46 protein-coding genes and 1 tRNA gene (2 of these 47 cut by a window edge) are annotated in these 57,671 nt (G+C 69.1%); 20 read left to right on the top strand and 27 right to left on the bottom strand.

Annotation, left to right across the window (positions count from 1 at the left end; all coding sequences use genetic code 11):
- The 3 genes in view from MC45_RS12620 to MC45_RS12630 are tightly spaced (each overlapping or abutting the next) and all read right to left on the bottom strand, a layout consistent with a single transcriptional unit that may run on beyond the window.
- Positions 1-1,385, bottom strand: the 5' portion of a protein-coding gene (locus MC45_RS12620; RefSeq protein WP_038663735.1) for a DUF885 domain-containing protein. Its footprint begins 367 nt before the window's first position; only the first 1,385 of its 1,752 coding nucleotides appear in the window; its start codon is at positions 1,383-1,385; its stop codon lies beyond the left edge, outside the window.
- Positions 1,382-2,407 carry an Ldh family oxidoreductase gene (locus tag MC45_RS12625; RefSeq protein WP_038663738.1) on the bottom strand — a complete coding sequence of 342 codons (1,026 nt, stop codon included), beginning with the start codon at positions 2,405-2,407 and terminating at the stop codon, positions 1,382-1,384. The genes MC45_RS12620 and MC45_RS12625 overlap by 4 nt, the downstream gene beginning before the upstream one ends.
- The gene (locus MC45_RS12630) at positions 2,404-4,761 is read right to left on the bottom strand and encodes a glycoside hydrolase family 127 protein (RefSeq protein WP_052075654.1); all 2,358 of its coding nucleotides are present in this window, start codon (positions 4,759-4,761) and stop codon (positions 2,404-2,406) included. The genes MC45_RS12625 and MC45_RS12630 overlap by 4 nt, the downstream gene beginning before the upstream one ends.
- A gap of 148 nt (positions 4,762-4,909) precedes the next feature.
- Between MC45_RS12630 and MC45_RS12635 the strand changes: the two genes are divergently transcribed.
- On the top strand, positions 4,910-7,603 hold the full coding sequence (locus MC45_RS12635; RefSeq protein ID WP_038663741.1) for a DUF5695 domain-containing protein: 2,694 nt from the start codon (positions 4,910-4,912) through the stop codon (positions 7,601-7,603).
- Between the two features lie 9 nt (positions 7,604-7,612).
- Here the strand turns inward: MC45_RS12635 and MC45_RS12640 are convergent, their stop codons facing one another.
- Both MC45_RS12640 and MC45_RS12645 read right to left on the bottom strand, forming a co-directional pair.
- The gene (locus MC45_RS12640; RefSeq protein ID WP_052075655.1) at positions 7,613-8,608 is read right to left on the bottom strand and encodes a cupin-like domain-containing protein; all 996 of its coding nucleotides are present in this window, start codon (positions 8,606-8,608) and stop codon (positions 7,613-7,615) included.
- Positions 8,605-9,291, bottom strand: coding sequence for a SapC family protein (locus MC45_RS12645; protein ID WP_038663744.1), 687 nt, complete (start codon positions 9,289-9,291; stop codon positions 8,605-8,607). The genes MC45_RS12640 and MC45_RS12645 overlap by 4 nt, the downstream gene beginning before the upstream one ends.
- A gap of 235 nt (positions 9,292-9,526) precedes the next feature.
- On the opposite strand from MC45_RS12645, the gene MC45_RS12650 reads away from it, so the two are divergent.
- From MC45_RS12650 to MC45_RS12675, 6 genes are all read left to right on the top strand, one after another.
- On the top strand, positions 9,527-12,571 hold the full coding sequence (locus tag MC45_RS12650) for a TonB-dependent receptor (RefSeq protein ID WP_052075656.1): 3,045 nt from the start codon (positions 9,527-9,529) through the stop codon (positions 12,569-12,571).
- A gap of 64 nt (positions 12,572-12,635) precedes the next feature.
- Positions 12,636-14,177 (top strand): tryptophan halogenase family protein, encoded by a 1,542-nt coding sequence (locus MC45_RS12655; protein ID WP_038663749.1) that lies wholly within the window; start codon positions 12,636-12,638, stop codon positions 14,175-14,177.
- A gap of 17 nt (positions 14,178-14,194) precedes the next feature.
- Positions 14,195-16,138: a sialate O-acetylesterase gene (locus MC45_RS12660; protein WP_038663752.1), complete on the top strand. Its 1,944-nt coding sequence runs from the start codon at positions 14,195-14,197 to the stop codon at positions 16,136-16,138.
- A 31-nt stretch (positions 16,139-16,169) separates the two neighbouring features.
- Entirely contained in the window at positions 16,170-18,836 is a 2,667-nt protein-coding gene (locus MC45_RS12665) for a glycoside hydrolase family 3 C-terminal domain-containing protein (RefSeq protein ID WP_038663756.1), read from the top strand.
- Positions 18,833-20,725: an NPCBM/NEW2 domain-containing protein gene (locus MC45_RS12670; RefSeq protein WP_038663759.1), complete on the top strand. Its 1,893-nt coding sequence runs from the start codon at positions 18,833-18,835 to the stop codon at positions 20,723-20,725. The genes MC45_RS12665 and MC45_RS12670 overlap by 4 nt, the downstream gene beginning before the upstream one ends.
- A gap of 81 nt (positions 20,726-20,806) precedes the next feature.
- Positions 20,807-21,574 (top strand): FadR/GntR family transcriptional regulator, encoded by a 768-nt coding sequence (locus MC45_RS12675; RefSeq protein WP_052075657.1) that lies wholly within the window; start codon positions 20,807-20,809, stop codon positions 21,572-21,574.
- A 138-nt stretch (positions 21,575-21,712) separates the two neighbouring features.
- Here the strand turns inward: MC45_RS12675 and MC45_RS12680 are convergent, their stop codons facing one another.
- Genes MC45_RS12680 through MC45_RS12705 form a run of 6 tightly spaced genes read right to left on the bottom strand, consistent with a single transcriptional unit; the run spans position 21,713 to position 29,806 of the window.
- Positions 21,713-23,278 carry a glycoside hydrolase family 43 protein gene (locus MC45_RS12680; protein WP_038663763.1) on the bottom strand — a complete coding sequence of 522 codons (1,566 nt, stop codon included), beginning with the start codon at positions 23,276-23,278 and terminating at the stop codon, positions 21,713-21,715.
- The gene (locus MC45_RS12685) at positions 23,275-24,336 is read right to left on the bottom strand and encodes an alpha/beta hydrolase (RefSeq protein WP_038667324.1); all 1,062 of its coding nucleotides are present in this window, start codon (positions 24,334-24,336) and stop codon (positions 23,275-23,277) included. Before MC45_RS12685 ends, MC45_RS12680 begins: the two co-directional genes overlap by 4 nt.
- A gap of 29 nt (positions 24,337-24,365) precedes the next feature.
- Positions 24,366-26,021, bottom strand: coding sequence for a GH39 family glycosyl hydrolase (locus tag MC45_RS12690; RefSeq protein ID WP_245640721.1), 1,656 nt, complete (start codon positions 26,019-26,021; stop codon positions 24,366-24,368).
- A 4-nt stretch (positions 26,022-26,025) separates the two neighbouring features.
- Positions 26,026-27,609, bottom strand: coding sequence for an alpha-N-arabinofuranosidase (locus MC45_RS12695; protein WP_052075660.1), 1,584 nt, complete (start codon positions 27,607-27,609; stop codon positions 26,026-26,028).
- Positions 27,610-27,647: 38 nt separating this feature from the next.
- Complete coding sequence (locus MC45_RS12700; RefSeq protein ID WP_052075661.1) at positions 27,648-29,093, bottom strand: family 43 glycosylhydrolase; 1,446 nt, start codon at positions 29,091-29,093, stop codon at positions 27,648-27,650.
- A 14-nt stretch (positions 29,094-29,107) separates the two neighbouring features.
- Positions 29,108-29,806 carry a hypothetical protein gene (locus tag MC45_RS12705; RefSeq protein WP_038667336.1) on the bottom strand — a complete coding sequence of 233 codons (699 nt, stop codon included), beginning with the start codon at positions 29,804-29,806 and terminating at the stop codon, positions 29,108-29,110.
- Between the two features lie 256 nt (positions 29,807-30,062).
- On the opposite strand from MC45_RS12705, the gene MC45_RS12710 reads away from it, so the two are divergent.
- Positions 30,063-31,712, top strand: coding sequence for a glycoside hydrolase family 43 protein (locus tag MC45_RS12710; RefSeq protein WP_038663765.1), 1,650 nt, complete (start codon positions 30,063-30,065; stop codon positions 31,710-31,712).
- 64 nt (positions 31,713-31,776) lie between these two features.
- Here the strand turns inward: MC45_RS12710 and MC45_RS12715 are convergent, their stop codons facing one another.
- Complete coding sequence (locus MC45_RS12715) at positions 31,777-33,201, bottom strand: sugar porter family MFS transporter (RefSeq protein ID WP_038663768.1); 1,425 nt, start codon at positions 33,199-33,201, stop codon at positions 31,777-31,779.
- Positions 33,202-33,243: 42 nt separating this feature from the next.
- Positions 33,244-35,061, bottom strand: a complete 1,818-nt coding sequence (locus MC45_RS12720; protein ID WP_425423971.1) for an IlvD/Edd family dehydratase — start codon at positions 35,059-35,061, stop codon at positions 33,244-33,246.
- 269 nt (positions 35,062-35,330) lie between these two features.
- Between MC45_RS12720 and MC45_RS12725 the strand changes: the two genes are divergently transcribed.
- The 6 genes from MC45_RS12725 to MC45_RS12750 all read left to right on the top strand — a co-directional run bounded on the left by MC45_RS12725 (position 35,331) and on the right by MC45_RS12750 (position 41,583).
- Entirely contained in the window at positions 35,331-36,428 is a 1,098-nt protein-coding gene (locus MC45_RS12725; protein ID WP_038663774.1) for a glycoside hydrolase family 43 protein, read from the top strand.
- Positions 36,429-36,436: 8 nt separating this feature from the next.
- On the top strand, positions 36,437-37,879 hold the full coding sequence (gene xylB, locus MC45_RS12730; protein WP_038663777.1) for a xylulokinase: 1,443 nt from the start codon (positions 36,437-36,439) through the stop codon (positions 37,877-37,879).
- Complete coding sequence (xylA, locus tag MC45_RS12735) at positions 37,876-39,186, top strand: xylose isomerase (protein WP_156143915.1); 1,311 nt, start codon at positions 37,876-37,878, stop codon at positions 39,184-39,186. The genes xylB and xylA overlap by 4 nt, the downstream gene beginning before the upstream one ends.
- Before the next feature lie 97 nt (positions 39,187-39,283).
- The gene (locus MC45_RS12740) at positions 39,284-40,174 is read left to right on the top strand and encodes an alpha/beta hydrolase (RefSeq protein WP_038663780.1); all 891 of its coding nucleotides are present in this window, start codon (positions 39,284-39,286) and stop codon (positions 40,172-40,174) included.
- Positions 40,175-40,208: 34 nt separating this feature from the next.
- Positions 40,209-41,162, top strand: coding sequence for an alpha/beta hydrolase (locus MC45_RS12745; protein ID WP_038663783.1), 954 nt, complete (start codon positions 40,209-40,211; stop codon positions 41,160-41,162).
- Between the two features lie 52 nt (positions 41,163-41,214).
- Positions 41,215-41,583, top strand: a complete 369-nt coding sequence (locus MC45_RS12750; protein WP_052075662.1) for a VanZ family protein — start codon at positions 41,215-41,217, stop codon at positions 41,581-41,583.
- A 26-nt stretch (positions 41,584-41,609) separates the two neighbouring features.
- On the opposite strand, the gene MC45_RS12755 is transcribed toward MC45_RS12750, so the two are convergent.
- A tRNA-Lys gene (locus MC45_RS12755) sits at positions 41,610-41,685 on the bottom strand.
- Positions 41,686-41,705: 20 nt separating this feature from the next.
- Positions 41,706-42,182, bottom strand: a complete 477-nt coding sequence (gene folK, locus MC45_RS12760) for a 2-amino-4-hydroxy-6-hydroxymethyldihydropteridine diphosphokinase (protein WP_038663785.1) — start codon at positions 42,180-42,182, stop codon at positions 41,706-41,708.
- 22 nt (positions 42,183-42,204) lie between these two features.
- Between folK and MC45_RS12765 the strand changes: the two genes are divergently transcribed.
- Positions 42,205-42,903 (top strand): uracil-DNA glycosylase, encoded by a 699-nt coding sequence (locus MC45_RS12765; RefSeq protein ID WP_052075663.1) that lies wholly within the window; start codon positions 42,205-42,207, stop codon positions 42,901-42,903.
- Here MC45_RS12765 and aguB read toward each other — a convergent pair.
- The 5 genes from aguB to MC45_RS12790 form a co-directional block, all read right to left on the bottom strand.
- Entirely contained in the window at positions 42,891-43,751 is an 861-nt protein-coding gene (gene aguB / locus MC45_RS12770) for an N-carbamoylputrescine amidase (RefSeq protein ID WP_038663788.1), read from the bottom strand. The two genes, MC45_RS12765 and aguB, sit on opposite strands and share 13 nt — an antisense overlap.
- A 216-nt stretch (positions 43,752-43,967) precedes the next feature.
- Positions 43,968-44,942, bottom strand: coding sequence for an agmatine deiminase family protein (locus tag MC45_RS12775; protein WP_038663791.1), 975 nt, complete (start codon positions 44,940-44,942; stop codon positions 43,968-43,970).
- Positions 44,939-46,579, bottom strand: coding sequence for a M28 family metallopeptidase (locus tag MC45_RS12780; RefSeq protein WP_038663794.1), 1,641 nt, complete (start codon positions 46,577-46,579; stop codon positions 44,939-44,941). The genes MC45_RS12775 and MC45_RS12780 overlap by 4 nt, the downstream gene beginning before the upstream one ends.
- Before the next feature lie 742 nt (positions 46,580-47,321).
- Positions 47,322-47,936, bottom strand: coding sequence for a 30S ribosomal protein S4 (gene rpsD / locus MC45_RS12785; protein ID WP_038663797.1), 615 nt, complete (start codon positions 47,934-47,936; stop codon positions 47,322-47,324).
- A gap of 168 nt (positions 47,937-48,104) precedes the next feature.
- A complete protein-coding gene (locus MC45_RS12790) occupies positions 48,105-48,371 on the bottom strand; it encodes a hypothetical protein (RefSeq protein ID WP_038663800.1) in 267 nt (88 codons plus the stop codon).
- Positions 48,372-48,477: 106 nt separating this feature from the next.
- Here MC45_RS12790 and MC45_RS12795 point away from each other — a divergent pair, with 106 nt between their 5' ends.
- Positions 48,478-48,792, top strand: a complete 315-nt coding sequence (locus MC45_RS12795) for a chorismate mutase (RefSeq protein WP_038663803.1) — start codon at positions 48,478-48,480, stop codon at positions 48,790-48,792.
- On the opposite strand, the gene MC45_RS12800 is transcribed toward MC45_RS12795, so the two are convergent.
- The 5 genes from MC45_RS12800 to rpiB are packed head-to-tail and all read right to left on the bottom strand — an operon-like array spanning position 48,762 to position 51,920.
- Positions 48,762-49,511 carry an RNA methyltransferase gene (locus MC45_RS12800; RefSeq protein WP_038663806.1) on the bottom strand — a complete coding sequence of 250 codons (750 nt, stop codon included), beginning with the start codon at positions 49,509-49,511 and terminating at the stop codon, positions 48,762-48,764. The genes MC45_RS12795 and MC45_RS12800 overlap by 31 nt on opposite strands.
- Positions 49,508-49,984, bottom strand: a complete 477-nt coding sequence (gene nrdR, locus MC45_RS12805; RefSeq protein WP_038663810.1) for a transcriptional regulator NrdR — start codon at positions 49,982-49,984, stop codon at positions 49,508-49,510. The genes MC45_RS12800 and nrdR overlap by 4 nt, the downstream gene beginning before the upstream one ends.
- A gap of 8 nt (positions 49,985-49,992) precedes the next feature.
- Positions 49,993-50,166: a small multi-drug export protein gene (locus MC45_RS19590; RefSeq protein WP_166753199.1), complete on the bottom strand. Its 174-nt coding sequence runs from the start codon at positions 50,164-50,166 to the stop codon at positions 49,993-49,995.
- 4 nt (positions 50,167-50,170) lie between these two features.
- The gene (gene glyA, locus MC45_RS12810; protein WP_038663813.1) at positions 50,171-51,481 is read right to left on the bottom strand and encodes a serine hydroxymethyltransferase; all 1,311 of its coding nucleotides are present in this window, start codon (positions 51,479-51,481) and stop codon (positions 50,171-50,173) included.
- A gap of 4 nt (positions 51,482-51,485) precedes the next feature.
- The gene (gene rpiB, locus MC45_RS12815; RefSeq protein WP_038663816.1) at positions 51,486-51,920 is read right to left on the bottom strand and encodes a ribose 5-phosphate isomerase B; all 435 of its coding nucleotides are present in this window, start codon (positions 51,918-51,920) and stop codon (positions 51,486-51,488) included.
- Between the two features lie 164 nt (positions 51,921-52,084).
- Between rpiB and MC45_RS12820 the strand changes: the two genes are divergently transcribed.
- A complete protein-coding gene (locus MC45_RS12820; protein ID WP_052075664.1) occupies positions 52,085-52,561 on the top strand; it encodes a DUF3429 domain-containing protein in 477 nt (158 codons plus the stop codon).
- 435 nt (positions 52,562-52,996) lie between these two features.
- Here the strand turns inward: MC45_RS12820 and hemA are convergent, their stop codons facing one another.
- Positions 52,997-54,238, bottom strand: coding sequence for a 5-aminolevulinate synthase (gene hemA, locus MC45_RS12825; RefSeq protein ID WP_038667350.1), 1,242 nt, complete (start codon positions 54,236-54,238; stop codon positions 52,997-52,999).
- A 290-nt stretch (positions 54,239-54,528) separates the two neighbouring features.
- The gene (gene murI, locus MC45_RS12830) at positions 54,529-55,323 is read right to left on the bottom strand and encodes a glutamate racemase (RefSeq protein ID WP_156143835.1); all 795 of its coding nucleotides are present in this window, start codon (positions 55,321-55,323) and stop codon (positions 54,529-54,531) included.
- Positions 55,324-55,439: 116 nt separating this feature from the next.
- Here murI and plsY point away from each other — a divergent pair, with 116 nt between their 5' ends.
- The 3 genes from plsY to topA form a co-directional block, all read left to right on the top strand.
- Positions 55,440-56,075, top strand: coding sequence for a glycerol-3-phosphate 1-O-acyltransferase PlsY (gene plsY / locus MC45_RS12835; RefSeq protein ID WP_052075665.1), 636 nt, complete (start codon positions 55,440-55,442; stop codon positions 56,073-56,075).
- A complete protein-coding gene (gene dprA, locus MC45_RS12840) occupies positions 56,068-57,147 on the top strand; it encodes a DNA-processing protein DprA (protein ID WP_038667355.1) in 1,080 nt (359 codons plus the stop codon). The genes plsY and dprA overlap by 8 nt, the downstream gene beginning before the upstream one ends.
- A gap of 116 nt (positions 57,148-57,263) precedes the next feature.
- Positions 57,264-57,671: the 5' portion of a type I DNA topoisomerase gene (gene topA / locus MC45_RS12845; protein ID WP_038663823.1), read on the top strand. Its footprint extends 2,193 nt past the window's final position; only the first 408 of its 2,601 coding nucleotides appear in the window; its start codon is at positions 57,264-57,266; its stop codon lies beyond the right edge, outside the window.

A 57,671-nucleotide genomic window follows, 5' to 3' on the forward strand; every position in this document is an offset into this window, starting at 1 on the left:
AGCATGCCGAACAGGTCGTAGGGCGTCTCATACATCCCCATTTCCTCGCCGAGCGCCTCGCAATACAGCGCCCAGCCCTCGCCATAGACCGACAGATAGGTCTCGCGGCGGAAGGCGGGGAGGTCGTGGTTCTCCGCCGCCAGCGGCATCTGGAAGGCGTGGCCCGGCGCGCTCTCGTGCAGCGTCAGCGCCGGCAGCGCATAGAGCGCGCGCGACGGCAGATCGTAGGTGTTGACCAGATACACCCCCGGCCCACCGCGACCGCTGGTATAGAAAGGCGCGAGATCGGCGGGCACCGGCTTGATCGCGAAGCGCGCGCGCGGCAGCCGCCCGAAATAGCGCGCCGCCTTGCCGTCGAAGCTCTTGGCGATCCAGGCGGCACGGTCGAGCAGGTCCTGCGGCGTCTTGGCGTAGAAACGCGGATCGCGTCGCAGCATCGCTAGGAACGCGGGCAGGTCGCCCTTGAACCCGACCGTCGCCATCACCTGCTGCATCCGTGCCTGAATGCGCGCGACCTCGGCGAGGCCGATCGCATGGACCTGCGCCGGCGTCTGGTCGCGCGTCGTATATTCGGCGACCTTCGATTGGTAATAAGCGCGCCCGTCGGGCAGGTCATAGGCCGCGAGCGTGGTGCGCGCGCCGGGAATATACTCGTCGCGCAGGAAGGCGAGCAGCCGGCGGTGCGCGGGCACCACCGCGTCGCGCAACGCCGCCAGCGCCTCGGCGCGCAGCCTCGCCCGCGTCGCGGCGGGCATGGTCGCCGGCATCGTGCGGAACGGCGCGTAGAAGGGCGAGCCCTCCCACGCTCCTGCCTCCGCCACCTGAGCGACGCCGATGTCGCGGCCGGTGAGCGTCACCTTCGGCGGCGTGGAGCCGCGCGCCAGCCCGGCCCGCATATTGGCGATATTCTGATCGAAGTAGCGCGGAACGGCGCGCAGCAGCGTCAGATAGCGGGCATAATCCTCGGCCCGCGAGAAGGGCTCGCGCGCCTGATCGGCGAGGTCGCTCCAGAAGCTCGAATCCGAGGTCAGCGGCATCTCGTAATCGCGGAACCGCTGCTCGGCGAGCAAGGCGCGGATCTGCGCGGCATAGACGCCGTAATCGACCCGCGCCGCCGGCGACAATTCGGCGGGGCGGATCGCGGCGAGCGCCGTCGCGGTCTGCGTCCAGCGCGCGAGCTTCGCCGCCTGCGCCGCCGGACCGACGTCGGGCAGGCTGCGCGCGCTGTTCTTGTCGTCGTCCTCGCTCGGCGGCATCTGCTGCTTCCGCCAGGCATATTCGGCGGTGTAGAGCGCCCGCAACCGCGCGTCCGCACTGCCGGTGGCGGGCGCCGCCGCGACCGGAGTCGCGAGCAGCGCGAGCGCGGCGATCACCGCGCCGCTCATGCCGCCGCTCCGATCGCCATGATCTCGGCGTGCAGTGCTGCCGGCACCACGACCCCTTCCGCCAGGCTGTGCGCCCGCGCCGCATAGCGCCGTGCCGAGGGCAGCCGCGCGCCCTGCGCCTCGATCGCCGCGAACATCGCCTCGGCCCGCGCGAGATGCGCTGTGGTCGCCTCCCCCAGGAAACCGGCGGGGTCGATCGCGACGATCAGCTCGCCGCCGACCGGCGATCCGCCGCGGCCGTCGTCGAGCGCCAGCGATTCGCGGCTGGTCAGATCGCCGATCAGCGGCCCGGCGAGCAGCTCGACCATCGCGGCGAGCGCCGACCCCTTGTGGCCGCCGAAGGTGCGCATCGCCCCATCGAGCACCGCCTTGGCATCGGTGGTCGGCGCGCCTTCGGCATCATAGCCCCATTCCTCCGGCACCGGCAGGCCGGCGCGGCGATGCAGCTCGATCTCGCCGCGCGCCACCGCGCTGGTCGCGAAGTCGAAGACGAACGGATCGCCCGCCGGCCGCGGCCAGCCGAACGCGATCGGGTTGGTGCCGAACACTGGCTGCGTGCCGCCCGCGGGCGCGACCCAGGCGTGCGACGGCGTGCAGGCGAGCGCGACCAGCCCCTCGCGCGCCAGCGCCTCCACCTCCGGCCACAAAGCGGCGAAATGGACGACATGGTTGAGCGCCAGCGCGGCGATGCCGTGCTCGCGCGCCGCCGCGACCAGCACCGGCAGACCGCGCGCGAAGGCGAGCTGCGCGAAGCCACCGCCGCCGTCGACGCGGACCAGCGCCTTACCCGGCCGGCTGACCACCGGCACCGCATCGGGCACCACCACGCCCGCCCTGACGCTCGCCGCGGCGACGAGCAGCCGGTAGATGCCGTGGCTGGCGCAGCCGTCGCGCTCACCGGCGACCATCGTCTCCGCCACCGCCTCGGCATGATCCTCGGCGAGGCCCACCGCGCGCAGCTTGGCGCGGGCGAGCGCGCGCAGCGCGGCGAGCGTCATCGGGACGCCGGCGTGATCGGTCATACGGTCTCTCCCGGTTTGGCGGTATAGATGCGCAGGCCGAACACCGGCCCGGCGGTGCTGCCGTCATGCGGCACGACACGGACGCGCACCGTGCGCTTGCCGCGGGTCAGCGCCTCGGGCAGCGGATAGGCGACGTCGAAGAACCGCCCCGGCGCATCGTTGCCGAGATGCTGCGTCGCGATCCGGACGTTATCGATCAGCAGGTCGAAGTCGCGCGGCCGCTCGCCGCCCCAATAGCTCGCCTGCAACAGCAGCGGCCCCGTCCTGACCGCCATCGTGCATTCGAACCAGCCGCCCGATCGCGCATCGCGGCCGGTGCGCCCGCGATAGGTGACGGGATAGGAGGCGGCGCTGGTCAGGCCATGATCGCGCTCGGGCTGCATCTCGCCGAGGTGCATGACGTCGACCGAGCGCGCCGCCACGTCGCGCAGGCGTGCCTGTTCGGCGGTGTAGGCCGCCTCCTTGCGCGTCCATTCGGCCGCGTCGAAGCGCCGGAAATAGACCGCGCTGCGCCGGCGATACTGACGATAGAAGGGCACGAAGTCGCGGTTCCCCGGCCGCAGCACGCCCTGCGTCGCATAATGCGCGGCGGCGGGATCGCGGGCGACGAAGCCGGCGAGCAGGTCGCCGCCGACCAAGGCCGGATCGGCCTGCTCCCACAGCGTTTCCGCCGCGCCGAGATCGGCGGCGAGCACCAGCGGTCCGCGCAGCACCGCGACGGTGCGCGCGTCGCCCGGCGCCGGCTCCAGCCGCAACGCGAGCGGCAGCGTGATCGCGATCCGGTCGCCCGCGCGCCACGCCCGCGTCACCGTCGCATAGCCGCGCGCCAGCACCGGCGTCACCGGCGTGCCGTTGACCGTGACCTGCGCCGTCCCGCTTGCCCAGCCCGGTACGCGCAGCGCGACCGGGAAACGGCCGCGGCGCAGCCGGTTGAAGGTCAGCGTCGCCTCCGGCTCGAATGGATAGCGCGTGTCGAGCGTGACCTGCGCGCCGCGCGTCGCCCAATCGGCATCGGCGGGAGTGTAGAGATTGACGTAGAAGGTGCCATCCGCGCCTTCCCAGAAGATCGAATCGCCATGTTTGGCATGGCTCTCCATCCCCGAGCCGACACAGCACCAGAAGGCGTCGTTGGCGGTGGTCGAGAAGTCGCGCGTCGCGCCGCTCATCAGCGGCGTCATATAGGTGAAGCCGCCGGTCGCCGGGTCCTGCTGCGCCATGACGTGGTTGAGCTGCGCGCGCTCGTAATAGTCGAACAGCGCGCCGTCCGGCTGCCATGCCCACAGCTGCCGGGTCAGCTTGAGCATATTGTAGGTGTTGCAATGCTCGCAGGTCTGTTCGGTAATGTGCTCGGCGATCGTGTCCGGCGCGGTGAAATATTCGCGGTCGGCATTGCCACCGATGACATAGCTGTGATGCCCGACCACCGCCTCCCAGAAGGTACGCGCGGCGCGGGCCGCGGCGGGATCGCCGCCGCTCACCTCGTGCAGCCGGGCGAGGCCGATCAATTTGGGCACCTGCGTATTCGCATGGAGATTGGCGAGCCGGTCCTCGCCGCGCGCGAGCGGATCGAGCACCTTGTCGTCGTGGATCAGCCGCGCCATCCGCAGCCACTCCGCCGCGCCGGTCCGCGCGTAGAGTTCGGCATAGCTTTCGTTGAGACCGCCATATTCGCAACCGAGCACCGTCTGCACCTGCGCCGGGGTCAGTGCGGCGAAGACGCGCGCGATATATCCCGCCAGCCCCTCCACCACCGCCAGCGCCAGCGCATTGCCCCACGCCCGATGCACGTCGAGCAGCCCGGCGAGCCATTTGTGGACGGTATAGAGCGGCGACCACGAGCCGTTGAGGTCGAACCCGCCCGACGTGATCTCGCCCCGCGCGATCTCGGCGAAGATCGCCTCGCCATCGACGATCGCGCCCTCCTTGGTCTTGCGCCCGAGCGCGCCGACATAGCCGGTGCCGCGCTTCGCCTGCGCCGCGGCGATCTCGTCGACGATATAGTCCGCGCGCCGGCGCAATTCCGTATCGCCGCTCTGCTGCCACGCGAGCACCAAAGCGCTGAGATAATGGCCGAGCGTATGGCCGGCGATCGTGTCGCTCTCCCATCCGCCGTAGATCGCGGCCTTCGGCGGCAATCCGGCGTAGAGCCGCACGTTGTGCAACAGCCGGTCGGGCTCGAGCCGCAGCAAATAGCGCCGGTTGACCGCCACCGCGGTCGCCTGATCCGACGGCCGTAGCCGCACCGCGGTCAGCGGCAGCGGCCGCGCCGGCCCCGCACCGCCGGTCACCGCCGCCGCGCGCCCGGCAAGCGTCAGCGCCGCCGCCCCCACCATCACCTCCCGCCGCGACACCATCGCTCATCCCCCGTTATCGGCGGTATACGATCACGCCACTGCAACGCCTGTCAATCGCCGCGGCGGATATTGTATACGGATATATTCCTGCGTATCGATCGTGCTCCCGTCGCCGGGATGCCGGCGGCGACCGATCGCAAAGGCCCGCATGACGCTCCCCCGCCTGCCCGCGCTCGCCGCGCTTCTCCTCGTCGGCGCGGCGCCGGCGATGCCGGTCACGCCGTTCGCGGTGGGCGCGCTGCGCGGGACGTTGCGCGCCGATACGCAGACGCTGGCCCGCCTGTCGCCGGCGGCGGAGCCGGGGTTCAGCTTCGTGCCGACCGCGCGCGAGGCGGAGCGGGCGGGGGACGGCTACAATCACGTCGGCGACATCGACATCCGCCTGCGCAGCGGCAACGGGCCGTGGCGCGACTTCGGCTCGGCGCACCGCCGCCGGCCGATCCGGCCCTTGCCGGCGGTGCGCGGCACGATCGCCGCGGCGGACATCACCGCGACCATGGGCGACGGCATCCCGCTCGCCGTCGAGCGGCGCTGGGTCGTGGCGGGCGGCGCGCTCGGGCTGCGCTTCCGCCTGACCAACCGTTCGAACGCGCCGGTCGAGATCGGCGGCCTCGGCCTGCCGATGGCGTTCGACAACATCATCACCGGCCGCGATCTCGACCAGGCGCACGCGCAGTCGAGCTTCGCCGATCCCTATATCGGCCGCGACGCCGGCTATCTTCAGGTGACGCGGCTCAGCGGCAAGGGACCGACGCTGCTCGTCCTGCCCGGCCGCGATACGCCGTTCGAGGCCTATGCGCCGCTCGCCGATGCCGCGGATGCGCCCGCTGGCAGCGTCTTCACCGAGAAGACGCCGCGCGAGCAGACGTTCGAGGGATTCTACGACTGGCTGGTCCATTCGCGCGGCTTCGCCGAACGCGAATGGCGCGGCGCCGGCGAACAGTGGAACCTGCCCACCAGCCGCACCATCGCGCCCGGCGCCAGTATCGAGATCGGCCTGCGGCTCGTCACCGCGCCGTCGATCCGCGCGATCGAGCCAACGCTGATCGCGCAGCGGCGCCCGGTCGCGATCGGCATTCCCGGCTATGTCGTGCCGACCGATCAGCCCGCGACGCTGTTCGTCCGCGCCCCCGCCACGATCGCCGTGATCGACAGCAGCCCGGCGGGCGCGCTGTCGGTGCGGCGCGACGGCACCGTCCACGGCTGGACGCGGCTGGCGGTGACCAGCCACGGCTTCGGCCCGGCGCGCCTGACGCTGCGTTATGCCGACGGCCAGCGGCAGACGGTGAGCTATTACGTCATCCGCCCGCTCGATGCGACGATGGCGGCGCTCGGCCGGTTCGCGACGACGCGGCAATGGTATGAGGGCAAGGGCGATCCGTTCGGCCGGACGCCGGCGATCCTCACCTACGACCATGAGGCGCAGCGCATCGTCGACGTCGAGCCGCGCGTGTGGATCGCCGGGATGAGCGACGAGGGCGGCGCGGGAAGCTGGGTCGCGGCGATGATGAAGCAGCTCGATCACCCCGAACCGGTCGAGGTCGCCAAGCTGGAACGGCTGGTCGACGAAACAGTGGTCGGCCGGCTGCAGGTCGCCGACGGGCCGCATGCCGGCGGCGTGCGCAAGAGCCTGTTCTACTACGACCCGGCGCGGTTCCCGACGCTCTACCGCGACCCCGCGCAATGGAAGAGCTGGACCGCGTGGAGCGTCAGACAGGCCGGCGACCTCGGCCGCTCGTACAATTATCCGCATGTCGCGATCGGCCATTGGGTGCTCTACCGGCTGGCGCGCAACCACGACGGGCTGGTGACGCGCCACGATTGGCGCTGGTATCTCGGCTGGGCGCAGCGGACGATCGTCGCGATGATGCGCGACGCGCCGCATTATACGCAATTCGGCCAGATGGAGGGCAACGTCTTCCTCGACATCCTCGCCGATCTGCGCCGCGAGGGGATGACCGTCGAGGCGGACACGGTCGAGGCGCTGATGCGCCGCCGCGCCGATCATTGGGCGGGGCTGCGCTATCCCTTCGGCAGCGAGATGGCGTGGGATTCGACCGGCCAGCCCGAGGTCTACGACTGGCTGCGCCACTTCGGTTACGACCGCCAGGCGGTGCAGACGCGCGAGGTGATCCTGGGCTATGATCCCGCGGTGCCGAGCTGGGGCTATAACGGCAATGCGCGGCGCTATTGGGACTTCCTGTACGGCGGCAAATATCCACGCATCGAACGCCAGATCCATCATTACGGATCGACCAACAACGCCTTGCCGCTGTTCGATTCGTTCCGTCGCGATCCCGCCGACCTGCACCTGTTGCGCGTCGCCTACGGCGGGCTGATGGGCGGGATCACCAATATCGACAGCGACGGCTTCGCCTCCGCCGCCTTTCACGCTTGGCCCGACCGGATGCGCTGGGATCCGTATAGCGGCGATTTTGGCATGGGCTATTTCGCGCACGCCTATGCGGTCGCGACCTATCTGGTGGACGATCCGATCTTCGGCTGGCTCGGCTTCGGCGGCGCGGTGACGCGTGATGGCGGCGACGTGACGATCCGGCCGCGCGACGGCGCGCGCACGCGCTTGTTCGTGGCACCCGCCGGCCAGTGGATCACGCTCGAAGCAGGACGGATCGCCGCGGCGCGCTACACACCCGCGGACGGCACGATCGTCCTGACGCTCGACCCCGCCGACGCGCACACGCCGCGGGCCCGGCTGTCCGTCATCCGCACGACGCCGCGCGGCCACGACTATGCGCCCACGACCGGCACCGCGGAGCGCGGCGGCGTCACGCTGCCGCTCGGCACCGGCCCGACCGAGGTGACGCTCAGCCCCATCGGCTGACGGCGCGACTCAGCCGCCGCGCAACAGCCGCATCACCAGCGCGCGGATGCGGCCGCGGCTTTCGGGCTGGCCGTCGAGGATGCCGTGCCTGGCCGGCGGCAGGAAGGCGAGCGGATGGCCTTCGGGGCGGAAGACATAATGGTCGAACCACGCCCGCCAGGCGGCGCGCTCCGCCGCCGGCCGCTCGGCGATCGCGATCAGCGCCAGCATCATCGCGGTATAAGGCTGGTCGGGACCGTCGGCGAAGCCGTCCCACCAGAAATTGACCAGCACGTTGACCTCACCGATCGCCTCGACCTGATGCCACCAGAGTTTGGGCACGTAGAGCGCGTCGCCCGGTTCCAGCTCCACCACCAGCGCGCGGTCGCGGATGCGATCGAAGCGCGGGAACCTTGCGTCGCCCGGCGCACTGCCGACCGCCAGCCCGACCGGTTGTCCCGCCATCGTATGGTCGATCGGCCCGACATAGAGGTCGGCGATCGCCTCGGGCGGGAACAGGGTGAACCGCCGCCGCCCCGCCGCGACGCAGGCGACATTGTCCATCGTGTCGTAATGGCAGGCGACGGTCGAGGCATGGCCGATCCAGATCCGCGGCCGCGCCGTCGCCGGCACGAACGGCAACCGCACCACCGTCTCGATACCAGGGAAGCAATTTTCTGAGGTCAGCGAGCCCATGTAGAGGCTCGGGCTGTCCGGCTGGCCCGCGGTGTCGAGGACGCGCGCCAGCGCCTCGCGGAACGGCAGAGTGGTGCGCGTGAAATTGAACCCGGCGAGCGCCTCGTCGTAATGATAGCGCGCGCCGATCGCCGGCGGCCCGACGAACATCTCCGCAGTGCGCCCGGCGTCGAAGGCGAGCAGCGCCTCGACCACGGTGTCGCGCCCGCCCGCCAGCATCGGCCAGTGCCGTGCCGCGCCGCGCGCGACGACCGGTCTGCCGGCGACCATCACGTCGCGGCGGAACGCCTCTGGATCGGCCAGTGCCGGCGGCGGCGCGGCGTCGATCACAGCGCCGCCGTCGCGATCCGGTCGTTATGGATGCGGCCGAGCGTGCGCAGATGCCGCACCGAACCGGTCTGCGCATAAGCGAGTTGCAGGTCGCCGCCGCGGAACAGCGCCAGCGCCGCCGCATCGGGCAGCGCGTGCAGCGCGTCGAGGCTGATCGTATAGAGGCCATCGAGCCGCAGCTGGCGACCGTCGTCGAACTGCATCGACACGTCGATCGGCTCGATCAGGCGGTGGTCGAGGAAGCGGCGGATGATCGCATCGGTGGCAGCGATGCCCTGGTCGAGCACGTGCAGCGCCTGCTGCACGCGCTTGAGCGCGGGCGCCGCCTCGCCGGTCGGCTCGAACAGCGGCTGCCCCTCGCCGGCCGCAAAGACCGCATGCTCGCGATCGATCACCACCTGCCCCTCGGCGATGAAGAAGCCTTGCCGTTCCAGATCGGCAGGCCGGTAATCGGGCAACCGGCCGTCGACCGTCATCAGGTTGCGCCCCGGCTCCAGCCCCATGACGACACCGGCATAGAAAGCCCCCGTTTCGGGATGTTTGGTGAACAGGATCGGGTAATGGAGCATCGCCGGGAGGAATTCGTCGGCGACGATCTGCGCGAAATGGCGGGTGCCGTCGGCGCTGCGCGACAGGCGCAGCGCGGCATGATCCGCGCCGTTCAACATCTGCCAGTCCGGCATCCACCCCTCCAACTCGTTGCGATTGTTAGCGCTAGAGATCGCACAGCGGACGAGCGATGCAAAGCGCCCCCATCACTCTTACAAATGCTTGCAAAAGCAAGTCGATGCGATATTGTGAGCGCTACCGTTCATGTCGTGACGGCGTGCTTTGCACCCGAATCGGCAGAGAAACCGAGCAGTCGCTCGCACCCCCGCAAGAAGGGGTAGCGCGACGTAAAAAGAGGGGATGTCAAAAATGCCTACGACCATGCGTGCGCGTACCGGAGCCCGCAGTTTCCGCCGGATCCATGTTCTCGCCTGCGCGACCAGCCTGGCGACCTTCGCCTGGGCCGCGCCGGCGCTCGCCCAGGATCAGGGCAACCTGCAGAATAGCACGACCAGCCAGCCCGCCGCGCCACAGCCCGCCGTGCCGGCGACTGCCAACACGACCAGCGCTGCCGAAGCCGGCCAGCCGCAGGATGCGGCGACTGCGCAGGACGTGTCGCAGGGCAACAGCGCGCAGGGCGCGGGTGACGACATCGTCGTCGTCGGCCTGCGCGGTTCGCTCCAGCGCAACCTCGACCTCAAGCGCACCTCGTCGGGCGTCGTCGACGTGATCTCCGCCGAGGATATCGGTAAATTCCCGGATTCGAACGTCGCCGCCTCGCTGCAGCGCCTGCCCGGCGTGTCGATCCAGCGTTCCGGCTCGCGCGGCGAGCCGACCGGCATCACCGTCCGCGGCTTCGGCGGCGATTTCAACACCACGCTGTACGACGGCCGCCGCATCTCGACCGCGACCGGCGGCCGCCAGATCGACTTCAGCACCGTCGGCGTCGACTTCATCGGCCAGCTCAGCGTCCTCAAGACGCCGGACGTGTCGCTGGCGTCGAGCTCGATCGGCGCGACCGTCAACATCGCCTTCCCCAATCCGTTCGACCACCCCGGCTTCCGCGTCGCCGCGACCGGCTCGGGCTCGATCCAGGACCGGTCGGGCAAGATCGTGCCGACCGGCGGCCTGCTGGTCAGCAGCACCAACGCCGACGAGACCTTCGGCGTGCTCGCCGACGTGATCTACACCAAGCGTGATACCGATACCAATCGTGTCTATGTGTCGGGTTGGCCGGGCGGCAATTTCGCCCCCTGCCAGCTCGCGGGCAGCACCGGCACCTGCACGCCGACCAGCAACACCGCTTCGGCCGCTTATGCCAATCCGGCCAACCGCCAGAATCTGCCGGGCTGGTTCCCGCAGCAATATGGCGCCGAGCAGCAGCGCGTCGAGGACGAGCGCGTCGATGCGCGCATCGCGCTGCAATATCATCCGTCCGACGACCTGATGCTGACGATCGACAACAATTTCTCGCGTCAGACGATCACCCAGGAGAATTATGCGTTCGGCGTCTGGTTCAACCAGGGCGACCTGCGCAACGTCACGCTCGACAAGAACGGCACCGCGACCGATTTCACCCAGACCGGCACGCCGACCGACTTCACCTCGGCACTCAACAAGCAGATCCTGCAGACCAACCAGACCGGCCTCAACGTCAAATATGACGCGACGAGCAACCTGACGCTGGAAGGCGACGTCGCTTATGCCAAGAGCTGGCTCAACCCGGGCGACGTGATCGGCAGCCGCAACGGCGACATTGGCTACGGCAATGCGCTCAGCAACAACCTGCGCTTCACCGTCGGCGGCAACAGCAAGGACGCCTTCCCGACGATCAGCAACTACGGGCCGGCGGGCAATGCGGCGGGCTGGGCCGATACGTCGCTGATCGGCAGCCACGTCACCGTCAACCAGACGCAGCACAATACCGACGAGCTGGTCCAGTTCCGCGGCAACGCCACCTGGAAGCAGGACGATCTGACGATCAAGGCCGGTGGCCAATTCTATCAGGACACGTTCGACTTCCGCAACCAGAGCACGTTCACCAACAACTTCTGGCAGGCCTATGCCGGCTATGGCGGGCCGTCGCGCGGCACCTCGGGCATCTCGCCGCTGCCGGCCAGCCTGTACCAGGGCTCGGTCAGCCTCAACAACTTCATCCCGGGCTTCAAGGGCAGCCTGCCGCCGTCGGTGTTCGTGTTCAGCCCGGTCGCCTATCAGAATTATCTGACCAGCCTCGGCAATCCGTCGGCGCAGAACGTCCCCGGCTTCAACTACGGCAACGTCACCGGCTTCACCGGCACGTTCGACGAGGCGGTCGATCCGGGCAGCGTGCTCAAGGTGCGCGAGCGGACGTGGTCGCTGTACTTCAGCGTCAACTTCAAGACCGAGATCGGCAGCCTGCCGTTCACGTTCAACGCCGGCGTACGCAACGAAGTCACCAACCTCGTCGCCACCGGCCAGGGCCGCCTGCCGACGTCGCTGGTCACCAGCACCGCCGATCCGACGCTGCTGAGCATCCCGACCTACACCCCGGTGCAGGGCGTCACCAATACCAGTTCCTATTCGTACCTGCTGCCGAGCCTCGATGCGAAGTTGGAGCTGACCAACAACCTGATCCTGCGCGTCGACGCGTCGCGCACGCTGACCCGTCCGTCGCTCAGCCTGCTCAACCCGGTGCTCAACGTCGGCAACGGCCAGCGGATCGGCGCGCTGTCGGCGAGTGGCGGCAACCCGAACCTGAAGCCCTATCTGGCCGACAATTTCGACCTCGGCATGGAATGGTACTACCGCCGCAACTCCTATCTGGCGGTCAACTTCTTCCTCAAGAACGTCAGCAACTTCATCGTCGGCGGCGTGACGCGTCAGGGGATCAACGGGCTGGTCGATCCGACCACGGGCACCGCGGCGAGCTTCGCCGTGTCGCAGCAGGTCAACGGCCCCGACGCCACCGTGCGCGGCGTCGAGCTGGCGCTGCAGCAGGTGTTCGGCGACACCGGCTTCGGCTTCCAGGCCAACGCCACCTTCGTCAACACCAACCGGCCGTATGACGACAAGAACATCACCCAGACCGGCTTCGCGGTCACCGGCCTTGCCAATTCCGCCAATTTCGTCGGTTTCTATGACAAGAACGGCTTCCAGTTCCGTACGGCGCTCAACTGGCGCGACAAGTATCTGCTCCAGTTCGGCCAGAACCAGAACACCGGTTCGTTCGGATCGGAGCCGACCTTCGTCAACCAGAGCTTCCAGATCGATCTGACGACGAGCTACGACATCACCAAGAACTTCAGCGTCTTCGGTGAGGCACTCAACGTCAACAACAACCAGCAGAGCACGCACGGCCGCTATTCCAACCAGCTGCTCGACGTGTTCGATTACGGTCGCCGCTACACGGTCGGCGCCCGCTACCGCTTCTGATCCTCTCCCCCTGGCGGAGCGCGACCCCGGTTGCGCTCCGTCATTTTTGCGAACACGCAAAGCCATGCACCAGATCAGGAACATCGTCATCGTCGGCGGCGGCACCGCAGGGTGGCTGACCGCCGGGGTGATCGCCGCACGCCATCAGGGCCAGCGCCCGCACGGCTTCACCGTCACGCTGGTCGAATCGCCCAACGTGCCGATCATCGGCGTCGGCGAGGGCACCTGGCCGACCTTGCGCAGCACGCTCAAGCGCATGGGCGTCTCCGAAACCGAATTCTTCCGCCAGTGCGACGCCTCGTTCAAACAGGGCGCGCGCTTCAACCGCTGGACGACGGGCGCGGTCGACGACGGCTATTACCACCCGTTGATGCTGCCGCAGCAATTCGCCAGCGTGAACCTCGCGCCGCACTGGCTGACGGGCGACGGCGACGGCAGCTTCTGCGACACGGTCACGCCGCAGGGCCGCATCTGCGACGAGGGGCTCGCTCCCAAGACGATGGCGACGCCCGAATATGAGGGACAGGCGAATTACGCCTATCACCTCGACGCCGGCAAATTCTCGCACTTCCTCCAGCGCCACTGCTGCGAGACGCTCGGCGTCCGCCACGTCCGCGCCGACGTCACCGACGTGCGCAAGGACGAGAGTGGCGACATCGTTGGCCTCGACACCGAACAGGGCATCGCGATCGACGGCGACCTGTTCGTCGACTGTACCGGCTTCGCCGCGTTGCTCATCGGCAAGGCGATGGGCGTCCCCTTCCGCAGCTGCGCCGACACCTTGTTCTGCGACACCGCGCTGGCGATCCAGATCCCTTACGCGCAGCCCGACGATCCGATCGCCAGCCACACCATATCGACCGCGCAGTCGGCGGGCTGGATCTGGGACATCGGCCTGCCGACGCGGCGCGGCATCGGCCATGTCTTTTCGAGCAGCCATATCGACGTCGACGCCGCCGAACGCGAGCTGCGCGCCTATATCGGCCCGGCCGGCGACGACCTGCCGGTACGCAAGCTCTCGATCCGCGCCGGCCATCGGACGCGTTTCTGGGAGCGCAATTGCGTCGCGGTCGGGCTGGCGGCGGGCTTCCTCGAACCGCTCGAAGCCTCGGCGATCGTGCTGATCGAACTGTCGGCGAAGATGATCGCCGAGCAATTGCCACCGTGCCGCGAGGTGATGGACGTCGTCGCGCGCCGCTTCAACGACACGACCCAGTATCGCTGGGGCCGGATCATCGATTTCCTCAAGCTGCATTATGCGCTGACGCAGCGGACCGACACCGACTTCTGGCGCGACAACGTCCGGCCCGAGACGATCCCCGATCGCCTGCGCGGGCTGATGGAGCTGTGGCAGCATCAATCGCCCTGGCTGCACGACGAATTCGACCGCGCCGAGGAGGTCTTTCCCTCCGCCAGCTACCAATATGTCCTCTACGGCATGGGTGCGCGCAGCGCCGTGTTGCCCGGCACGATCGAGGCGGACGCCGAACTCGCGCGCCGCGCCCGGCGCGAGAATGCGGTGCAGACGCAGCGGATGGTCGCCAGCCTGCCTCGCCATCGCGACCTGATCGAACGGATCGTCCGCCACGGTCTACAACCCATTTGACCCGGAAAGACCAGCCCATGCGGACGATCGCTCTCGCCTCCTGCGCCCTCGTCGCGCTCGCCTGCGCCAGCCCGGCGGTGGCCGCGCCACGGCTCGACGGCGTCCTGTCCGATCATGCGGTGATCCAGCGCGACCAGCCGATCGACCTCGCCGGCGATGCCGCGGCGGGCGAGACGGTGATGATCACGCTCGCCGGCCACACCGTCACCGCCAGGGCGGGGCGCGACGGCCGGTTCGCGGCGCGCCTGCCGGCGCTGCCCGCCGGCGGCCCCTACGATTTGACCATCGCCGCGGCGAGCGGCGCGGCGGTGCTCCGCGACATCCTCGTCGGCGACGTCTATCTCTGCTCGGGCCAGAGCAATATGGAGCTGGCGGTCACCGACGCGCAGAAGCTGATCCCCGACGCGCACCCGCCGCTCGACGACCAGTTGCGGCTGCTGACGATTGCCAAGGTCGCCGCCCCCGCCCCGCTCGCCCGCTTCGATCAGGCACCACGCTGGGTCGCCGCCGACGGCACCACCGCGCAGAGCTTCTCGGCGGCCTGTTTCTATATGGTGCAGGCGCTGCGCCGCACCGCCAAGGTGCCGATCGGCGCGGTGCATTCGAGCTGGGGCGGCTCGCGGATCAGCGCCTGGATGAGCGCGCCGGCGCTACGCGCGTCCAACATGGGCGACGCCGCCGATCTGCTCGCGCTCTACGCTCGCGACCCCGCCGCCGCCAACCGCCGCGCCTCGATGATCTGGGAGGATTGGTGGCGTGCTGGTGCCGGCGACGCGCGCGGCAAGGAGCCGTGGCAGGCCGATGCCGCGCTCGACTGGAAGCCGGTGCCGGCGATGACCGCGTTCGAGACGTGGGGCGTGCCCGCACTCGCCGATTACAACGGCATGATCTGGTATCAGCGCACGATCGAGGTGACGGCGGAGCAGGCGCGCGGTCCCGCGACGCTGGTGCTCGGCATGGTCGACGACGCCGATCGCACCTGGGTCAACGGCGTCGGCGTCGGCGGCAGCAGCCTCGCCTCGCAATCGCGCGTCTATGCGCTGCCCGCCGGCACGCTGAAGGCCGGGCGCAACGTCATCACGGTCAACGACGACGACGTCTATGCCTATGGCGGCATGCTCGGACCGGCGGAGACGATGCGCATCACCTTCGCCGACGGCAGCAGCCAGCCGCTCGGCAGCGACTGGCGCTATGCCGTCGCCAAGCGGCTCGCCGGTGCCGCGCCGCGCGTGCCGTGGGACGACATCAACGGCGCCGGCACGCTCTACAATGCGATGATCGCGCCGCTCGGCACGATGCGGCTCGCCGGCATCGCCTGGTATCAGGGCGAGTCGGATACCGGCATCCCCGGCTACGACCGCCGCCTCGCCGCGCTGATCGCCGACTGGCGTAGCCGCTTCGCCAGCCCGCGGGCGGCGTTCGGCGTCGTCCAGCTCTCCTCCTACGGCACGCCGGCAACCGCACCGTCGGATAGCGGTTGGGGCCTCGTCCGCGATGCGCAGCGCCGCGTCGCCGCCGCCGATCCGCGCGCGGGGATCGCGGTGGCGATGGACATCGGCGACGTGCTCGACATCCATCCGGGCGAGAAGCACGAGGTCGGACAGCGGCTCGCGCGCGTGATGCGCGCCACCGTCTACGGCGAGCGTATCGCGCCCTCCGGCCCGGCCATCGCCGGTGCGAGCGGCGCGGCGGGCGGCGGCGTGACGTTGCGCTTCGACGGCGTCACCGGCGCGCTCCACGCGCGCGGCTCGGATCGCGCGATCGGCTTCGAACTGTGCGACGCGGCGCCCGGCACCTGCCGCTACGCCAGCGGCAGCGTCACCGGCTCGACCGTGATGCTGCCCGGCGACGGCAAGCCGGTGACGCGGGTCCGCTACGCCTGGGCGGAGTCGCCCGCGATCAACCTCGCCGACGACGCGCAGCTGCCGGTCGGTACGTTCGAAGTGCCGGTGGCACGATAAGCGACACGCAACGCCGCAAGGGGAGATGACGATGGCGATCACGATGCGGGCCGCAGGGCTGGCCACGGCGGGCCTCGCGCTCGCGCTCACCCCGGTGCTCGCGCGCGAACCCGCCGCACCGCAGCGGCAGACGGAGACCGATCCGGCGCTCCGCATGGCGTCGGCGCTGGTCGCGCGAATGACGATCGCGGAGAAACTGCCGCAACTGCTCAACGTCGCACCGGCGATCCCGCGGCTGAACGTCCCGGCCTACAATTGGTGGACGGAATCGCTGCACGGCGCGCTCGGCGCGCGCAACACCACCAACTTCCCCGAGCCGATCGGCCTTGCCGCCACCTTCGATGCCCCGCTCGTCCATGACGTCGCCGGCGCGATCGGCACCGAAGTGCGCGCGCTGCACACGCTCGCCCGCCAGACCGGGCGGGTCGGCCATATCGGCACCGGCCTCGACACCTGGTCGCCCAACATCAACATCTTCCGCGATCCGCGCTGGGGCCGCGGGCAGGAAACCTACGGCGAGGACCCGTTCCTCACCGCGACGATGGGCGTCGCCTTCGTCCGTGGCATGCAGGGGCCCAACCCCGACCGGCCGCAGGTGATCGCCACGCCGAAGCATTTCGCCGTCCACAGCGGTCCCGAAGGCACCCGCCACGAAGCGAACGTGTTCGTCTCGGCGCACGATCTGGAGGACACCTATCTCCCCGCCTTCCGTGCCGCGATCGTCGAGGGACGCGCGGGATCGGTGATGTGCGCCTACAATCGCATCGACGGGCAGCCCGCCTGTGCCAGCGACCTGCTGCTCAGGGAGCATCTGCGCGGCGCCTGGGGCTTCACCGGCTATGTCGTTTCCGACTGCGACGCGGTGAAGGACATCGCCGACAATCACAAATACGCCCCCGACGGCGCCACCGCGGTCGCCGCGGCGATGCGCGCCGGCGTCGACAGCGAGTGCAACAATGCGACGCTCGGCGACACCGCCGGCCTCGAGGACCGCTATCGCGAGGCGCTGCGCCGCAACCTGATCACCGAAGGCGACATCGACCGCACGCTCGTCCGCCTGTTCGCCGCGCGCTATCGCAACGGCGACCTGCCCGGCCTCGCCGGTGCGCCCGCCGCGGTGCCGGTCAGCGCGATCGCCGCCCCGGCACATCGCGCGCTGGCGCTCGCTGCGGCGGAACGCTCGATGGTGCTGCTCAAGAACGATGGCGCGCTGCCGTTGCGCGCCGGAACGAAGGTCGCGGTGATCGGCCCGCTCGGGGATGCGACGCGCGTGCTGCGCGGCAATTACTCCTCGGGCCTGTCGGGGCCGCCGGTCTCGGTGCTCGACGGCCTGCGCGCCACGCTGGGGGCGAGCCAGGTGACGCTGGTGCCGTTCGGCGAATCGATGACCGACGGCGACCGTATCCCGACCGCCGTGTTGCAGACGCCCGACGGCAAGCCCGGCCTGCTCGCGCGCTATTACAACCCGGCGACGCCGCTGCCTGCCTTCTATGCGCCCGGCACGCGCGAGAAGACCGTCGCCGCAGTCACATACCAGACCGAGCCGGTGGCGACGCGGATCGAACCCGATGTCGGCGACCGCAACCTCGATCTCGCCCGCGTCGCCGACGTGCACCGCACGGTCTGGACCGGCTTTCTCGTCCCCGCCGAGACCGGCAGCTATCGCGTCGGCCTGTCGGGTGCGGGCGGCACGCTGGAACTGGACGGGCGGATCGTCTCCGACCGGCGCAAGGCGCGCTGGAACGACCTTGCCGGCATGACCACGGTCAAGCTCGTCGCCGGCCGCCGCTATGCGATCAAGGCCGAGGGCAGCGGCATCGATCTCGTCTGGAAGCGCGTTTCCGATGCCCCCGCCGCCGCGCTGAAGCGCGCCGCCGCCGATGCCGACGTGCTGGTCGCGGTCGTCGGCCTCACCTCCGACCTCGAGGCGGAGGAGACCGGCGTCACCGTCCCCGGCTTCGCCGGCGGCGACAAGACGACGCTCGACCTCCCCGCCGACCAGCTGGCGATGCTCGATCAGGCGCGCGCCACCGGCAAGCCGATCGTCCTCGTCGCGATGAACGGCAGCCCGATCAACCTCGCCTGGGCCAAGGCCAATGCCGCCGCGGTGCTCGAAGCCTGGTATCCCGGCGAGACCGGTGGCCTCGCCGCCGCCAACATCCTCACCGGCCGCACCAATCCGTCGGGCCGCCTGCCGCTGACCTTCTACCGCAGCGTCGCCGACCTGCCGCCGTTCGGCGATTATGCGATGACGGGGCGTACCTATCGCTATTTCACCGGCACGCCGGTCTATCCGTTCGGCCACGGCCTCAGTTATACCCGCTTCGCCTACGGCCCGCTCACCGTCACGCCGGCACGCGGCGGGGCAGAGTCGGGGCTGCGCGTCACCACGCGGCTGAGCAACACGGGGGACCGGCCGGGCGAGGACGTGGCGCAGCTCTATCTAACCTTCCCGGACCGTCCCGGCATGCCGCGCGTCGCGCTGCGCGGCTTCCAGCGCGTCGCGTTGCGCCCCGGCGAGGCGCGCACCGTCACCTTCGACCTGTCGCCGCGCGACCTCAGTTCGGTCGCGCCCGACGGTGCGCGGTCGGTCGCCGCGGGCCGCTATCGCGTCACCGTCGGCGGCGGCCAGCCCGGCACCGCCCCCGGCAGCACCGCCACCTTCACCGCGCGCCAGTCGCAGGAGTTGCCCAAATGATCGCCCGCCCGACCATCCTCGCCGGCCTGTCGCTGCTCGCGCTCGCCACCGGCGCCCAGGCGGCCGACCGCGATCCGCTCGCCGCCACCGGCCGGTGGAGCGCCAACGCCAGCGGCCATGCGCCGACCCCGCCGATGGGCTGGAATTCGTGGAACGCGTTCAACAGCGACGTCGACGAGGAAAAGGTGCTCGCCTCGGCGCAGGCGCTACGCGACACCGGGCTCGCCGAGCTGGGCTATCGCTACGTCAACATCGACGACGGCTGGTGGCTGAAGCGGCGCCAGCCCGACGGGCGGATGCTGATCCGCACCGATCATTTCCCCTCCGCCGCCACCGGTGCCGATTCCAGCTTCCGCCCGTTCACCGACAAATTGCACGCGATGGGGTTCAAGGCGGGCATCTATTCCGACATCGGCCGCAACAGCTGCGGCCAGATCTACACGCCCGACTTCAAGAACCAGCCCGAGGGGACGGTCGCCGAGCGCGAGGTCGGCCTGTACGGCCATGTCGACCAGGACATGAAGCTCTATTTCCGCGACTGGAATTTCGACTTCATCAAGGTCGACGCCTGCGGCATCCGCGGCCTGCCCGCCGACGCGCCGCGCGTCCGTTCGGGCCTGTACCGGGCGCTGCCGCCGCTGGTCGACATGCAGTCGCTCGGCGGCTCCGACGTCGCCGGGGTGCGCCGTCTCTACGAACAGGTCGGCACCGCGATCCGCACCTATGCCGGCGACCGGGACTATGTCTTCTCGCTCTGCCTGTGGGGCGCGGGCGACGTGCGCGCCTGGGGCAAGGACGTCGGCAACAGCTCGCGCACCAGCGACGACATCCAGCCCGTCTGGTCGCGGATGCTGACCAATCTCGACACGGTAACGCACCGTCCTCTCTATGCGCATCCCGGATCGTGGAACGACCCCGACATGCTGTACGTCGGCACCGGCGATTTCGACAATGCCCACACCGTCGAGGCGCGGTCGCACTTCGCTTTGTGGGCGATGGTCAACGCCCCGCTGTTCATCGGCTACGACCTGCGCAAGCTCACCCCCGAACAGCTCGCGATCTTCGGCAACGCCGATCTCGTCGCTCTCAATCAGGACCCGGCGGGCAACCAGGCGGTGCTCGCCTATGATTCCGACGAGGTGCAGATCTTCGCCAAGACGCTCGCCGACGGCAGCAAGGGCGTCGCGATCTTCAACCGGTCCGCGCTGCCCGCCAAGGCGGTGCTGACCGCCGCGCATCTCAAGCTGCTGCCGACCGCCGACGTGCGGCTGCGCGATTTGTGGAGCAAGCAGGACAGTCGCTTCCGCGGGGAGCTGGCGCTGACGCTGGCGCCGCACGAGACGCGCGTGTTCCGCGCCAGCGGCACGCGCCGGCTGTCGAACGGCCTCTACCTCTCCGAACAGACCGGCCGGGTGAACCCCGCCGCCGACGGTGTGGTGACGCCGCAGCCCGATCCGACCATCCACCATTCGATCACGCCGTGGACCGGCACGCACGGCCCCGGCGATCACCCGCAATATGGCGGCTGGGGCGGCGCCGAGGCGGATCGCGCGCCATATGGCAAGCTGATGCGCGTCGCCGGCAAGGACTTCGACACCGGCATCGGCGTGCTCGGCAATTCCCGCCTCGAAGTGCGCAACCAGGGATTCAAGCGCTTCGCCGCGCAGGTCGGCGTCAACGATTCCGGCGAGCGTCAGGCAGGCACGATCACCTTCGAAGTGTGGGGGGATGGCCGGCTGCTCGCCAAGTCGCCGCCGATGGCGTTCGGCACGCCGCCCGCGCCGTTGCAGGCGAACGTCGGCGGCGTCGCGATCGTCGAGCTCGTCGCGCGGGCCGGCGACGGACGGGTGCAGCCGGCGGCCTGGGGCGATGCTGCATTGACCCGGTGATGTGGGCCGCCCCCGACCCCGGCCGCCCCCGACCAAGGTCGCTTATTGACTTATCCCTTTGATCCGGGCCTTGTCTGAACAGTGGCGACCAACGACGACAGCAGCATCACCGCCTTGCCGGCCCCGGCATCGAGCACCCGCAAGCCGGGACGACGCCTGCGCGGCGCGGTCGCCAACAAGCTCGGCATCGCCATCCTGTCGGGCGAATATCGCCCCGGCGACGTGCTGACCGGCGAGGTCGCCGCCGCCGAGGCGCTCGACGTCTCGCGCGGCGCCTATCGCGAGGCGGTGCAGGTGCTCACCGCCAAGGGACTGGTCGAGAGCCGCCCGAAGACCGGCACGCACGTGCTGCCGCGCGAACGCTGGAACCTGCTCGACCCCGACGTGCTCGCCTGGGCTTTCGCCGGCGAGCCCGATCCGCGGCTGATCCGCAGCCTGTTCGAGCTGCGGCTGGTGATCGAGCCCGCCGCCGCCGCACTCGCCGCCGAGCGCCGCACCCGCGCCGACCTGACGCGGATGGGCGAGGCGCTGAAGGGCATGCGCCGCCACACGCTCGCCACCGCGGAGGGCCGCGCCGCCGACCGCGATTTCCACGACGCGCTGCTGCATGCGACGGGCAACGACGCGATGGTGGTGCTCGGCGCGTCGATCGGCGCCGCGGTCGCCTGGACGACACAGTTCAAGCAGCGCACCCGCGCACTGCCGCGCGATCCGATCCCCGACCACGCCCGCGTCTACGACGCGATTGCCGCACGCGACGCCGCCGCCGCCACCGCCGCGATGCAGGTGCTCGTCGACCTCGCGCTGAGCGACACGCGCAGCGCGATGCCCGCCGAAACGCCGGTCTGAACGCGCCTCACGCGCCTGATACGCCCGGTCTATCCACCCCGTTGGTGCTGAGCCTGTCTAAGCACCTTGAGATTCACCTGCCCCTCGACAGGGTCAGGGCGAGCGATCGGGATCTCGTCCACGCTTGAGGCACGAGCGTTACGGCCGCACCGTCCCCGCCGGCGCCAGCGGCGACAGCGTGAAGCGATCGACGTCGATCCACCCCGCGCTCGCTTTGTCGGCATAGCAGAACAGCGCGAACTGCTCGCCCTGGAAGGTCCCCGTACGCCACGCGAAGGCGAGCGGCGCGTCACCGCCGAGCGGCGTCCAGCGCCGCCCGTCGAGACTATAGGCGAACCGGCTGCGGTCGGTGGTGAAGTCCATGTCGGTGCGCAGCCACAGCGTATCGCCGCGCGGCAGCGGCGCCGTCGCCAGCGTCGTGGTGATCGCGTCACCGACCTTGTCCTCCGTCACCTCCGCCGTGACCGCCGCCACGCCGTCCGCCCCGCGGGTCACGGTCAGATTGGCGCTAAACTGGCCGAGCGTGCCGAAGCCGCAGCGGTCGCCGGGCGCCAGATGACCGATGTCGAGCTTCACCTCGCCGCGGCTCGCCGGTCCCTGCCCCTTCTGGGTCAGCGTGTTGCGCGCCGACCAGAAGCGCGTCGCCACCGTCGGGCGCAGCCGCAGCCAGCCCGGCCGCTGCGTCAGCGACCAGCGCGCGGGATCGGGATTGTGGTTCCACTGCCATTGCAGCCCGAGCCGCGCGGCGGCGAAATCGTCGGAGGTCGCCGGCTCGGCAAAGCGCGCGCCGGGGATCGGCTTGGCGGCGCGGCGCGGCACGCGGCCGGGTGCGGCGGGCGTGCCCCAGACCGGCCAGTCGTTCTGCCAGAACACCGGGCTCATATTGGTCATCCGCCCGATCGCGCCGCTGTCTTCCATCACGAAACCGAACCAGCGGCCATCGGGCAGGTCGACCAGCGCGCCCTGATGGCCGCCGCTCTTGTCGTCGATCTGGTCGCGCGTCTCCCATGGCCCGAACAGGCTGCGCGATCGCGACACGCTCAGCGCCAGCCGTGGCGGCAGCGCGTTGAACAGATAATAATAATCGCCGCGGCGGATGATCTTCGATCCTTCCGCGCCCTTGATGTAATGGATGCGCCTGGCGTCGGTGACATGGGCGAGCTGCGCATCCAGCGTCAGCAGCGTGATCGTGCCGTCGGCGGTGCTCGCGGTGGCGAGATAGGCGCGGCCGTCCGGCTCGATGAACAGGCCGGGATCGAACGCCTCGCGCTCCAGCTCGTGATAGCGCCATGGCCCGCGCACGTCCTTCGCATACCAGATGCGCGTCTTCTGCCCGACCGGCGTGTTGGCGAGATAATAGGTGCCGGCGTGATAGCGCAGGCTGGAGGCGTACAGCCCCTTGCGATAGGCGTTGCCGCCCTCGAGGTCGTATTGCGGCAACCCCTCCAGCCGGTCGACGAGATGCGAGACGATCGTCCAGTTGATCAGATCGCGGCTGTGCAGGATCGTGATCCCGGGCACGTTGGCGAAGGTGGTGCTCGCCATATAATAATCGCGGCCGACGCGGATGACGTCGGGATCGGGATAATCGGCGTAGAGCACGGGGTTACGGAACGTACCGTCCCCCTGGTCAGACCGCCATACCTGCGCCGACGCGGTCGTGGCCAGCAGTGCCGCCGCCGCGAATCCCCAGCCGCGCCTCATCGGCCGAACACCAGAGCGCGCGAGAAGAAGGGGAGCATCTTGTCCTGCACCCGGCCGGCGACGCCGCTGGTATGGTCGCCCGGATAGATTTCGAAGCTGTTGGCGATGCCATAGCGGTCGAGCCCGGTGTGAAGCTTCTCGGCGTCGTCCTTCAGCCCGTCATGGTCGCCGACGTCGATGCCGATCGCGGCATAGCGCTTGAGATTGCCGGCATATTGGTCGAGCATCGCGAGCGGCGCATTCGCCGACCAGCGCGCCAGCACGTCGGGCTGCGGCACGCCGTCCTTGATCGGCAGGTCGAGGAACAGCGGCGGCGCCTTGGGATTGGGCGACCAGGCCGCTGCGGTGGCGAGCTGCGCGCGCAGGCCCCAGGACAATCTGGCGCTGTCGGCGGGCGCGCGCAGGCTGCGCAGCGCCGCCTCGTTGGCGGCATCGGGCGTACCGAGCGCGCGGGTCGACAGGCAGCACGGACTCATCATGTACAGCGCGCCGAACGTCTCGGGATGTTTCATCCCGATCCGCGCGGTGCCGTAGCCGCCCATCGAATGGCCGGCGAGCCCGCGGCTGCGCCGGTCGGCGATCGTGCGATAATGGCCATCGATATAGGCGACGAGGTCCTTCGCGATGAACGTCTCGAAATCGCCGACCGTCACCGAGCTCGAATAGAAGGAGCCGTTGTGCACCGTCTTGCTGTCGGGCAGCACGACGATCATTTCGCGCGTGCCCTTGGCGAAGGCGCCCTCCACCGTCTGCGGCACGTGGATCTCGCCGATCCATTGTTCGGCACCGATCGAATAGCCGTGGAGGGCATAGACCACCGGATAGCGCCGCGTCGGGCTGCTGCGATAGCTCGGCGGCAATACGACCAGCACCGCGCGATCGGGACTCTCGCCTTCCAGATTGCCCTCGATGCTCGGGGCATGGACGGTGATCCGCTCGATCGTCACCGGCTTGGCGCCCGCCACCGGCGCGGGCGCTGGCGTCGTCACCTGCGCCGATGCGCCGCCGACGGTGAGCGCCAGTGCGATGGCAAGCGCGCCGACACGGAAGGAAGTCATCGCGGTCAATCCTCTGCTGAAAACGAAGATCATAGTTCGACGAGCACCACGCCCTGTCGCGGTACGGTCATCGTCAGCCGGCCGCCGGTCAGGCGCAGCGCTTCCGGCGTCAGTCGCGCGGCGCGCTTCAGCGTCGCGACCTGCGCGGGCGTCGGTCGCGCCGGCGAACCCATCGCCTGCCATGCGCCGAACGCGTTGGCGTGGCGCGCATCGACGCGCCACAGCCGCCCCGCCGCCGCCGGCACGACATGCGCGACGTCGAGCGTCACGCGGGCGTCGGGGCCGGCCACGTCGTCGTCGTAATAATGCCACAGCAGCAGCGCGACGCGCCCCGGCGCGGTCCGCGTCGCAAGCACGCCGACATCCGGCGCGCCGCGCACCCCGTCGCGCAGCATCGTGTCGAGCGGCACCTGTCCGTCGCTTCGCGCCGCGAGCCGCTCCGCCCCCAGTTTCGCGAACAGCCGGAAGACGTTGAGCACCGCGAGATCGACGCCGTTGGTGGCGAGCTGGCGATAGCCGGCGAACCACGGCTGGCCGACGAACGTATAGGACCAGGCGAGCGCGCCCTCCAGCCGCGTGCCGCGCCGCTGCGCCAGTTCCCACAGCCGCGCGTAGCTCGCCGCGGTGTAGCTCGCGTAGAGCGGGCCGTTGCGATAGGCGTTGGCCGGCCCCGGGCAGGCGGCGCAGCCCTCCGGATCGTTCTCGCCGATCACCACCGGCTTGCCGGCGAGCTGCGGCACCGCGGCGAAGGCGGCGAACGCCTCGTCGGCGGTGCGCAGCTGGTTGGCGATTCCCATGCGGACATGGCCGTCGACCACCGCCGGCTGGCCCTTGGCGTGGAAGGACAGGAAGTCGGTCGGCGTACCCGTTCCGCCCGTCGCGTGGTTGGTGCCGGTGGTGACGTGGCGCAGGAAGCCCTGCATGAACGTGCCGCCCGCACCGGCGAGATCGGGACCGCCGACCCGCGCGGTCGGCAGCGCGCGGCGGATCGCATCGACGGTGACGTCGTGCAGCCGGTAGAAGGCCTCCGGGCTGGCGCTCCAGTAGAAGCTCAGATTGGGCTCGTTCCACGTCTGGAAATACCAGCGCTCCACCTCGGCGCGACCGTAGCGCGCGACATTGTGGAGCGTCCATCGATAGACGAGGTCGGCCCAGCGTTTCTCGTCGCGCGGCGGATAGGTCCAGCCGGCGCTGCCCTTGGCATCGACGCCCGGCGCCCAGGGCAGGCGATAGGGCGTGCCCGGCGGCGCCGCGCTCAGCGCCTCGGGCATGAAGCCGATTTCGAGATAGGGATGGATGCCGGCGGCGCGATAGCTGTCGATGATGCCGTCGACGATCCGCCAGTCGTACACCGGCTTGCCGTCGCGCTCGGTGTAGACGTTGGTGCTGCCCCATTTGAAGTCGGCGGTGCCGTCGCCGCTGGTCAGCAGGTTGTGCGCGCGGAAATAGATCTCGCTCGGCCGCAGCCGCCCGAGCTCGACGAGCAGCCGCCTGCCCTCCGCCGTCGTCGCATAATTGGGCTCGTCGGCGCCGAAGAACCGCCAGATCGGCGGCAGCGGCGCGGTGACGCGCGCCGCATCGACGCTGACGTGCACCGCACGCGGCGACGGCGCTGCCGCGGTCAGCAGCGCGAGCACCGCTGCCGCAGCCGCCGACCGGCACCAGGAGGAGGGACCGCCGCGCACCGGCTCAGCGCAGGTCGAGCACGACGACGGACTTGGCCGGCAGTGTCAGCGTCAACGTACCGCCCGCGACCTGCGCCGAGGTGAACGGCTGCGGCGTCACCGTATCGGGCGCATCGAAGCTGTTGTGCGTATCCATCGCCGCGCCGGTGACGATCCGGCCGCTCGCCTGCCCCGCCTGCACCCCGGTCAGCGCGACCGACACCGGCAGCGCGCGGTTCGGGTCGAGATTGACCAGCGCGACATGCACCTGCCCTGCGGCGTCGCGCACCGCCGAGGCGTTGACCGCGGGCACCGCCACCTCGTCCTTGTGATACCAGGGCGAGGTGAGCGTGATCGGCAGCGCCGTCGCCCCCTGCCACGGCTTGTACAGGTCGAACACCCAATAGGTCGGCGTCCTCACCATCCGCGGCCCGTCGGTGAGCAGCATCGCCTGCAACACGTTCACCATCTGCGCGATCGCCGCCATCCGCACCCGGTCGGCATGCGCGACGAAGATGTTGAGGTTGAGCCCGGCGACCACCGCGTCGCGGATCGAATTCTGCTGTTCGAGGAAGCCGGGATTGCTGCCCGGCGTCGGATCGTACCAGGTGCCCCATTCGTCCACCGCCAGCATCACGCGCTTGGCGGGGTCGTATTTGTCCATGATCGCGGCATGCTTGGTCAGGAACTCTTCCATCTGCAGCGTATGCTGCATCGTCGTCGCCCATTCATGCTCGGAAAAGCCGATCGCCGGCCCCTTGTCCTTCCAGTCCTTGTCGCGCGGCCGCGTGTAATAATGCAGCGCCAGCCCGTCGATATTCTTGCCGGCGATGCGCATCATCGCCTCGGTCCATTCGTAGTTCGAATCGCTCGGGCCGCTGGCGATCTTGAGCATCGGGCCGTTCGCCGACTTGGCGAATTGCGCGTAGCGATTTGTCTCGTCGGCGGCGTAATCGGCGCGCATATTGCCGCCGCAGCCCCACAATTCGTTGCCGATGCCGAGATACTGCACCTTCCACGGCTCGGCATGGCCGTTCTTGGCGCGCTCCTTGGCGAGGATGCTGCTGCCCTTCGCCGCGGTCATATATTCCACCCATTGCGCGGTTTCGGCGGGCGGCGCGCTGCCAAGGTTGGCGCCGACGTAGGTGCTCGCGCCCAGCCGCTCCATCAGCCCGAAATATTCGTGCGTGCCGAAGCTGTTGTCCTCGTTCACCCCGCCCCAGTTGGTGTTGACCTTGCCCGGCCGGTCCTTCGCCGGGCCGATGCCGTCGCGCCAATGATATTCGTCGGCGAAGCACCCGCCCGGCCAGCGCACCATCGGCACGTTGATCGCCTTGAGCGCGGCGAGCACGTCGCGGCGATAACCGGCGTCATTGGGGATGCGCGATTTGGGGCCGACCCAGATCCCGCCATAGATGCCGTGGCCGAGATGCTCAGCGAACTGGCCGAAGACGTCGCGATGCACCTGCGGCCCCGGCGTGTCGGCGCGCAGCGTCGCTTGTACAGCCTCGGTTTCGCGCTCCTGCGCGGGCGCCGTCCCCGGCAGGGCAAGGCCGGCAAGCAGCAGCGGCAGCAGCGCGCGGGCGGCGCGGGGTCGGAACGGGATCATCGGTCTTCCTCTCGTAATGGCGGCAGCGGCGGCGGGAGTCAGGGCGTGCGGAACGTCCAGCGCCCCGCCGGGCTGGCCGGATCGAAGGCGGCGAGCGTCGGCGTACTCGCACCGACGGCGACCAGCGCCAGCCCGGTGCGGCCGCCCGGCACCGCCTTGGGCATGATGCGGTAGGTGCCGTCGGTGAGCTGATCGACGCGCCACAATTGCTCGGCCGCGCCGGTGAAGGCGGGCACCGCCTCCACCTCGCCCGCCGCGGTCGCCGCCAGCGCACGGGTCGTCCCGGCGATGGTCAGCTTGTAATATGGCGCGCCGAACGACCCGCCGGCGTCGGCCACCGGCGCGATCGTCCACAATTGGTGCGGCCGCACCATGTAATCGGCGAGGTCGACGCGCACCCGGCCCTGCGGCCAGCCCGGGCCATCCTGCGCCAGCGTCTGGTCGGGCAGCGGTGCGACGGGATCGTCCGGCTTGGCCCTGAAACTCGCGCGCGCGTCGAACGGGATGCGGACGAAGTCGGTCGCCAGTCCCAGCGCATAACCGCTGCGCTCGGACGCGATCTCATAGGTGCCCGGCGCGACGTTCTCGCCCGCCACCGGCCAGCCGTCGCGCCACAGCAGCGGCGCGATGCCCAGCACGCTGCGCCCGCTGCGGTCCATGTCCGCCTCGTAATGCATCGAGAATTTCTCGACGCCGCCGGGCAGCTCGATCAGCCCGAAGTGACCGGGACCGATGTCGCGGCCCCGCGCACTCACTACCAGCTTGCCGCCGCCCTTGAGCAGCGGCGTGCCCATATGGTCGAGATACGGCCCCAGCGGGCTGCGCGCCCGGCCGACGCGGATGTGATAGGTGGAATTCGGCCCGTCGCAGCAAGTGCCGTGCGTGCCGAGCAGATAATACCAGCCGTCGCGATACATCATCGCGGTGGCCTCCATGTCGATCGCCACGTCGACCGGCTGGTTGCCGGCGACGCGCAGCCCGGTCCTGGGATCGAGTTCGACGATGCGGATCGGCCCGAAATAGGTGCCGTAGGTCAGCCACAGCCGCCCGTCGGCGAGCAGGAAGGCAGGATCGATCGCATCGGCCGTCTCCACCCCGTCGCTCGATGCGACGACGCCGACGTCGTGATAGCCGAAGCGTGGCGACTTGGGGTCGAGCGACAGCGTCCACATAATCTTGACCTGGCTGGCGTGGCCGCCGGACATGCCGCCGCCGCCGACCGCATAGGCCATGTAGTAACGCTCGCCGATCTTGATGACGTCGGGCGCGACGCCGCCGCCGGGCCGCACCGGGCCGCTGCGCCACGTCCAGCCGTCGTCGGAGACGAGCCCGCCCTGCCGCGTACCGAACGTATACCAGCGTCCGTCGGAGAAGGTGACCGTGGAGGGGTCGTGGATGAACGGCTCGCCCTGCAGTTGCGCAGCGGCGGGGGCGGCGGCAAGGCCGAGCGAGAGGCCGAGCGCGGCGAGGATAGGGCGGATCATGGCGGTCTCCCGGATCAGCGCAGCACGGTGGACAAAGCGGTGATCGGCTTGCCCTCCGCATCGAGGAAGCGGACGCAGAAATCGCTGAGGCCTGGACCGTTGATCACCGCGCCGCGGATGACGTTGCGGCCCTTGCGCAGCGTCAGCCGGTCCGACAGCACGTCGTCCATCACCATGCGGCGATCGTTGAACAGCCCGACCGCCTCCTTGCCGTTGAGCCACCAGATCGACGCCGCATTGGAGCCGACCGCCATCCGCACGTCGCGCATCTCGCGCGGCACATCGATCACGGTATAGGCCTGGAAGATCACGCCATAGGTCGGCTTGCCGAGCCCTTGCGCCAGATTGAACAGCTTGATGTCGAAACTGTTGGAGTCGAGCGCATGCCAGCGCAGCGGCTCGGCGGCCTTGACGATCTGGCCGTCGCGCGGCGTCGCGGTGAACTGGCCGGGAAAATAGCTGGTCCCCAGCGCCTCGCGCACATAACTTGCGGTGAACACCGTATTGGTGCGGTTCGGCTTGACGATCGGTTCGAGCAGCAGCCAGCGGCGCAGGAAGCCGTCGGCGTCCGGCGTGCTCGGCGCGGTGCCGGCGGGCTGGAAATAGGGTGCGATGCCGGTGGCGGTGGTTGCCTGTTGACCCGCCATGCCCGGCGTCGCGCCGGCAAGCGTCGCCAGCAGCGTCGCGCCAAGCGCCAGATGTCGTATCCGCATCCCGGTCATCATCGCTCTCCCTCGCGCCACGGGAGTCGGTCTGCAATCCGCGTCGGCCTGCCGTCGGGATCGCGCCGCATCTCCTCTTTGCGCTGTTCCGGAGGGTAAACTGGTAACGCTACCTTGTCTATTGGCGCCGGGTGGATTTATCGGAGTAATGTTCCGCCGATTTCATCGCTCTGGCTGGCACGCCGGCCTGGTAGCGCTATAGTTGCGCCAGGAGCCGTCGCATCGAGCGGTGGCCGATATGGGAGAGATGAGGATGGCGGGACGTGCCATGATCCTGGCGCTGGCCTTAGCCGGCGGTTCGGCGGCGATGGCGAGCGAGGCCCCGCGCTTCAGCCGCTTCGCCTATCAGGGGCAGTCGGAGGAGAAGGCCACCCCCGCGCCGGGCGCGTATCGCAACCCGATCCTGTCTGGCTATTACCCCGACCCGTCGGTGACGCGGGTCGGCGACGATTATTATCTGGTCAATTCATCCTTCGCGCATTTCCCCGGCCTGCCGGTCTTCCACTCGAAGGACCTCGTCCACTGGACGCAGATCGGCAATGCGATCGACCGCCCCGGCCAGCTCGACTTCACCGGCCGCCGCACCTCGGAAGCGGTGTTCGCGCCGGATATCTCCTACCACGCCGGCACCTTCTACATCGTCAACACCTGCGTCTCGTGCAGAGGCAATTTCGTCATCACCGCCAGGAACCCGGCGGGGCCGTGGTCCGATCCGATCTGGCTGCCGTTCGAGGGGATCGATCCGTCGATCTATTGGGAAGGCGACCGCGCCTATATCGTCAACAACCGCGCCCCCGCCGAACCGCCGCGCTACGAAGGCCATCGCGCCATCTGGATGCAGGAATATGACTGGCGCGCCGGCAAGATGGTCGGCGAGAGCACGCAATTGGTCAACGGCGGCGTCGACATCACGAAAAAGCCGGTCTGGATCGAGGGGCCGCATATCCTCCGGAAGGACGGCTATTATTATCTGACGGCGGCCGAGGGCGGCACCAGCGTCAACCATTCGCAGGTCGTCTTCCGCTCGCGCGACTTGCGCGGGCCGTATGCGCCGTTCGCCGGCAATCCGATCCTGACCCAGCGCGATCTCGATCCCGCCCGCCCCAACCCGATCACCTCGGCGGGCCATGCCGAACTGGTGCAGACGCAGAACGGCGACTGGTGGGCGACCTTCCTTGCCGTCCGCCCCTATGCCGGCAATTACTATAACATCGGCCGCGAGACGTTCCTGCTGCCGGTGACCTGGGCGCAAGGCTGGCCGATGATCCTGCCACACGGCCAGGCGATCCCCTTCACCGCGCCCGCACCCAGGCTGCCGCAGCAACGCCCGCCGGCGCTGCCGACCAGCGGCGACTTCGCCTACACCGACACGTTCGCCGGACCGAAACTGGCGATGCAGTGGATCGGCGTGCGCACCCCCAAACAGCCCGTCTACCGGATCGACCGCCACGAACTCGTGCTCGACCGCGGCGCGCCGATGGGCGACCTGAACGGCGTTCCCGCCTTCGTCGCGCGGCGCCAGCAGCATCACGTCGCGACGATGAGCACGACGGTGCGCTTCACCCCCGACAGCGACGGCGAGCGCGCCGGCCTCGCCGCGATGCAGAGCGACAAGAACTTCCTGTTCTTCGGCATCACCCGCCTCGCCGGCAAGCCGATGGTCGCGCTCTACACCACCGACAAGGGCACCGAACGGCTGGTCGCGTCGGCGCCGCTCGCCACCACCGGTCCGGTGACGCTCACCATCCGCGCCAAGGGCGGCACGATGGCGTTCGACTATCAGGCCGGCGCCGCCCGCCGCACGCTCGCCGCCGACGTCGACGCACGCTTCCTCAGCACCGAGGCGGCGGGCGGCTTCGTCGGCACGATCGTCGGTCCCTACGCCTGGCGGCGCTGACATGAAAAAGGGGCGGTCCCGCAGGACCGCCCCTTCGTCGTGACCGATAGGATGGACCGGCGGATCAGCCCGCCATGTCCTCCAGCTCGCGGCCCGCGGTCTCGTTGACCATCTTGCGCACGAAGAAGAACGACGCCGCGGCGAAGAAGGCGTAACCGAAATAGGTCACCGCCAGGCCGGGCGACACCGCCAGCGCCGGGAAGCTCACCGAGATCGCCGCATTGGCGATCCACTGCGCGAAGCCCGACACCGCGAGGCCCGAGCCGCGGATCTGGTTCGGGAACATCTCGCCGAGCATCACCCACATCACCGGGCCCCAGCTCGCGTTGAAGAAGATGACGTAGAGGTTGGCGGCGATCAGCGCGATCATGCCGTTATGCCCCGGCAGCGAGACGGCGCCCGCTGCGTCGGTGACCGCGGTCGAGAAGGCCCAGGCGACCACCGCCAGCGTCACCGCCATGCCGGCCGAACCGACGAGCAGCAGCGGCTTGCGGCCGATCCTGTCGACGGTCGCGATCGTGAACAGGCACGCCGCGATCGACAGTACGCCCGACAGGATGTTGATCTGCAGCGCATTGTCCTCGGTGAAGCCGACCGCTTCCCACAGCACCGCACCGTAATAGAAGACGACGTTGATGCCGACGAGCTGCTGGAAGATGGCGAGGCCGATACCCGCCCACAGGATCGGGCGGATCTTGCCGGTGGTCTTGTCGCGCAGGTCGGACAATTTGGGCTTGTGATGGTCGGCGGCGAGCGAGTTGCGGATCTCGACGACCTTGCGGTCGGCTTCGGCGACGCCGAACAGGCGGACGAGCACCTTGTGCGCGTCGTCTTCGCGGCCCTTGGCCATCAGGAAGCGCGGGCTTTCCGGAATGACGAACAGAGCGACGAGATAGATGGCGGCGGGGATCGCCTGCAGCCAGAACATCCAGCGCCAGGCAGGATAGCCGAGCCAGAACGGCGCGGTCGAGCCGCCGGCATAGCGGGCGAGCACGAAATTGGCGACGAACGCGCCGGTCAGGCCGGTGATGATCATCACCTGCTGCACGCTGGTCAGCCGGCCGCGGATCGAGGCGGGGGTGACTTCGGAGATGTAGACCGGCGAGATGACGCTCGCCGCGCCGACGCCGAGGCCGCCGATGATACGCGCGAAGATGAAGATCTCGGAGCCGCTCGCCGCGCCGGCGAGCAGAGCGCTGACCAGGAACAGCAATGCCGCGAGCATCATGACGTTGCGGCGGCCGATCGCATCGGCCATCCGCCCGGCGCCGAACGCACCGATCGCCGAACCGACGAGGATCGCGCCGACATTGACGCCGATGCCGAGCCGGCCGAGCGCGAACGCCGCCTCGAGCCCCTTCTGGGTGCCGTTGATCACGCCCGAATCATAGCCGAACATGAAGCCGCCGATCGTCGCCACCGCGACGATCGCGGCGATGAAGCCGTGGTTCGTGGCAGTCCCCCCTGCCCCCCTTACGCTGTCCGTCATCGTCTCTCCTGTGCCGGTCACCGCCGGCGAAATGGGTTGTGCCTAGTGGTTATGCCGCGGCGTACGTGCAGCGATACCCCGATATTTCAACGCGAAGTCGAGGACGCCGCCTTCGCCGAGCTGGCCGGTCTTTTCCCGGTACAGCTCTTCCCACGGCGTGTGGCTCTCGGCAATGGGCGGCGGCGTCCCACCGCGCCGGCGCGTGATCTCGGCCTCCTCGACCAGTGCGTCGCAGCGGCCCGCGGCCAGATCGATGCGGATCACGTCGCCGGTCTGCAACCACGACAGGCCGCCGCCGACCGCGCTTTCCGGGCTGGCGTTGAGGATCGACGGGCTGTCCGACGTGCCCGACTGGCGGCCGTCGCCCAGCGTCGGCAGCGTCAGGATGCCGCGCTGGATCAGATGATCGGGCGGCTGCATGTTGACCACCTCCGCCGATCCCGGCCAGCCGATCGGCCCGGCGCCGCGGATCACCAGCATCGAGCCCTCGTCGATGCCGAGCGCGGGATCGTTGATGCGATGGTGGTAATCGTCCGATCCCTCGAACACCACGGCGCGCGCCTCGAACACGTTCTCGCGTCCCGGTACGTTGAGGTAGCGCTCGCGGAACGCCGGCGAGATCACGCTGGTCTTCATGATCGCGAAATCGAACAGATTGCCGGTGAGGACGAGGAACCCCGCCTGCTCCTTCAGCGGCTGGTCGAACGGGCGGATCACTTCGCGGTCGGTGGCGCCGCGACCGGCGAGATTCTCGGCGATGCTGCGCCCGGTGACGGTCAGGCAGTCGCCGTCCAGCTTGCCGGCGCCGAGCAGCTCGTTCATCACCGCCGGCACGCCGCCGGCACGATGGAAGCGCTCGCCGAGGAAACGCCCGGCGGGCTGCACGTCGACCAGCAGCGGCAGATCATAGCCATAGTCCATCCAGTCGCTCGGCCGCACCTCGATGCCGGCATGCGCCGCCATCGCCTGGATATGCGGCTGCGCGTTCGATGAGCCGCCGATCGCAGTGACGACGCGCACGGCGTTGAGGAAGCTCTCGCGGGTCAGGATGCGCGACGGACGCAGGTCCTCATAGGCCATGTCGACGATGCGGCGGCCGGTCTCATAGGCGAACTGGCCGCGCTCGCGATAGGGCGCGGGGATCGCCGCGCAGCCGGGCAGCGACAGGCCGAGCGCCTCGGCCACCGCGTTCATCGTCGAGGCGGTGCCCATCGTGTTGCAATGGCCCGCCGAGGGCGCGCTGTCGGTGGCGCGCTGGAGAAATTCCTCCTCGTCGATCTCGCCCGCGGCCAGCTTGCGGCGCGAGCGCCAGATGACGGTGCCCGAACCGACCAGCTCGCCCTCGTGCCAGCCGTCGAGCATCGGCCCGCCCGACAGCACGATCGCCGGAATGTCGACGGTGGCGGCGGCCATGATCCCCGACGGCGTCGTCTTGTCGCAGCCGGTGGTCAGCACCACCGCGTCGATCGGATAGCCGTACAGCGTCTCGACCAGCCCGAGATAGGCGAGGTTGCGGTCGAGCGCCGCGGTCGGCCGGCGGCAATTCTCGAAGATCGGATGGACCGGGAATTCGAGCGGGATGCCCCCTGCGTCGCGGATGCCGTCGCGCACCCGGCGCGCCAGATCGAGATGGATGCGGTTGCACGGGGACAGGTCGCTGCCGGTCTGCGCGATGCCGATGATCGGCCGCCCCGAGCGCAGTTCCGCCGGGGTCAGGCCGTAATTCATGAAGCGTTCGAGATAGAGCGCGGTCATGTCGGCACGGGCCGGGTCGGCGAACCAGTCGCGCGAACGGAAGGGACGAACCGGTTGGCGTGACACGCTGGACTCTCCACTTGGACGATGCCGGACCCGGCTCATACCTTGTTGGTATCGCTATCAGGCCAAGGCGGCACGTCAAGGCTTCAAACGGACGGATCGGGCGCGCGGGCAAGTCCGACCCCGCCATCGATCCCGAATCGGCACGATCCCGATCCGCTCGCCGTCCGAAATCCGAACCTACAGCCGGGCTCGACCGCGGCGGAACGGCTTGCGAATTCACGAACGGCCTCATATGGTAGCGCTATCCCGCATTCGCGGCATCGCTCCAGGCCTCGTCAGAAGGCCGTCACTAGGAAGGATCATCGGCCATGAGGCTTCGTCTCGCCCTCTGCCTGACCGCCGCCACGCTCGGCGCCACCGCCACGCTCGCGCTCGCGCAGGTCGCCAAGCCCGCGCCCGCCGCCGAGCCGCGCAGCCCCGAGGGCAAGCGCTATCTCAGCCAGCCGCTCGTCAAGAACCTCTATTTCGCCGACCCTTCGGCGCACGTCTTCAACGGCAAGCTCTACGTCTACCCGAGCCACGACGTCGACGCCGGCATCCCCGACGACGATCTCGGCACGCAATATGCGATGCACGACTATCGCGTGCTCAGCATGGATCGCATCGGCGGCCCGGTGACGGTGCATCCGGTGGCGATCGACGTGAAGGATATCCCCTGGGCCTCCAAGCAGACCTGGGCGCCCGACGCCGCCTATAAGAACGGCACCTATTATCTCTACATGCCCGCGCGCGACAAACAGGGCGTGTTCCGCATCGGCGTCGCCACGTCGAAGTCGCCGACCGGCCCGTTCAAGGCCGAGGCCGCGCCGATCAAGGGCAGCTTCTCGATCGATCCCGCGGTGTTCACCGACGCCGACGGCCAGAGCTACATGTATTTCGGCGGCATCTGGGGCGGCCAGCTTCAGCGCTGGACCACCGGCCGTTTCGATCCGAACGCCGGCGACACCGACATGAAGCAGGACGACAAGCCCGCTTTGTCGCCCAAGATGGCGCGCCTGTCGGCCGACATGAAGCAGTTCGCCGAGCCGCCGCGCGATGTCGTCATCACCGACGAGGCCGGCAAGCCGGTGCTCGGCGGCGACCACAACCGCCGCTTCTTCGAGGCGTCGTGGGTGTTCAAGCGCGGCGGCAAATATTATTTCACCTATTCGACCGGCGACACCCATTTCCTCAATTATGCGGTCGGCACCACGCCCTACGGTCCGTTCCGCTATACCGGCCATATCCTGTCGCCGGTGCAGGGCTGGACGTCGCATCACTCGATCGTCGAGTTCAAGGGCAAGTGGTGGCTGTTCTATCACGACACGCAATTGTCGAATAAGAACTACCTGCGCTCGGCCAAGGTCGCCGAACTGACCTTCAATCCGGACGGCACGATCGTGCAGCTCGACCCCTTCAAGAACTGAGCAGCGGCATGTTTCTCGGCATCGATATCGGCACCTCCGGGGTCAAGGCGGTCGTCCTCGACACCCACGGCAGCGTCGTCGGACAGGGCACCGCCGCGCTGACCGTGCAGCGGCCGCAGCCGCTCTGGTCGGAACAGGACCCCGAAGCCTGGTGGCAGGCGACGACCGCGGCGGTGCAGGCGATCGATCCCGAGGTGCGCCGCGCGGTACGCGGCATCGGCCTCGCCGGTCAGATGCACGGCGCGACGCTGCTCGGCGCCGACGACCGGCCGCTGCGCCCGGCGATCCTGTGGAACGACGGCCGCTCGCACGCCGAATGCGTCGAGCTGGAAGCGGCGGTGCCCGAATTGCACGACATCGCCGGCAATCTGGCGATGCCGGGCTTCACCGCGCCCAAGCTGCAATGGGTCCGCCATCACGAGCCGGAGGTGTTCGCGCAGATCGCCACCGTGCTGCTGCCCAAGGACTATGTCCGGCTGCAGATGACCGGCGAGAAGCTCTCAGATATGTCCGACTCGGCGGGAACGTTGTGGCTCGACGTCGCCGGCCGGCGCTGGAGCGACACGTTGCTCGCCGCCACCGGCCTCACCGAAGCGCAGATGCCCGCGCTGGTCGAGGGCAGCGCCACCGCCGGCCGCCTGCGTCCCGACGTCGCCGAACTCTGGGGCATGGGCAGCGTGCCGGTCGCCGGCGGCGGCGGCGACAATGCCGCGGGTGCGGCAGGCGTCGGCGCGGTGCGCGACGGCGATGCGTTGCTGTCGCTCGGTACCTCGGGCGTGATCTTCGTCGCCACTGATCGCTTCCGCCCCAATGTCGCGGGTGCGGTCCATGCCTTCTGCCACTGCCTGCCCGATATGTGGCACCAGATGGCGGTTCACCTATCCGCCGCCTCGTGTATCGACTGGGTCGCCAGGATCACCGGCGCGGCGGGCGCCGCGGACCTGTTCGCGCGCGCCGAGCGCGCCGGACCGGGTGCCGGGCCGGAGCTGTTCCTCCCCTATCTCTCCGGCGAACGCACCCCCCATAATGACGCGCAGGTCCGCGGCGCCTTCCTCCGGCTCGACAACGACACCGGTCCCGACCGGCTGGCGCAGGCGGTGCTCGAGGGCGTCGGCTTCGCGCTCGCCGACGGCATCCGCGTGCTGCGCGACGCCGGCACGACGATCGAGCGCCTGTCGGTAATCGGCGGCGGTGCGCGCTCGCGCTATTGGGGCGAAACGCTCGCCGCGACGATGGACGTCGAGCTCGTCTACCTGCAAGGCGGCGAGGTCGGCCCGGCGCTCGGCGCCGCGCGCCTCGCCCAGCTCACGGTCGACGGCGGCAGCCCCGCCGACGTCTGTCAGGCACCCCCCGTGTCCCATGTGATCACCCCCGATCCGGCGCTCGTCGAGCGCCTCGCTCCCAAGGGCGCCGCCTTCCGCGATGCCTATCCCCGCATAAGGACCCTCTGATGGCTGACTTTTTCGCCGACATCCCGCAGATTCGCTACGAAGGACCGGATAGCGACAACGAACTCGCCTACCGTTTCTACGACAAGAATCGCGTCGTGCTCGGCAAGACGATGGAAGAGCATCTGCGCTTCGCCGCCTGCTTCTGGCACACCTTCTGCTGGCCCGGCTCCGACGTGTTCGGCGGCGGCACCTTCAACCGCCCGTGGCACCGTGGCGCCAACGACAGCGCCGCGGCGGCCGAGAAGCGTGAGGTCGCGTTCGACTTCTTCCAGAAGCTCGACGTGCCCTTCTACTGCTTCCACGACGTCGACGTGATGGCCGATGCCGCCAACGTTACCGAGCATCGCCGCTATTTCGCGGAAGCCGTCGACCACCTCGAAAAGCTCCAGGCCTCGTCGGGCCGCAAGCTGCTGTGGGGCACCGCCAATCTGTTCAGCCACCCGCGCTTCGCCGCCGGCGGCGCGACCAACCCTGATCCCGAAGTCTATGCCTTCGGTGCGATGCAGGTCCGCGACGCGCTCGAGGCGACGCATCGCCTCGGCGGCCAGAATTACGTCCTCTGGGGCGGTCGCGAGGGCTATGAGACGCTGCTCAACACCGACATGAAGCGCGAGCTGGACAATTTCGGCCGCTTCCTCAGCCTCGTCGTCGAGCACAAGCACAAGATCGGCTTCACCGGCACGATCCTGATCGAACCGAAGCCGCACGAGCCGACCAAGCACCAGTATGACTTCGACACCGCGACGGTGTACGGCTTCCTCAAGCGCTACGGCCTCGAGAACGAGGTGCGTGTCAACATCGAGGCGAACCATGCCACGCTGTCGGGCCACACCTTCGAGCATGAGATCGCCACCGCCAGCGCGCTTGGCATCTTCGGCTCGATCGACGCCAACCGCGGCGATCCGCAGAACGGCTGGGACACCGACCAATTCCCCAATTCGGTCGAGGAACTGACGCTGGCGATGGTCGAGATCCTGCGCGCGGGCGGCTTCACCACCGGCGGCTTCAACTTCGACGCCAAGGTGCGCCGTCAGTCGATCGACGCGATCGACCTGTTCCACGGCCATGTCGGCGGCATCGACGTCGTTGCCAAGGGCCTGCTCAACGCCGCCGCGCTGATCGAGGACGGTCGTCTCGACGCCGCCAAGACCGAGCGTTACGCGGGCTGGACGGGCGAGTTCGGCGGCAAGATCGCCGACCTCGACCTCGCCGGCATCGCCGATCTCGCGATCGCGCAGAACATCGATCCGCAGCCGCGCTCGGGCGGCCAGGAGCGGCTCGAGAACCTCATCAACCGTTTCCTCTAAGCCGCGCGTGTCCGGCCCCGCACGGGGCCGGACGCCTCCCCGGCCTGGCCGGGACCCCGGAACGTCGAACACGGCGACCGGACACATTGGGAGAGTGATGATGCGCCGAGCCTTTGCCTTGGCGGTCCTGCTGGCGGCGGCACCGTTGCCCGCGCAGGATCCGGCCCCGCAACAACCGCCCAGTTACACCGCGATCAAGCTGTGGCCCGACGGCGCCCCCGGATCGCGCGCGCGCCGGCAGGAGGCCGAGGTCGCCCGCGTCTATTGGGTGCGCAACATCCACGATCCCTCGCTGATCGCCTTCCCGGCCGATCCCGCGCACCGCAACGGCGCCGCGATCGTCATCATGCCCGGCGGCGGTCACAAATTGCTCGTCTGGACCAACGAGGGCACCAAGGTCGCCACCGCGCTCAACCGCATGGGCATCACGGCCTTCGTTCTCAAATACCGGCTCGCGAACGAGCCCGGCTCGAAATATTCGGTCGAGGGCGACGCCGCCGACGATGCGCGCCGCGCGATGCGCTGGGTGCGCGCGCATGCCGCCGATTACGGCATCGACCCCGCCCGCGTCGGCGCGATGGGCTTTTCCGCCGGTGGCGAACTGGTCTCGCAGATCGCCGACAATCCCGAACCTGCTGGCCGCCCCGCGGTGGATGCGATCGACCGCCTGCCCGCGCGTCCCGATTTCCAGGTGCTCGTCTTCCCCGGCCCGCGCGGCATCCCCGCCAAGGCGATCGCCGGCGCGCCGCCCGCCTTCATCGTCGCGGGCAGCCGCGACGCCTGCTGCGCGCCGCCCTCGGTCGCGCTCTACGAGCAATTGCGCAAGGCGGGCGTGTCGGCGGAATTGCATATGTACGCCGACAGCGATCACGCCTTCAACCTCGACGAATCGAACCGGATCTCGATCCTGCACTGGCCCGACCGGCTCGACGACTGGCTGGCGGACAGCGGCTGGCTGTCGCCGCGACCACACGCCGGCGGCAAATGACCCATAGCGACACCGATCATCAGGGAGAGCGAACATGAGACACCATATCCACGCCGCCGCGATCGCCCATCTGCTGCGGCCGATCGGGGCCGGCATCCTCGCCGCCGCCACGCTGGCCGCGCCCGTTCAGGCGCAGAACGACAAGATGGTGCCGATCCCCACCCCGGCACAGCCGGGCGCGATCACGCTCGATACCGGCAAGCTGCCCGGCGCGACCGCACCGGAGGCCTGGCACAGCCAATATGGCAGCGTCTTCACCCGCAACGTCACCGTCGCGACGCTGACCCCCTTCCTGCCCGATCCCGCCAGGGCGACCGGTGCGGCGGTCATCGTCGCGCCGGGCGGCGGCTTCCGCACGCTGTCGATGGAGAATGAGGGCTGGGACGTCGCCCGCGCGCTCGCCGCCAAGGGCGTCGCCGCCTTCGTGCTCAAATACCGGCTCAACCCGACGCCCGCCGACATGCCCGGCTTCGAACGGTCGATGGCCGAGATCTTCGCGCCCGGCGCCCGCCCGCCGCGTCCGCGCGCCGATGCGATGGCCGCCGGCCTCGCCCCGCAGATCGCCGACGCGCGTGCCGCCTTCGCCCTGGTCCGCAAGCGCGCCGCCGAATGGCACGTCGACGCCGACCGGATCGGCATGATCGGCTTCTCCGCCGGCGCGATGCTGACGATGGCGACGACGCTGACCGGCGGCGATGCCAGGCCTGCCTTCATCGGCAACATCTATGGCCCGCTAACGGCGGTCACCGTGCCCGCCGACGCGCCGCCGATGTTCGTCGCGCTCGCCGCCGACGATCCGTTCTTCGCCAATAACGGCTTCGGCCTGATCGACAGCTGGCGCACCGCCAAGCGCCCGGTCGAATTCCACCTGTTCGAACAGGGCGGCCATGGCTTCGGCATGTACCCGAAACCGACGACCAGCACCGGCTGGTTCGAGGAATTAACCCGCTGGCTCGACATGCATGGCCTGCTGAAGCGTCGCGGCTGATCCGCCCGCCCGCCGGTGGACGCGCGCCGCCGGCGGACGTAGGGCGCGCATCATGGTTGGTTTCTCGCAGGCGCGCGTCGCGCCGATCGCACGCTTGCTGTTCTGGGCTGCTCTCCTCTTCGCCTTGGTCATGGCGCTGTCGCCGCGCCCGCCGATCACCGTCGAGGTCATGGACAAATGGCAGCATATGACCGCGTTCGGCGCGCTCACCGTGCTCGCCTGCGCCGCCTGGCCGCACGCGTCGCTGGTCCGCATCGCCGAACGGCTGAGCTTTCTCGGCGCGATGATCGAGCTGGTCCAGTCGATCCCGGCGCTGCACCGCGACTGCGACATCATGGACTGGGTCGCCGACACCGCGATCATCGTCGGCGTCGTCCTGGTGGTGGCCGCCGCGCGAACCGGCCGCCCGCGCCGGCTGTGAGCGGACGCCGCCGCCGGCACTATCGATGGTGGGTCCGCCGGGGCTCGAACCCGGGACCTCTCGATTAAAAGTCGCTTGCTCTACCGACTGAGCTACGGACCCCCGCCATCGATCCGGGGCACCTAGGGGCGGGGACGCGGTCGGTCAACTGCATGTGCCAATTGTCGAACACTTCGCGCCTGCGGCGGCACGCGCCAGCCCGGCGCGATCCGCGCGAGCGGCCCCAGCACGAAGCCGCGCGCGGATAGCGCCGCATGCGGCACGGTCAGCCGCGGATCGCGCCAGCTGCCGCCCGACCAGAGCAGGATATCGAGGTCGATCACCCGCGCCCCCCAGCGCCGCCCGCGCCGCCGGCCGAACGCCGCCTCGATCCCCTTGAGCCGCGCAAGCAGCACCGGCGGGGTCTCGTCGCTGCCGATCAGGATCGCGGCATTGGCGAAGCGGCGGATCGACGGCCCGAGCGGCGCCGAGCCGATCACCGGCGACGCCGCGACCAGCCCGCCGATCGCCGCGATCGCCGCGCGCACCTCGTCGGCGGGGCCGCCGTGTCGCCCGCGCCGGTTCGATCCGATCCCGATCGCATAGATTGCCGTCGCCATCCCGGGGCTTTAGGCGAAAGCGATGACCTTCGATACGCTCGCGCCCGACATCGCCACCGACCTGCCCGTCCCCGATCCGCTCGCCGCGGTCGAGCCGCCGCACGACTGCCCGCGCTGCCCGCGGCTCGTCGCCGCGCGGGAAGCGCTGCGGCTGGACAACCCGACCTGGTGGAACGCCCCCGTCCCCGCCTTCGGCGATCCCGAGGCATGGCTGGCGATCGTCGGCCTCGCGCCGGGGCTGCACGGCGCCAACCGCACCGGGCGGGCGTTCACCGGCGACCATTCGGGCGCGTTGCTGTTCGCGACGCTGGGCAAGCTCGGCCTCGCCACCGGCACCTTCGCCAATCGCGTCACCGACGATCTGGCGCTGACCGGCGCGATCGTCGTCAATGCGGTCAAATGCCTGCCGCCCGCCAACAAGCCGACGCCGGAGGAGATCCGCACCTGCCGCCCGTTCCTCGACGGCGAGATCGCGGCGCTGCCCAACGTGCGCATCGTCGTCGCGCTCGGTCAGATCGCGCATCAGTCGGCGGTCAAGGTGATGGGCGGACGCCTGCCCAAGGCCAATTTCGCGCACGGCGCCGAGCATCGCATGCCTGACGGTCGCATCCTGCTCGATAGCTATCACCCCTCGCGCTACAACCAGAACACCGGCCGGATCGACGAAGCGATGTTCGAATCGGTGTTCGCCCGCGCGGTGGCGCTCCGTCAAACGTCCTGAACGAGCCGCCCGTACAATTCGGGCCGGCGATCGCGGAAGAAGCCGAAGGCGGCGCGGTGGCGCTTGACCCGTTCGAGGTCGAGCGTCGCCACGATCACGCCTTCCTCGTCGCGACCCAGTTCGGCGAGCACGTCGCCGCGCTCGTCGACGATGAAGCTGGTGCCGTAGAAATGCTGGCCGTGCTCCGTGCCGATCCGGTTGGCAGCGATGACCGGCACGACGTTGGACACGGCATGGCCGACCATCGCGCGCCGCCACAGCCGTGCGGTGTCGAGGCTGGTGTCATGCGGCTCGCTGCCGATCGCGGTCGGGTAGAACAGCACCTGCGCGCCCATCAGCATCAGCGCGCGCGCGGTCTCGGGATACCATTGGTCCCAGCAGACGCCGACGCCGAGCGTCCAGCCCGGCGCGGCCGGCGGCGCCGGCCAGACCTTGAAGCCGGTATTGCCGGGGCGGAAGTAGAATTTCTCCTCGTAGCCGGGGCCGTCGGGGATGTGGCTCTTGCGATAGACGCCCTGCACCTCGCCGTCGGGGCCGATCATCGCGAGGCTGTTGTAATAATGCGGCCCGTCCGCCTCGAAGAAGCTGGTCGGGATCGTCACCTTGAGCGCCTCGGCGAGCGCCTGCATCGCCAGCACCGCCTTGTGCTCGCGCACCGGCGCGGCATTGGCGAACAGCCCTTCGTCCTCGACGCGGCAGAAATATTCGCCCTCGAACAATTCGGGCGGCAGGATCACCTGCGCGCCCTGCCCCGCCGCCTCGCGCACGAGGCGCGAGACGTTGGCGATGTTCGCATCGATATCGTCGGAGAAGGCGAGCTGCAGCGCGGCGACGGTGATCTGGGTCATGCGCGCCACATAAGGGGCGGGAGGTGAGTCGTCACCCCCGCGTGTGGCGCGGGTGCTCACCCCCTCCACACGTCACCCCGGACTCGTTCCGGGGTCCACCCATCCGCATGCATGCGGCTGGAGCGTCGGACCGTGCCCCCCGCCGCTGGGTAGACCCCGGAACAAGTCCGGGGTGACGGAGTGGGTGGATCGAAGGTCACCCACCCCGATTCGCGATCACGCCCCCGCCGGGATCTGCTGGCTGATGCAATGGAAGCTGCCGCCGCCGGTCAGGATATGGTCGGCGCGCAGCCCCACCGCCTCGCGATCGGCGAACAGCGCCTGTACCGCGCGCACCGCGGCCTCGTCATTCTCCGCACCGTACAGCGGCACCACCACCGCGGCATTGCCGATGTAGAAGTTCATATAGCTCGCCGGCACGACCTCCTCGTCGCGCAGCACGCGGCCCGGCGACGGGATCGTCACCACCTCCAGCCCCGCGGCCCGTGCATCGCGCAACGCATGCTGGTAGACCTGCCAATTGGGGTCGTTCTCCGCCGCTTCCGGCAGCGCCAGTTTCCCCTCGCCGACGAAGCGGGCGAGATTGTCGACATGGCCGTCGGTATGGTCGTTGAGCAGCCCGTCGCCCAGCCACACCACCTTGGTCAGCCCGAGGTCGTCGCGCAGCCGCGCCTCGATCTGCGCCTTGTCGAGCGTCGGGTTGCGGTTGGGGTTGAGCAGACATTGCTCGGTCGTCACCACGACGCCGGTGCCGTCGCCGTCGATCGCGCCGCCCTCGAGCACCCAATTGCAGTAACCGACGCGGCGACCGCGCTGCTTGGCGAGGCGCAGGCCGATCGTATCGTCGCCGGGTAGATCGTATTTGCCGCCCCAGCCGTTGAAGCCGAAGTCGCAGGCCTCGCCATTACCGAGCAGGATCGGACCCGTATCGCGCAGCCAGATGTCGCCGAACGGCTCGACCACCACCTCGGCGAACGGCGCCATCGTCCGCGCCGCCGCGCCCGCCTCGGCATCGGCGGCGACGAGGATCACCGTCTCGCCGCGGCCCTCGGCATGCACCGCACGGGCAAAGGCGGCGACTTCGGCGCGGGCCGGATCGAGATCCTCCTCCCACAATTCGGGATGGCTCGGAAAGCCGATCCATACGGCGTCATGCGGTGCCCATTCGGCGGGCGGCGGAACGACGGTCACTTCGCGGCTCCCAGGCTGGCGCGGCTCTTGTCGCGGATCGCACGGAATTCGTCGCCTGGCGTCCAATTGGGCCAGTCGCGGCCGTCGGCGAGATCGCGCGCGATCATATAATAGAGGCCGACATCCTGCTGCACGCCGCTCCAGTCCCAATTGGGATCATATTCGTCGGAGGGCGCGTGATAGCGATTCTCCTCGTAATCCTTCGCCGCCGCCTGACCCGCGGCGAGCCCGCCCTTCACCAGATTCTGGCCGGTTTCGAAATAGACCATCGGCACGCCGTGCTTGGCGAGGCTGAAATGGTCCGAGCGATAATAGAAGCCCTTCTCTGGCGTCGGCTCGGGCGTCGCGGTGCGGCCCTGCCGCTTGAGGGCGGCGGTGAGATAGCCGTCGAGCTGCGACTTGCCCGGCCCGATCACGATCACGTCCTTCGCGGGGCCGTACATGGCGAGCGCGTCCATATTGGCGCCGCCGACCGTCTTGGCGAGCGGATAGACCGGGTTCTCGCCATAATAAGCCGAGCCGAGCAGCCCCGATTCCTCGGCGGTCAGCGCCACGAACACCATCGAGCGGCGCGCCGGCCCGGCCTTGGCATTGGCCTCGGCGAGCGCGACCAGCGCCGCGGTGCCGTCGGCATTGTCGACCGCGCCGTTGCAGATGTCGTCGCCGTTGACCGGGGTGCAGCGGCCGAGATGATCCCAATGTGCCGACAGCAGGACGTATTCGTCCGGCGCCTCGCGGCCGGGCAGGATGCCGACGACATTGTGCGAAATCTGCTTCTTGATCTGGTTGTCGAAGCGCACCGACGCCTTCAGCCCGAGCGGCACCGGCTTGAAGCCCTTGACCTTCGCGGCGGCGGCGAGGCTATCGAAGTCCTTGCCGGCGCTGGCGAACAGCGCACGCGCCTTGTCGAGCTGCATCCAGCCGTGCGCGGCGGTGTCGTCCATATGGCCGTTGGCGGCATCGGCGACATGCGCCGCGCCGGTGTTGCTCGACTGGACGACGTTCCAGCCATAGGCCGCAGGCTCGGTCTGGTGGACGATGATCACCGCCGCCGCGCCTTGCCGTGCCGCTTCCTCATATTTGTACGTCCAGCGGCCGTAATAGGTCATCGCACGGCCGTTGAACGGGCCGGTCAGCCCCGGCGTCTGCCAGTCGGGATCATTGATGAGGACGATCACCGTCTTCCCCTTCACGTCGAGCCCGGCGTAATCGTTCCAGCCCTTCTCGGGCGCGACGATGCCGTAACCCGCGAAAACGATGTCGCTGTCCTTGACGTCGATATGCGGCGTGACGCGATAGGTGCCGACCACCATGTCCTTGCCGTAAGCGAGGGCGAGCGGCGTCTTGCCGCCGGTGATGGTCAGCGGCGTGACGTTCTGCGCGGTGATCTCGACCAGCGGCACGTCCTGCAACCAGCTGCCCTTGTTGCCCGGCTTCAGGCCCGCCTTGGCGAATTGCTGTTCGAGATAGGCGAGTGTCTTCTCCTCGCCCGCGCTACCCGGCGCGCGACCTTCGAAGGCGTCCGACGACAGCGTCCTGGTGACGGCCTTCATCGTCTCGACCGAGATCGGCGGCGCGGATTGGGCGAGCGCCATGCCGGGCGTGGCAAGCAGGGCCGCAAGAACGAAACGACGCATCGATTACTCCGCATGGATGGCAGCGTGGCCGGTCTTTTGCCGCCGGTGGGCGGGCTTGTCCACGGTCCGGGCCGCGGGACGGAGAAGGTTTCGCGCGCAGAGACGCAGAGACGCGCAGGTGTTCCGCCAGCCGCGCCGAAGGCGCTTGTCTTCCGAGGCGAAAAGCAGGCGACGAAGCCTCCCGCGGAACACCTCCGCGTCTCTGCGCCTCTGCGCGCAAAATCGATTCACGCGAAGACGCGAAGACGCGAAGAGAAAGAACGAGGGCCACACCCGCGGTGATCGATGCGTCCACCCCCAAGCGGAACACCTTCGCGTCTTCGCGCCTTCGCGTGAACCAAAAAGAGCGGCCCGCATGGACCGCCCCTTCCAAATCTAAAAATGGCAGCAGGCCGGTCTTCTGCCGCCGGTCGCGTGCTTGTCCACGATCCGGGTCACGGGACGGAGAAGGTTTTGCGCGCAGAGACGCAGAGACGCAGAGGTGTTCCGCCAGCGGCGCCGAAGGCGCTTCTCTTCCGAGGCGAAAAGCAGGCGACGAGGCCTCCCGCGGATCACCTCCGCGTCTCTGCGCCTCTGCGCGCAAAATCGATCCACGCGATAACGCGAAGAGAAAGAGCGAGGGCCACACCCGCGGTGATCGATGCGTCCACCCCAAGCGGAACACCGTTGCGTCTTCGCGTGAATCAAAAAGGGCGGCCCGCAAGGACCGCCCCTTCCAAATTCGAAACCGGAAGACCCGAAATCAGCGCGAGTAGAACTCGACGACCAGGTTCGGTTCCATCTTCACCGGGTAAGGCACCTCGTCCAGCGTCGGCACGCGGACGAAGGTGATCTTGGCGTTGCCGTCCGGCGCGACGTAATCGGGGATCTCACGCTCGGCGAGGTTCTGCGCCTCGAGCACCAGCGCCATTTCCTTGGCCTTGCTGCCCAGGGTGATCTCGTCGCCGACGAAGCAGCGGCGCGATGCGATGTTGCACTTCACGCCGTTGACGCGGATGTGGCCGTGGCTGACGATCTGGCGCGCGGCGAAGATCGTCGGCGCGAACTTGGCGCGATAGACGATCATGTCGAGACGCTGCTCGAGCAGGCCGATCAGGTTCTGGCTGGTATCGCCCTTCATGCGGGCCGCTTCCGTGTAGCAGGCCTTGAACTGCTTCTCGGTGACGTCGCCGTAATAGCCCTTGAGCTTCTGCTTGGCGCGCAGCTGGATGCCGAAGTCCGACACCTTGCCCTTGCGGCGCTGACCGTGCTGACCCGGGCCGTATTCGCGCTTGTTGACCGGGCTCTTCGGCCGGCCCCAGATGTTCTCGCCGAGACGACGGTCGAGCTTGTGCTTGGCGCTATGGCGCTTCGACATGATATTTCCTTGGCAACTGAAACGACGTGATCCCGCCCCATGGCAAGCCATGCGGCGGGGTTGATCCCGGTATCGCTCTGCTGATCCCTTGCGGGGGCAGGCCGTCCGCTTCACCGGGGTGCGGGGGCTGTTGCGAAGGCGGCCGCCTAGATGCTGGCGCTTATCCTGTCAAGGACGCAGCGCCTGCGGGATCGTCATGTTGCGCGCGGCATTGGCCCGCCGCGCCGTATCCCAATTGTCGCCGTTGCGCGCGTCGATGACCGCCCATTCGCCGCGGGTGAAACAGGTCTGGTGCGGCATGATCGATCCGATCGGCGCTTCCCGACGACAGATCCGCTTGGCCTTCCCCGTAGGCGCGGGCGACGGCGTCGTCGCTGGCGCGGCATCCTGCGTGCCGGCAGACAGAATCATCGCGGCAATGGCGAAAACAAACATGGCGACCCTCCCTGATACGGCAGCAAAGGTGACACGATCCGTCCGGCAAGGGAAGATGGCGACGCCACGAACTCGACATCCGTGGCGGCGGCGATAAGGAAGCGCGATGACCACGCCCCCTGCCCCGGCACTGGCCGGCCCCGATTGCACGACGATGATCGAGGTGCGCGCCGGCGTCGACGCGCTCGATCGCGAGCTGGTCGCGCTGCTCGCACGCCGTTTCGCCTATATGGACGCCGCGGCACGCATCAAGCCGGAGCGCGGCCACGTCCGCGACGAGGCCCGCAAGGCACAGGTCATCGCCAATGCCCGCGCCGAGGCGGAATCGCTCGGCCTGCCCGGCGCGGTCATCGCCGATCTGTGGGAACAGCTCGTCGAGGCGTCGATCGCCTACGAACTGGCGTCGTTCGACCGGCGCTGAGCCTCGACCCGGCGTTCCTTGGCGCCGTCCAGCGCCGATAGCACGCCGCGCACCGTCCGCACCTCCTGCGACGACCAGCCCGGCTTGGTCAGCAGCGTGCGCAGCGTCCGCCGCGTCTGGAACACGCGTTCGGGCGGGAAGAAGAAATTGGCGCGCTCCAGCATGTCGTCGAGCTGGAGGATCATTCCCTCCAGTTCCTCATGCGGTGCGGGCGGCTCGATCGGGTTGATCGACGGCTGCGCCAGCGCCTCGCCCTTCGACCATTCATAGGCGACGAGGATTACCGCCTGCGCGAGGTTGAGGCTGCCGAATTCGGGATTGATCGGCACGGTGACGATCGTCCGCGCGAGCGCGACGTCGTCGGTCTCCAGCCCCGACCGCTCCGGCCCGAACAGGATCGCCGACCGCTCCGTTGCGGCGTGAATGTCACGCGCGGCGACCTCGGGCGTCACCACCGGCTTGGTGATGCCGCGCTTGCGCACCGTCGTCGCATAGACGTGCGCGCAATCCGCCACCGCCTCGGCGACGCTGTCGAACACCTGCGCGTCGGCGAGCACGCTGTCGGCGCCGCTCGCCGCCGGCCCCGCCTGCGGGTTGGGCCAGCCGTCGCGCGGGGCAACCAGTCGCATGTCGGTAAGGCCGAAATTAAGCATGGCGCGCGCCGCCTTGCCGATATTCTCGCCCAATTGCGGGCGGACGAGGACGATGACCGGCTTCATTCGGCGCGCCCCGCCTGCTCGACCGTACCGGCGAATTCCTCGAAGTCGCGCGCCTCGCTGAAGTCGCGATAGACGCTGGCGAAGCGGATATAGGCGACCGAATCGAGCCCCTTGAGCCCGTCCATCACCATCTCGCCGATCCGCTTCGACGACACTTCGCTCTCGCCCTGCGTCTCGAGCTGGCGCTGGATGCCGCTGACCAGTTTCTCGATCCGCACCGGCTCGATCGGCCGCTTGCGGGTCGCGATCGAGACCGAGCGCAGCAGTTTCTCCCGGTCGAACGGCTCGCGCCGCACCCCGCCGCTGCCGGTGCTCTTGATCACCCACAGGTCGCGGAGCTGGATGCGCTCGAAGGTGGTGAAGCGCGCCGCGCAGCCCTCGCACTGGCGCCGGCGCCGGATCGCCGCCCCGTCTTCCGTGGGGCGGCTGTCCTTCACCTGGCTGTCTTCATGGCCGCAGAACGGGCAACGCATTCAGGCGATCAATCCTTGCGCTTGGCATAAGCGACGCCCGCGCCGACCAGCGCACCGAGCACCGGGCCGACGAAGGGGATCGGGATCGCCACGACCGCGCCGATCGCGCCATATTTGGCCATCTTCTTGCCGAGGCCGGGGGTGTTCTTGACGGTCGCCTGGACCTCTTCAATCTTCGACATGGTGTTATCCTTCGTAGATGGGGAAGCGTGCGCACAGCGTGCGTACACGCTGCCGAACGTTCGCCTCGACCTCGGGGTCCCCATGTTCGCCCTTCTTGGCCAAACCGTCGAGCACGTCGGCGACCATGTTGCCGATCTCGCGGAATTCGGCGGGGCCGAAGCCGCGCGTCGTGCCGGCGGGCGAGCCGACGCGGATGCCGCTGGTCTTGACCGGCGGCAGCGGATCGTTGGGAATGCCGTTCTTGTTGCAGGTGATGCCGGCGCGCTCCAGCGCCTCGTCGGCGTCCTTGCCGGTGATGCCGAGCGGGGTGAGGTCGATCAGTGCGAGATGCGTGTCGGTGCCGCCCGAGACGACGTCCGAGCCGCGCTCCTTCAGCGTCGCGGCGAGCACCTTGGCGTTCTCGACCACCGCGGCGATATAGCTCTTGTAGCCCGGCTGCAGCGCCTCGCCGAACGCGACCGCCTTGGCGGCGATGACGTGCATCAGCGGCCCGCCCTGCAGCCCCGGGAACACCGCCGAGTTGATCTTCTTGGCCAGCGCCTCGTCGTCGGTCATGATCATGCCGCCCCGCGGACCGCGCAGCGTCTTGTGCGTCGTCGTGGTGACGACATGCGCATGGCCGAACGGCGTCGGATGCAGGCCGGCGGCGACGATGCCGGCGAAATGCGCCATGTCGACCATGAAATAGGCGCCGACCTTGTCGGCGATCTCGCGAAAGCGCGCGAAGTCGATCGTGCGCGGATAGGCGCTGCCGCCGGCGATGATGAGCTTCGGCTGATGCTCGACGGCAAGGCGCTCGACCTGATCGTAATCGATCAGATGCGTCACCGGATCGACGCCGTACTGGATCGCGTTGAACCATTTGCCGCTCATCGCCGCGCGTGCGCCATGGGTGAGGTGGCCGCCGGCGTCGAGGCTCATGCCGAGGATCGTCTCGCCCGGCTTGACCAGCGCCAGCATCACCGCGCCGTTCGCCTGCGCGCCCGAATGCGGCTGGACGTTGACGAAGCCGCAACCGAAGATCTGCTTGGCCCGCTCGATCGCGAGGCTCTCGACCTCGTCCGACGGCGCGCAGCCCTGATAATAGCGCTTGCCCGGATAGCCCTCGGCATATTTGTTGGTGAAGACCGAGCCCTGCGCCTCGAGCACCGCCTTGGAGACGATATTCTCCGACGCGATCAGCTCGATCTGCGTCTGCTCGCGCTCCAGTTCGTGCGCGATGCCGGCGAACACCGCCGGATCGGCGTCGGCGAGCGCTTGGCTGAAGAAGCCGGTGTGGCGGATATCGCTGAAGTCGGTGGGCTGGGTGCTCATGGGATCAGTCCTTTCGCGACAATTTGTCGACGCGGTTCTGGTGACGGCCACCCTCGAACGGGGCGGCGAGGAAGGCTTCGAGACAGGCCTTGGCGAGATCGGGGCCGATCAGCCGCGCGCCCATCGCGAGGACGTTGGCGTCGTTGTGCTGGCGCGCCAGCGCCGCCGACAGCGGTTCGGAGACGAGTGCGCAGCGGCAGGCCGGTTCGCGGTTGACCGCGATCGAGATGCCGATCCCCGATCCGCACAAAGCGACGCCGAAATCGGCCTCGCCCGCCGCGACGGCGCGGGCCAGCTTGTAGCCGTAATCGGGATAATCGACGCGCGCATCGCTGTCCGGCCCGAGATCGATCGCCGCATGGCCGAGCGTGCCGGCATGATCGACCAGCAGCGCCTTCAGCGCGACGGCGGCGTGATCGGAAGCGAAGGCGATGCGCAAGGGTGACGTCCCGTGACGATGATGGGCGGTCAGGGCGCCTTAGCGGGGGACACCGGCAAATGCCACACCTGTTGCGGAACGTAGCGCGTCGCTCGCGCGCTAAGCCAACCACGCAATGCAGGATAAGAATATGCCGCAAGTTCCTCGCTCCCGCGCTCGCCGGCATGGCTGATCCCGTCTCCGCCCGCGGCAGCGTCGGCGAATCGCCGCTGATCCTCGGCTATGCCGGGCTGTTCCCGCAGATCGCCGCGGTCGCCACCTGTTTCTTTTCCGCCGAAAGCGATGTCGGGCCGATGTTCGCCTTCGCCTATGCGGCGCTGATCCTCAGCTTCCTCGGCGGCATCTGGTGGGGCTTCGCGATGCGCAGCGGGCGCGATCAGGGCCGGATCGCGACGCTGGCGGTGCTGCCGTCGCTGTTCGGCGCGCTGCTGATCCTGCTGTCGATCGCCCATGTGCTACCGCTGGGCCTCGCGCTGGTGCTGATGGGCTCGGCGGTGATCACCACCCTGCTGATCGACCGCCGCCTGGTCGAGTCCGCCCACGCCCCCACCGGCTGGATGACGCTGCGCGTGCCGCTGTCGATCGGGCTCGGTGGGCTGACGATCCTCTGCGGGATCATCTGCGGCCTGTCGGCCAGCTGATCGCGCGGGCGGCTACACGCCGTTGCCCGACTTCGCCGGGCTCCGTCGCATGGGCCGGACGCTTTCCCAACCCACCCCGTCACCCCGGACTTGTTCCGGGGTCCACCGGGCCGCAAGAGTAAGGTGTATTTCTTAGCCGTTCCCCTCGCCGCGGAAGGGAACCTCGACTTGTTTCAGACCTCTACGAAAGTCACTCAGTGCTCCTGCGAAAGCAGGAGCCCAGGAGTCCCGAGCGCCATGAAGCGTTGTTCAGCTTGGCTCTGGGCTCCTGCTTTCGCAGGAGCACTGGGCTGATTCACCGGATCGGGACTTTCGCAAAGTCTCGAACGAGTCCGGGGTGACGGGTCTGAGGAAGAAACTAACCGAACCTCGCTGCCGCCGCGATATTCGATGGTCCTGAACCCCACCGAACACCGGCGACGCCCGGACGCCGCGTCAGGCCGCCTTTCGCAAGGCGAGCCGGCTCCAGATCTCGACCAGCGCGTCGGTCAGCTCGCGCATCATCTCGGGCGTGTGGCTCGGGCCGGGGGTGAAGCGCAGCCGCTCGGTGCCGCGCGGCACGGTGGGATAATTGATCGGCTGCACGTAGACGCCATATTCGGCGAGCAGGATATCGCTGATCCGCTTCGCCTTGACCGGATCGCCGACGAGGATCGGCACGATATGCGTGCTGCCGAGCATCACCGGCAGCCCCGCCTCGCTCAGCATCGTCTTTAGCAGCGTCGCCGACGCCTGCTGGCCCTCGCGCTCGACGCTCGACGCCTTGAGGTGGCGGACGCTGGCGAGCACGCCCGCGACCAGAACCGGCGACAGCGAGGTGGTGAAGATGAACCCCGGCGCATAGGACCGGATCACGTCGATGATCGTCTGGTCGGCGGCGATATAGCCGCCCATCACGCCGAACGCCTTGCCGAGCGTGCCCTCGATGATCGTCAGCCGGTCGGCGACGCCCTCGGCCTCCGAAATGCCGCCGCCGCGTGCGCCGTACATGCCGACTGCGTGGACCTCGTCGAGATAGGTCAGCGCATTGTATTTGTCGGCGAGGTCGCAGATCGCCGCGATCGGCGCGACGTCGGCCTCCATCGAATAGACGCTCTCGAACGCGATCAGCTTCGGCACCGTCGGATCCTCGGCGGCGAGCAGTTCCTCGAGATGCGCGAGATCGTTGTGGCGGAAGATGCGCTTCTCGCAGCCGGCGTTACGAATGCCCGCGATCATCGAGGCATGGTTGAGCTCGTCCGAGAAAATCACGCAGCCCGGCAGGATCTTGGCGAGCGTCGACAGCGTCGCCTCGTTCGAGACATAGCCGCTGGTGAACAGCAGCGCGCCTTCCTTGCCGTGCAGGTCGGCGAGTTCGTGCTCGAGATCGACGTGATAATGGGTGTTGCCGCCGATGTTGCGCGTGCCGCCCGAACCGGCGCCGACGTCGTGCAGCGCCTCTTCCATCGCCGCGATCACCTTCGGATGCTGGCCCATCGCGAGATAGTCGTTCGAGCACCAGACGGTGATCGGCTTGGGCCCGTTATGGCCGGCGAAGCAGCGCGCGTTCGGGAAGGCGCCCTTGTTGCGGAGGATGTCGATGAAGACCCGATACCGGCCCTCGCTGTGCAGGCGATCGATCGCCTGGGTGAAGACGCGCGAATAATCCACGCGTACGTCGGTACCGTCGCTGCTCATGGGCACCATGTACCGATGCGGCGACGGGCTTGCCAGTGGATAAAAGCGCTCAGCGTGATCGTCAGGCTGGACATTTTGTCCCACCCTCGCCTGGCCGGCACGACCCGTCGACCGGCACAGGGCTGGCTGCTGGCGGAAGGAACGCCCGCCCCACGTTCCACCGTTCGCGCTGAGCCTGTCGAAGCGCCCGTGCCACAGGCGATCGTTCCGTACATGGCACCGCCCTTCGACAGGCTCAGGGCTAACGGTGGGACGAAAAAGCCGACGCCCCACCCGCCGGCCGGTACGGTTCAAAGCCCCTCGATCGTCCCGATTCCATAATCCGCCAGCGCCGGCGCCAGCGCCCGCTCCGCGTCGCCCAGCCGCGTGAACACCGCGCGATGCACCGACTCGCCCGCGGGCCAGCCCTGCCCCTCGGTCAGGAAGGCGATCCGCCGCGCGATCCCCGGGCCGCCATCGACGAAGTGCACGCCGGCCGGCGCCGCCGCCGCCAGTTCCGCCGCGACCAGCGGAAAATGCGTGCAGGCGTTGACGATCACGTCGATCCGCGCGCCCTCTGGCTGATCGAACAGCCCGCCGAGCACCGCGCGATAGCGCGCCGGATCGGTCGTCGCCCCCGCCAGTTTCGCCTCCGCCAGCCGCACCAGCTCCGCCGAGCCGTGCCGCAGCACCGTGCAATCCCCGGCGAACCGCGCGGCCAGATCGTCGACATAGGCCTGGCGCACCGTCGCCTCGGTGCCGAGCACACCGATCACCCGGCTGCGGCTCAGCGCCGCGGCGGGCTTGATCGCCGGCACCGTGCCGACCACCGGCACGTCGAGCGCCGCGCGCACCACCGGCAGCGCGATCGTCGAGGCGGTGTTGCAGGCGATCACCACCAGCCGCGGCCGGTACCGCTCCACCAGCCGCCCGAGCAGCGCCGGCACCCGCGCCGCAATCTCCGCCTCGCTCTTGATCCCGTACGGGAAGCCGGCGGAATCGGCGGCGTAGACGATCGGTGCGCGCGGCAGCAGCACGCGCGTCGGTGCGACCACCGACAGGCCGCCGACACCCGAATCGAAGAACAGGATCGGCGCATCATCCATCGCCGCGTCCATAAGCCGCCGCCGCGCGACGCGCCAACCTTGATCGAGATCAGGAAGCGCCCATTGGCGAAACCGCCCCGGACCCGCTATGATCCGCCGGGGAGGACGGGGCAGCTTTGGATACGCACATACTCTGGATCGCGCCGGCGTGCGCGCTGCTGCTCGGCTATGTGCTGGGATCGATCCCGTTCGGCGTCATCCTCACCCGGCTGGCGGGCGCGGGCGACCTGCGCAGCATCGGCTCGGGCAATATCGGCGCCACCAACGTCCTGCGGACCGGCCGCAAGGGGCTGGCGGCGGCGACCTTGCTGCTCGATCTCGCCAAGGGCGCGGCGGCGGTGTGGCTGGCGGAATGGCTGTTCCCCGGCGACGGCATGATCGCTGCAGCGGCGGCGTTCGTCGGCCATTGCTACCCGATCTGGCTGCGCTTCAAGGGCGGCAAGGGCGTCGCGACGCTGATGGGCATCGTCCTCGCGCTGCACTGGCCGATGGGCCTCGTTTATGCGGCCGTCTGGCTCGGCCTGCTCGCGGGCCTGCGCATCTCCTCGGTCGCCGGCATGGCCGCGGCGGTCAGCGCACCGGTCAGCGGCGCGCTGTTCGGGCGGTTCGATCTCGTCATGCTGCTGCTCGCGCTCGCCGCGATCGTGCTGTGGAAGCATCGCGACAATATCGAGCGGCTGCTCGCCGGGACCGAGCCGCGCATCGGCGGCGCGCGCGACGGCGAGGACACGAATGCGCTCCGCGATGGCTGAGCGCGATGTCGCGCGCCTCCGTCTCCTTCGTACCACCGGGATCGGCCCGGTCACCTGGCGCCAGTTGCTCGCCCGCTTCGGCACCGCCGAGGCGGCGCTCGACATGCTGCCGACCCTCGCCCGCCGCGGCGGCGGCGCCCCGCCGCGCATCGCCGAACGCGCCGCGGTCGAGCGCGAGATGGCGGCGACCGCGCGGCTCGGCGCGCGCTATCTGTTCCTCGACGATCCCGACTATCCGCCGCTGCTCGCCCAGATCGACACCGCCCCGCCCGCGCTGATCCTGCGCGGCGACCTCCCGCTGGCAAGCCGGACCACCGTCGCGATCGTCGGCGCGCGCAACGCCTCGGCGGCGGCGTGCCGCTTCGCGCGCAGCCTCGCGCACGACCTCGCCGCGGAGGGTGCGACGATCGTCTCCGGCCTCGCCCGCGGCATCGACACCGCCGCGCACGTCGGCGCGCTGCCGCGCACGATCGGCGTCATCGCCAGCGGCATCGACGTGGCCTTCCCGCCCGAAAACGCCGCGTTGCAGGAGCAGCTCGCGACGCAAAGCCTGCTGGTCGCCGAGCAGCCGCCCGGCACCCAGCCGCTCGCCCGTCATTTCCCGTCGCGCAACCGGATCATCGCCGGCCTCGCACTCGGCACGGTGGTGGTCGAGGCGGCACCGCGCTCGGGCTCGCTGATCACCGCGCGGCTGGCGGGCGAGATGGGCCGCGAGGTCATGGCGGTCCCCGGCAGCCCGCTGGACCCGCGTGCGCAGGGCTGCAACCAGTTGATCCGCGACGGCGCGACCTTGATCCAGACCGCCGCCGACGTCCTCGAACAGCTCGGCCCGATCGATCCCCGCGCCGTCCGCGCGCCCGCGTCGACCTATGCCGCCCCGCCCCCGGCGGATGCGAGCGACGCCGACCGCACCCGCATCACCGCCTTGCTCGGCCCGGCGCCCGTCCCGGTCGACGAACTGCTCCGCCAGAGCGGCCTCGCCCCGGCGATCGTCCAGACGGTATTGCTCGAACTCGAACTCGCCGGCCGGCTGGAGCGGCATGCCGGCGGCCGGGTCAGCCTCATCGCCTGACGCCGGCAGCCCCCGCCTCCCCACCCGTTGACGTTTCGCCCCACGCCCCCGACTTGACGCAAGCCCCGACCGCTCGCCACCCTCGCGCGTACACGTAAGGACGCTATTGAACCGCCATGCAGCTCGTCATCGTCGAATCGCCCGCCAAGGCGAAAACCATCGAAAAGTATCTCGGCTCGGATTTCCGCGTCCTCGCCTCCTACGGTCACGTCCGCGATCTGCCGGCGCGCGACGGCTCGGTGAACCCGGACGAGAATTTCGCGATGGAGTGGGAGAATTATGCGGACAAGTCCAAGCAGCTGAAGGCGATCGCTGATCTCTCGAAGACCGCCGACCGCCTGATCCTCGCCACCGACCCCGATCGCGAGGGCGAGGCGATCAGCTGGCACGTGCAGGAGGTGCTGCGCGGCCGCAAGGCGCTGCCCAAGGACGTCCAGCGCGTCACCTTCAACGCGATTACCAAGCCGGCGATCCTCGCCGCGATGAAGGCGCCGCGCGAGCTCGATACCGACCTGATCGACGCC

It is taken from the genome of Sphingomonas taxi (genome assembly GCF_000764535.1).
Classification (GTDB): domain Bacteria; phylum Pseudomonadota; class Alphaproteobacteria; order Sphingomonadales; family Sphingomonadaceae; genus Sphingomonas; species Sphingomonas taxi.

Coding starts and splice junctions, on each gene's coding strand:
- MC45_RS12705 (WP_038667336.1), bottom strand. CDS start 29,806: ATGCGGATACGACATCTGGCGCTTGGCGCGACGCTGCTGGCGACGCTT.
- aguB (WP_038663788.1), bottom strand. CDS start 43,751: ATGACCCAGATCACCGTCGCCGCGCTGCAGCTCGCCTTCTCCGACGAT.
- MC45_RS12625 (WP_038663738.1), bottom strand. CDS start 2,407: ATGACCGATCACGCCGGCGTCCCGATGACGCTCGCCGCGCTGCGCGCG.
- MC45_RS12820 (WP_052075664.1), top strand. CDS start 52,085: ATGGCTGATCCCGTCTCCGCCCGCGGCAGCGTCGGCGAATCGCCGCTG.
- glyA (WP_038663813.1), bottom strand. CDS start 51,481: ATGAGCACCCAGCCCACCGACTTCAGCGATATCCGCCACACCGGCTTC.
- MC45_RS12645 (WP_038663744.1), bottom strand. CDS start 9,291: ATGCCGGACTGGCAGATGTTGAACGGCGCGGATCATGCCGCGCTGCGC.
- MC45_RS12740 (WP_038663780.1), top strand. CDS start 39,284: ATGATGCGCCGAGCCTTTGCCTTGGCGGTCCTGCTGGCGGCGGCACCG.
- MC45_RS12630 (WP_052075654.1), bottom strand. CDS start 4,761: ATGGTGTCGCGGCGGGAGGTGATGGTGGGGGCGGCGGCGCTGACGCTT.
- MC45_RS12780 (WP_038663794.1), bottom strand. CDS start 46,579: ATGCGTCGTTTCGTTCTTGCGGCCCTGCTTGCCACGCCCGGCATGGCG.
- MC45_RS12790 (WP_038663800.1), bottom strand. CDS start 48,371: ATGTTTGTTTTCGCCATTGCCGCGATGATTCTGTCTGCCGGCACGCAG.
- MC45_RS12700 (WP_052075661.1), bottom strand. CDS start 29,093: ATGATCCGCCCTATCCTCGCCGCGCTCGGCCTCTCGCTCGGCCTTGCC.
- MC45_RS12660 (WP_038663752.1), top strand. CDS start 14,195: ATGCGGACGATCGCTCTCGCCTCCTGCGCCCTCGTCGCGCTCGCCTGC.
- MC45_RS12720 (WP_425423971.1), bottom strand. CDS start 35,061: ATGAGCCGGGTCCGGCATCGTCCAAGTGGAGAGTCCAGCGTGTCACGC.
- MC45_RS12765 (WP_052075663.1), top strand. CDS start 42,205: ATGACCTTCGATACGCTCGCGCCCGACATCGCCACCGACCTGCCCGTC.
- MC45_RS12745 (WP_038663783.1), top strand. CDS start 40,209: ATGAGACACCATATCCACGCCGCCGCGATCGCCCATCTGCTGCGGCCG.
- rpsD (WP_038663797.1), bottom strand. CDS start 47,936: ATGTCGAAGCGCCATAGCGCCAAGCACAAGCTCGACCGTCGTCTCGGC.
- MC45_RS12665 (WP_038663756.1), top strand. CDS start 16,170: ATGGCGATCACGATGCGGGCCGCAGGGCTGGCCACGGCGGGCCTCGCG.
- xylB (WP_038663777.1), top strand. CDS start 36,437: ATGTTTCTCGGCATCGATATCGGCACCTCCGGGGTCAAGGCGGTCGTC.
- MC45_RS12725 (WP_038663774.1), top strand. CDS start 35,331: ATGAGGCTTCGTCTCGCCCTCTGCCTGACCGCCGCCACGCTCGGCGCC.
- folK (WP_038663785.1), bottom strand. CDS start 42,182: ATGGCGACGGCAATCTATGCGATCGGGATCGGATCGAACCGGCGCGGG.
- MC45_RS12715 (WP_038663768.1), bottom strand. CDS start 33,201: ATGACGGACAGCGTAAGGGGGGCAGGGGGGACTGCCACGAACCACGGC.
- murI (WP_156143835.1), bottom strand. CDS start 55,323: ATGGATGATGCGCCGATCCTGTTCTTCGATTCGGGTGTCGGCGGCCTG.
- MC45_RS12685 (WP_038667324.1), bottom strand. CDS start 24,336: ATGACTTCCTTCCGTGTCGGCGCGCTTGCCATCGCACTGGCGCTCACC.
- hemA (WP_038667350.1), bottom strand. CDS start 54,238: ATGAGCAGCGACGGTACCGACGTACGCGTGGATTATTCGCGCGTCTTC.
- MC45_RS12750 (WP_052075662.1), top strand. CDS start 41,215: ATGGTTGGTTTCTCGCAGGCGCGCGTCGCGCCGATCGCACGCTTGCTG.
- nrdR (WP_038663810.1), bottom strand. CDS start 49,984: ATGCGTTGCCCGTTCTGCGGCCATGAAGACAGCCAGGTGAAGGACAGC.
- MC45_RS12635 (WP_038663741.1), top strand. CDS start 4,910: ATGACGCTCCCCCGCCTGCCCGCGCTCGCCGCGCTTCTCCTCGTCGGC.
- MC45_RS12650 (WP_052075656.1), top strand. CDS start 9,527: ATGCCTACGACCATGCGTGCGCGTACCGGAGCCCGCAGTTTCCGCCGG.
- dprA (WP_038667355.1), top strand. CDS start 56,068: ATGGCTGAGCGCGATGTCGCGCGCCTCCGTCTCCTTCGTACCACCGGG.
- MC45_RS12695 (WP_052075660.1), bottom strand. CDS start 27,609: ATGATCCCGTTCCGACCCCGCGCCGCCCGCGCGCTGCTGCCGCTGCTG.
- MC45_RS12710 (WP_038663765.1), top strand. CDS start 30,063: ATGAGGATGGCGGGACGTGCCATGATCCTGGCGCTGGCCTTAGCCGGC.
- MC45_RS12655 (WP_038663749.1), top strand. CDS start 12,636: ATGCACCAGATCAGGAACATCGTCATCGTCGGCGGCGGCACCGCAGGG.
- MC45_RS12670 (WP_038663759.1), top strand. CDS start 18,833: ATGATCGCCCGCCCGACCATCCTCGCCGGCCTGTCGCTGCTCGCGCTC.
- MC45_RS19590 (WP_166753199.1), bottom strand. CDS start 50,166: ATGTCGAAGATTGAAGAGGTCCAGGCGACCGTCAAGAACACCCCCGGC.
- MC45_RS12800 (WP_038663806.1), bottom strand. CDS start 49,511: ATGAAGCCGGTCATCGTCCTCGTCCGCCCGCAATTGGGCGAGAATATC.
- MC45_RS12680 (WP_038663763.1), bottom strand. CDS start 23,278: ATGAGGCGCGGCTGGGGATTCGCGGCGGCGGCACTGCTGGCCACGACC.
- MC45_RS12795 (WP_038663803.1), top strand. CDS start 48,478: ATGACCACGCCCCCTGCCCCGGCACTGGCCGGCCCCGATTGCACGACG.